Source organism: Mesorhizobium sp. WSM4849, assembly GCF_055811385.1.
In genome coordinates, this window is the sequence record NZ_JBVVPW010000034.1 from 1 (window position 1) to 55,866 (window position 55,866).

54 protein-coding genes, 1 tRNA gene and 3 pseudogenes (1 of these 58 only partly in view) are annotated in these 55,866 nt (G+C 62.3%); 40 read left to right on the top strand and 18 right to left on the bottom strand.

Going from position 1 to position 55,866, the window contains the following annotated elements:
• The first annotated feature begins 466 nt into the window (after positions 1–466).
• The 8 genes from AC0L3L_RS29135 to AC0L3L_RS29170 all read left to right on the top strand — a co-directional run bounded on the left by AC0L3L_RS29135 (position 467) and on the right by AC0L3L_RS29170 (position 10,245).
• A complete protein-coding gene (locus tag AC0L3L_RS29135; protein ID WP_473486819.1) occupies positions 467–1,555 on the top strand; it encodes a hypothetical protein in 1,089 nt (362 codons plus the stop codon).
• A gap of 35 nt (positions 1,556–1,590) precedes the next feature.
• Positions 1,591–2,736 carry a hypothetical protein gene (locus AC0L3L_RS29140; RefSeq protein ID WP_473640469.1) on the top strand — a complete coding sequence of 382 codons (1,146 nt, stop codon included), beginning with the start codon at positions 1,591–1,593 and terminating at the stop codon, positions 2,734–2,736.
• 24 nt (positions 2,737–2,760) lie between these two features.
• Positions 2,761–4,671 (top strand): AAA family ATPase, encoded by a 1,911-nt coding sequence (locus AC0L3L_RS29145; protein ID WP_473640470.1) that lies wholly within the window; start codon positions 2,761–2,763, stop codon positions 4,669–4,671.
• A 61-nt stretch (positions 4,672–4,732) separates the two neighbouring features.
• Positions 4,733–5,143 carry an endonuclease domain-containing protein gene (locus AC0L3L_RS29150; protein WP_473640472.1) on the top strand — a complete coding sequence of 137 codons (411 nt, stop codon included), beginning with the start codon at positions 4,733–4,735 and terminating at the stop codon, positions 5,141–5,143.
• A gap of 67 nt (positions 5,144–5,210) precedes the next feature.
• Entirely contained in the window at positions 5,211–6,515 is a 1,305-nt protein-coding gene (locus tag AC0L3L_RS29155) for a DUF6638 family protein (protein WP_473640474.1), read from the top strand.
• Between the two features lie 34 nt (positions 6,516–6,549).
• Positions 6,550–7,692 carry a DUF2333 family protein gene (locus AC0L3L_RS29160; protein WP_473640476.1) on the top strand — a complete coding sequence of 381 codons (1,143 nt, stop codon included), beginning with the start codon at positions 6,550–6,552 and terminating at the stop codon, positions 7,690–7,692.
• Positions 7,693–7,853: 161 nt separating this feature from the next.
• Positions 7,854–8,249 carry an ester cyclase gene (locus tag AC0L3L_RS29165; RefSeq protein WP_473640478.1) on the top strand — a complete coding sequence of 132 codons (396 nt, stop codon included), beginning with the start codon at positions 7,854–7,856 and terminating at the stop codon, positions 8,247–8,249.
• A 316-nt stretch (positions 8,250–8,565) separates the two neighbouring features.
• On the top strand, positions 8,566–10,245 hold the full coding sequence (locus AC0L3L_RS29170) for a formate--tetrahydrofolate ligase (RefSeq protein ID WP_473640480.1): 1,680 nt from the start codon (positions 8,566–8,568) through the stop codon (positions 10,243–10,245).
• Positions 10,246–10,317: 72 nt separating this feature from the next.
• Here the strand turns inward: AC0L3L_RS29170 and AC0L3L_RS29175 are convergent.
• Positions 10,318–11,084: pseudogene (locus AC0L3L_RS29175) on the bottom strand (cysteine hydrolase family protein).
• 11 nt (positions 11,085–11,095) lie between these two features.
• Between AC0L3L_RS29175 and AC0L3L_RS29180 the strand changes: the two are divergent.
• The 3 genes from AC0L3L_RS29180 to AC0L3L_RS29190 all read left to right on the top strand — a co-directional run bounded on the left by AC0L3L_RS29180 (position 11,096) and on the right by AC0L3L_RS29190 (position 13,161).
• On the top strand, positions 11,096–12,085 hold the full coding sequence (locus tag AC0L3L_RS29180; RefSeq protein ID WP_473640482.1) for a helix-turn-helix domain-containing protein: 990 nt from the start codon (positions 11,096–11,098) through the stop codon (positions 12,083–12,085).
• Between the two features lie 90 nt (positions 12,086–12,175).
• A complete protein-coding gene (gene parS / locus AC0L3L_RS29185; protein WP_473527275.1) occupies positions 12,176–12,655 on the top strand; it encodes a type II RES/Xre toxin-antitoxin system antitoxin in 480 nt (159 codons plus the stop codon).
• Entirely contained in the window at positions 12,652–13,161 is a 510-nt protein-coding gene (locus AC0L3L_RS29190; protein WP_473640484.1) for an RES family NAD+ phosphorylase, read from the top strand. The genes parS and AC0L3L_RS29190 overlap by 4 nt, the downstream gene beginning before the upstream one ends.
• Positions 13,162–13,208: 47 nt before the next feature.
• Here AC0L3L_RS29190 and AC0L3L_RS29195 read toward each other — a convergent pair whose 3' ends face one another.
• Positions 13,209–13,766, bottom strand: a complete 558-nt coding sequence (locus AC0L3L_RS29195) for a sugar O-acetyltransferase (RefSeq protein ID WP_473527256.1) — start codon at positions 13,764–13,766, stop codon at positions 13,209–13,211.
• Between the two features lie 163 nt (positions 13,767–13,929).
• Here AC0L3L_RS29195 and AC0L3L_RS29200 point away from each other — a divergent pair, with 163 nt between their 5' ends.
• The 5 genes from AC0L3L_RS29200 (at position 13,930) to AC0L3L_RS29220 (ending at position 20,428) form a co-directional block, all read left to right on the top strand.
• Positions 13,930–14,391 carry a DUF4126 domain-containing protein gene (locus AC0L3L_RS29200; protein WP_473640486.1) on the top strand — a complete coding sequence of 154 codons (462 nt, stop codon included), beginning with the start codon at positions 13,930–13,932 and terminating at the stop codon, positions 14,389–14,391.
• Complete coding sequence (locus tag AC0L3L_RS29205; protein WP_473640488.1) at positions 14,388–15,764, top strand: FAD-containing oxidoreductase; 1,377 nt, start codon at positions 14,388–14,390, stop codon at positions 15,762–15,764. The genes AC0L3L_RS29200 and AC0L3L_RS29205 overlap by 4 nt, the downstream gene beginning before the upstream one ends.
• Before the next feature lie 198 nt (positions 15,765–15,962).
• Positions 15,963–17,018 (top strand): M14 family metallopeptidase, encoded by a 1,056-nt coding sequence (locus AC0L3L_RS29210; RefSeq protein WP_473640490.1) that lies wholly within the window; start codon positions 15,963–15,965, stop codon positions 17,016–17,018.
• A gap of 262 nt (positions 17,019–17,280) precedes the next feature.
• The gene (locus AC0L3L_RS29215; protein ID WP_473640491.1) at positions 17,281–19,470 is read left to right on the top strand and encodes an anthranilate synthase; all 2,190 of its coding nucleotides are present in this window, start codon (positions 17,281–17,283) and stop codon (positions 19,468–19,470) included.
• 28 nt (positions 19,471–19,498) lie between these two features.
• Entirely contained in the window at positions 19,499–20,428 is a 930-nt protein-coding gene (locus tag AC0L3L_RS29220; RefSeq protein WP_473640493.1) for a cation diffusion facilitator family transporter, read from the top strand.
• 17 nt (positions 20,429–20,445) lie between these two features.
• Here the strand turns inward: AC0L3L_RS29220 and AC0L3L_RS29225 are convergent, their stop codons facing one another.
• Positions 20,446–20,655, bottom strand: a complete 210-nt coding sequence (locus tag AC0L3L_RS29225) for an antitoxin (protein WP_192363614.1) — start codon at positions 20,653–20,655, stop codon at positions 20,446–20,448.
• Positions 20,656–20,681: 26 nt separating this feature from the next.
• Positions 20,682–21,761, bottom strand: coding sequence for a hypothetical protein (locus AC0L3L_RS29230; protein ID WP_473640495.1), 1,080 nt, complete (start codon positions 21,759–21,761; stop codon positions 20,682–20,684).
• Between the two features lie 98 nt (positions 21,762–21,859).
• Here AC0L3L_RS29230 and AC0L3L_RS29235 point away from each other — a divergent pair, with 98 nt between their 5' ends.
• From AC0L3L_RS29235 to AC0L3L_RS29250, 4 genes are all read left to right on the top strand, one after another.
• The gene (locus AC0L3L_RS29235; protein ID WP_473640546.1) at positions 21,860–22,294 is read left to right on the top strand and encodes a DsrE family protein; all 435 of its coding nucleotides are present in this window, start codon (positions 21,860–21,862) and stop codon (positions 22,292–22,294) included.
• A gap of 69 nt (positions 22,295–22,363) precedes the next feature.
• A complete protein-coding gene (locus AC0L3L_RS29240) occupies positions 22,364–23,164 on the top strand; it encodes an SDR family NAD(P)-dependent oxidoreductase (RefSeq protein ID WP_473640497.1) in 801 nt (266 codons plus the stop codon).
• 46 nt (positions 23,165–23,210) lie between these two features.
• Positions 23,211–23,519: a putative quinol monooxygenase gene (locus AC0L3L_RS29245; protein ID WP_473640499.1), complete on the top strand. Its 309-nt coding sequence runs from the start codon at positions 23,211–23,213 to the stop codon at positions 23,517–23,519.
• Between the two features lie 69 nt (positions 23,520–23,588).
• Positions 23,589–24,677 carry an AbrB family transcriptional regulator gene (locus tag AC0L3L_RS29250; protein WP_473640501.1) on the top strand — a complete coding sequence of 363 codons (1,089 nt, stop codon included), beginning with the start codon at positions 23,589–23,591 and terminating at the stop codon, positions 24,675–24,677.
• 46 nt (positions 24,678–24,723) lie between these two features.
• Here AC0L3L_RS29250 and AC0L3L_RS29255 read toward each other — a convergent pair whose 3' ends face one another.
• From AC0L3L_RS29255 to AC0L3L_RS29265, 3 genes are read right to left on the bottom strand one after another with little or no spacing between them, the layout of a single operon-like run.
• Positions 24,724–25,038, bottom strand: coding sequence for a nuclear transport factor 2 family protein (locus tag AC0L3L_RS29255; RefSeq protein ID WP_123149353.1), 315 nt, complete (start codon positions 25,036–25,038; stop codon positions 24,724–24,726).
• Positions 25,038–25,814, bottom strand: coding sequence for an esterase family protein (locus tag AC0L3L_RS29260; RefSeq protein WP_123149352.1), 777 nt, complete (start codon positions 25,812–25,814; stop codon positions 25,038–25,040). The genes AC0L3L_RS29255 and AC0L3L_RS29260 overlap by 1 nt, the downstream gene beginning before the upstream one ends.
• Positions 25,815–25,819: 5 nt before the next feature.
• Positions 25,820–26,986 (bottom strand): ATP-grasp domain-containing protein, encoded by a 1,167-nt coding sequence (locus AC0L3L_RS29265; protein ID WP_473640503.1) that lies wholly within the window; start codon positions 26,984–26,986, stop codon positions 25,820–25,822.
• Between the two features lie 450 nt (positions 26,987–27,436).
• Between AC0L3L_RS29265 and leuA the strand changes: the two genes are divergently transcribed.
• Complete coding sequence (gene leuA / locus AC0L3L_RS29270) at positions 27,437–29,155, top strand: 2-isopropylmalate synthase (protein WP_473640548.1); 1,719 nt, start codon at positions 27,437–27,439, stop codon at positions 29,153–29,155.
• A gap of 99 nt (positions 29,156–29,254) precedes the next feature.
• Here the strand turns inward: leuA and AC0L3L_RS29275 are convergent, their stop codons facing one another.
• A complete protein-coding gene (locus AC0L3L_RS29275; RefSeq protein WP_473640505.1) occupies positions 29,255–30,847 on the bottom strand; it encodes an IS66 family transposase in 1,593 nt (530 codons plus the stop codon).
• Positions 30,848–31,169: 322 nt separating this feature from the next.
• On the opposite strand from AC0L3L_RS29275, the gene AC0L3L_RS29280 reads away from it, so the two are divergent.
• From AC0L3L_RS29280 to AC0L3L_RS29290, 3 genes are all read left to right on the top strand, one after another.
• The gene (locus AC0L3L_RS29280) at positions 31,170–32,948 is read left to right on the top strand and encodes a tetratricopeptide repeat protein (RefSeq protein WP_473640507.1); all 1,779 of its coding nucleotides are present in this window, start codon (positions 31,170–31,172) and stop codon (positions 32,946–32,948) included.
• 123 nt (positions 32,949–33,071) lie between these two features.
• Entirely contained in the window at positions 33,072–33,875 is an 804-nt protein-coding gene (locus AC0L3L_RS29285; RefSeq protein WP_473640509.1) for an alpha/beta fold hydrolase, read from the top strand.
• A 136-nt stretch (positions 33,876–34,011) separates the two neighbouring features.
• Entirely contained in the window at positions 34,012–34,635 is a 624-nt protein-coding gene (locus AC0L3L_RS29290; protein ID WP_473640511.1) for a hypothetical protein, read from the top strand.
• Positions 34,636–34,847: 212 nt separating this feature from the next.
• Here AC0L3L_RS29290 and AC0L3L_RS29295 read toward each other — a convergent pair whose 3' ends face one another.
• Positions 34,848–35,762, bottom strand: a complete 915-nt coding sequence (locus tag AC0L3L_RS29295) for a metallophosphoesterase family protein (protein ID WP_123149405.1) — start codon at positions 35,760–35,762, stop codon at positions 34,848–34,850.
• 53 nt (positions 35,763–35,815) lie between these two features.
• On the opposite strand from AC0L3L_RS29295, the gene AC0L3L_RS29300 reads away from it, so the two are divergent.
• Positions 35,816–36,316 carry an NUDIX domain-containing protein gene (locus AC0L3L_RS29300; RefSeq protein WP_473640512.1) on the top strand — a complete coding sequence of 167 codons (501 nt, stop codon included), beginning with the start codon at positions 35,816–35,818 and terminating at the stop codon, positions 36,314–36,316.
• 1 nt (position 36,317) lies between these two features.
• Here the strand turns inward: AC0L3L_RS29300 and AC0L3L_RS29305 are convergent, their stop codons facing one another.
• On the bottom strand, positions 36,318–37,307 hold the full coding sequence (locus AC0L3L_RS29305) for a glutathione S-transferase family protein (protein ID WP_473640514.1): 990 nt from the start codon (positions 37,305–37,307) through the stop codon (positions 36,318–36,320).
• 284 nt (positions 37,308–37,591) lie between these two features.
• On the opposite strand from AC0L3L_RS29305, the gene AC0L3L_RS29310 reads away from it, so the two are divergent.
• From AC0L3L_RS29310 to AC0L3L_RS29335, 6 genes are all read left to right on the top strand, one after another.
• Positions 37,592–38,128 carry a GNAT family N-acetyltransferase gene (locus tag AC0L3L_RS29310; RefSeq protein ID WP_473640516.1) on the top strand — a complete coding sequence of 179 codons (537 nt, stop codon included), beginning with the start codon at positions 37,592–37,594 and terminating at the stop codon, positions 38,126–38,128.
• Between the two features lie 70 nt (positions 38,129–38,198).
• Positions 38,199–38,960: a 3-hydroxyacyl-CoA dehydrogenase gene (locus AC0L3L_RS29315; protein WP_473640518.1), complete on the top strand. Its 762-nt coding sequence runs from the start codon at positions 38,199–38,201 to the stop codon at positions 38,958–38,960.
• Between the two features lie 6 nt (positions 38,961–38,966).
• Positions 38,967–40,136 carry a CaiB/BaiF CoA transferase family protein gene (locus tag AC0L3L_RS29320; protein WP_473640520.1) on the top strand — a complete coding sequence of 390 codons (1,170 nt, stop codon included), beginning with the start codon at positions 38,967–38,969 and terminating at the stop codon, positions 40,134–40,136.
• Between the two features lie 39 nt (positions 40,137–40,175).
• Positions 40,176–40,955: a HugZ family pyridoxamine 5'-phosphate oxidase gene (locus tag AC0L3L_RS29325; protein ID WP_473640522.1), complete on the top strand. Its 780-nt coding sequence runs from the start codon at positions 40,176–40,178 to the stop codon at positions 40,953–40,955.
• A gap of 155 nt (positions 40,956–41,110) precedes the next feature.
• Positions 41,111–41,449, top strand: coding sequence for an ArsR/SmtB family transcription factor (locus tag AC0L3L_RS29330; RefSeq protein WP_123149342.1), 339 nt, complete (start codon positions 41,111–41,113; stop codon positions 41,447–41,449).
• A 234-nt stretch (positions 41,450–41,683) separates the two neighbouring features.
• On the top strand, positions 41,684–42,487 hold the full coding sequence (locus AC0L3L_RS29335) for a TrmH family RNA methyltransferase (protein ID WP_473640524.1): 804 nt from the start codon (positions 41,684–41,686) through the stop codon (positions 42,485–42,487).
• Between the two features lie 16 nt (positions 42,488–42,503).
• Here AC0L3L_RS29335 and AC0L3L_RS29340 read toward each other — a convergent pair whose 3' ends face one another.
• Positions 42,504–43,679: a coiled-coil domain-containing protein gene (locus tag AC0L3L_RS29340; RefSeq protein WP_473640526.1), complete on the bottom strand. Its 1,176-nt coding sequence runs from the start codon at positions 43,677–43,679 to the stop codon at positions 42,504–42,506.
• A 148-nt stretch (positions 43,680–43,827) separates the two neighbouring features.
• Positions 43,828–44,367, bottom strand: coding sequence for a DUF1134 domain-containing protein (locus tag AC0L3L_RS29345; RefSeq protein WP_473640550.1), 540 nt, complete (start codon positions 44,365–44,367; stop codon positions 43,828–43,830).
• Positions 44,368–44,764: 397 nt separating this feature from the next.
• On the opposite strand from AC0L3L_RS29345, the gene chpT reads away from it, so the two are divergent.
• Both chpT and AC0L3L_RS29355 read left to right on the top strand, forming a co-directional pair.
• Positions 44,765–45,394: a histidine phosphotransferase ChpT gene (gene chpT / locus AC0L3L_RS29350; RefSeq protein ID WP_473550718.1), complete on the top strand. Its 630-nt coding sequence runs from the start codon at positions 44,765–44,767 to the stop codon at positions 45,392–45,394.
• A 246-nt stretch (positions 45,395–45,640) separates the two neighbouring features.
• Positions 45,641–46,009, top strand: coding sequence for a response regulator (locus AC0L3L_RS29355; protein ID WP_473486851.1), 369 nt, complete (start codon positions 45,641–45,643; stop codon positions 46,007–46,009).
• A 118-nt stretch (positions 46,010–46,127) separates the two neighbouring features.
• On the opposite strand, the gene ctrA is transcribed toward AC0L3L_RS29355, so the two are convergent.
• Complete coding sequence (ctrA, locus tag AC0L3L_RS29360; protein ID WP_123149336.1) at positions 46,128–46,823, bottom strand: response regulator transcription factor CtrA; 696 nt, start codon at positions 46,821–46,823, stop codon at positions 46,128–46,130.
• 451 nt (positions 46,824–47,274) lie between these two features.
• Between ctrA and AC0L3L_RS29365 the strand changes: the two genes are divergently transcribed.
• Complete coding sequence (locus AC0L3L_RS29365) at positions 47,275–47,652, top strand: flagellar export protein FliJ (RefSeq protein WP_029349790.1); 378 nt, start codon at positions 47,275–47,277, stop codon at positions 47,650–47,652.
• A gap of 437 nt (positions 47,653–48,089) precedes the next feature.
• Here the strand turns inward: AC0L3L_RS29365 and sciP are convergent, their stop codons facing one another.
• Entirely contained in the window at positions 48,090–48,365 is a 276-nt protein-coding gene (gene sciP, locus AC0L3L_RS29370) for a CtrA inhibitor SciP (RefSeq protein ID WP_006203587.1), read from the bottom strand.
• Between the two features lie 273 nt (positions 48,366–48,638).
• Here sciP and mnmA point away from each other — a divergent pair, with 273 nt between their 5' ends.
• Positions 48,639–49,829, top strand: coding sequence for a tRNA 2-thiouridine(34) synthase MnmA (gene mnmA / locus AC0L3L_RS29375; RefSeq protein WP_473486852.1), 1,191 nt, complete (start codon positions 48,639–48,641; stop codon positions 49,827–49,829).
• A 48-nt stretch (positions 49,830–49,877) separates the two neighbouring features.
• Here the strand turns inward: mnmA and AC0L3L_RS29380 are convergent, their stop codons facing one another.
• Positions 49,878–50,843 (bottom strand): Gfo/Idh/MocA family protein, encoded by a 966-nt coding sequence (locus tag AC0L3L_RS29380; protein ID WP_095491711.1) that lies wholly within the window; start codon positions 50,841–50,843, stop codon positions 49,878–49,880.
• Between the two features lie 342 nt (positions 50,844–51,185).
• Between AC0L3L_RS29380 and AC0L3L_RS29385 the strand changes: the two genes are divergently transcribed.
• Positions 51,186–51,262, top strand: a tRNA-Met gene (locus tag AC0L3L_RS29385).
• 200 nt (positions 51,263–51,462) lie between these two features.
• Here AC0L3L_RS29385 and AC0L3L_RS29390 read toward each other — a convergent pair.
• The 3 genes and pseudogenes from AC0L3L_RS29390 to AC0L3L_RS29400 all read right to left on the bottom strand — a co-directional run.
• A pseudogene (locus tag AC0L3L_RS29390) lies at positions 51,463–51,717 on the bottom strand (IS5/IS1182 family transposase); the annotation flags it as partial.
• Between the two features lie 286 nt (positions 51,718–52,003).
• Positions 52,004–52,720, bottom strand: a complete 717-nt coding sequence (locus tag AC0L3L_RS29395) for a pentapeptide repeat-containing protein (protein WP_006337614.1) — start codon at positions 52,718–52,720, stop codon at positions 52,004–52,006.
• A 369-nt stretch (positions 52,721–53,089) separates the two neighbouring features.
• Positions 53,090–53,215 (bottom strand): annotated as a pseudogene (locus AC0L3L_RS29400) (3-oxoadipyl-CoA thiolase); the annotation flags it as partial.
• 92 nt (positions 53,216–53,307) lie between these two features.
• On the opposite strand from AC0L3L_RS29400, the gene AC0L3L_RS29405 reads away from it, so the two are divergent.
• The 4 genes in view from AC0L3L_RS29405 to AC0L3L_RS29420 are tightly spaced (at most 5 nt apart) and all read left to right on the top strand, a layout consistent with a single transcriptional unit that may run on beyond the window.
• Entirely contained in the window at positions 53,308–54,807 is a 1,500-nt protein-coding gene (locus tag AC0L3L_RS29405; protein WP_473640528.1) for a hypothetical protein, read from the top strand.
• A gap of 5 nt (positions 54,808–54,812) precedes the next feature.
• Positions 54,813–55,448, top strand: coding sequence for a hypothetical protein (locus AC0L3L_RS29410; protein ID WP_473640530.1), 636 nt, complete (start codon positions 54,813–54,815; stop codon positions 55,446–55,448).
• Positions 55,442–55,780: a hypothetical protein gene (locus tag AC0L3L_RS29415; protein WP_473640532.1), complete on the top strand. Its 339-nt coding sequence runs from the start codon at positions 55,442–55,444 to the stop codon at positions 55,778–55,780. Before AC0L3L_RS29410 ends, AC0L3L_RS29415 begins: the two co-directional genes overlap by 7 nt.
• On the top strand, positions 55,734–55,866 hold the beginning of the coding sequence (locus AC0L3L_RS29420) for a hypothetical protein (RefSeq protein ID WP_473640534.1). The gene runs 1,271 nt beyond the window's last position; only the first 133 of its 1,404 coding nucleotides appear in the window; the start codon lies at positions 55,734–55,736; the stop codon falls past the right edge of the window. The genes AC0L3L_RS29415 and AC0L3L_RS29420 overlap by 47 nt, the downstream gene beginning before the upstream one ends.

The following is a 55,866-nucleotide window of genomic DNA, read 5'->3' on the forward strand; positions in this document are numbered from 1 at the left end:
CCGCGCCCCCCCTTGCGCTTCTTCATCTCCCGCGCCCCCCCCCCCCCTCTTTCTTTCCCCCCCCCCCCCCCCCGCGGGCCGCCCCCCCCCCCCCCCCCGCTTCAGTTCTCGTTGTTATGCGTGTCGTTGTCCCAAAACCGCTGCGCACTTTTGGGCGACATGCATCAAGCCTGACCAGCGCTATTCCGCGTTGCGTGCGCATCGAACGGTGCGAGGAGGAGGGGAAAGAACCGGCAAGAAGAACCGCGATCGGGGAGCTATTCGTTGCTTTGTGACGGCAGTTATGCTAGTAGTTTGGCCATGGTGCTGATTGCGCCGACGACCCGCCGCCGAGGCGGGTTTTTTGTGTCGGGTTTCGGCGCTATCCTTCGCAAACTCCTAATCTTCCGCCTTCCCTTCCCCCCATGCCACACATATATTCGCGGCGGTTCGCGACACGAAACAGATGCCGAAGCGGGAGGCCCCTATGGCGACATTGCAGAATTTCGATGCCGAAATTGCCAAGACCAAGCAGGTCGTGCAGGACATGCGCACGAAAATCGAGCAGTCCGGCACGGTGCTCGACACGCTCGCCAAGACCGACAAGAAGATCGGCGACGCCAATTTCGACCTCGAGAACGCCCGCATCGAGGATGTGCTGAAGCAGCAGAAGGTGATGGAAGGCAACATCGCCGACCTGATCATCGGGCTGGAGGACGCCACCAACGTCTTCGGCGCCGAATTCGAGAGCATGAAGAACTACACCGGCTGGGAAAGCCTCGTCGGCATATTTTCCGACCAGAGCAAGCAACGCATGCGCACCGACCGCGTCCGCAACATGTCGCTGGCCGGCAATCTGCAGGAGCTTCTGGCGAAATCCGACACCATCGTCGGCATCCTCAAGGCGCAGAAGCAGATCCTCGACCAGCGTTACAAGACCTCCGAGGCCAGCCTGTCGCAGGTGATCGAGCGCCGCAAGGCGACCATGTCCAATCTGGAGACCGTGCAGAAGCGTATCGAGGAGCTCAATCCGATGCTGCTCGACATCGAGAACAAGATCGCCGCCTCGATCAGCCAGAAGGAGCGCACCGAGCTCGAAGGCGACCGTTCGAAACTGGCCACGGAGTACAACGAGAAGCAGGCCAAGGAGCAGGAGCTGCTGGCCGAAAGCCAGACGCTGGAGCGCTACACCTCGATGTTCCAGACCTTCGTCGATTCGCTCAACAACCAGATCGCGGCGCAGTCGACGCTGATCAACAAGCTGACCATCGATACCGAGCAGCGCATCGTCCTTTACAAGGCGCTGGAAGACTCGCTGAAGACCGCCGCCCAGCAGGACGTCGCCCACAAGATCAACACGCTGGGCAGCCAGGTCGACAACACCGCCGAGGAGACCATGGCCGGCATCGGCGCGGCCTCGCAGAAGCACATCGGCGATCTCCTCGAAATGCACGAGAAGAACATGGTGGCGACCGCCGACATCCAGCGCCGCAAGAAGTTGGCCGACGATGCCTTTGCCCGCCGCTTCGACGACGTGCTGAAGAAGCACAATGCGGCAAACTACGTGCAGTCGTAATTGCTGCACCCGCATCGCTCCGAAGGGCTGGCTGCATGACCCCCGAAAATGAAGCGGCAGCGCGGTATTTCTCGGCGATCACCGCGGCGCTCAGCGGCCTCGAAGTATTCATGCGCGACGATCGCTCGCCGCTCTACCGGCACGGCATCGTCGCCAAGATCGTCGCCGAATACATCGCGCGGCTCGACAACTCGTTTTCCTGCTGGCGCAACCGGCTGGGCTTCGTGGAGACGTTCCGTATTTCGCGCGCCGAAAGCGGCTTTCCGGTCTTCCAGAACGTGCTCGAACTGGAAAACGATCGCCGCCAGGCCGATACGCGTCTCGCCAACATACCCCTGGCCGACGAGTTGCGCGAGGAAATGGCCGACTTCATCCTGCGCCACAAGGATTTCCCCGAGGCGCTGCAGAAGTCGATGGCCGAGCGGCTCTATCTGGAGGGCGTCAGGAGCGAGACGACCTTCGGGCCGTTCACCTTGGCGCAGACGGCAAAAGTCTCGGTCAATCCGAAGACCGGGCGACCCTACTATCTCGTCCATTGGGCCGCCTTCGACGGCAGCGCCAACCTGCCGCTGGTCTACATGGTGACGGTCGAGGATTCCTCCGAAGAGATGATCGGGCAGCTTGTCGACCGCAACGGCAAGCTCAACGACAAGGTCGACATTCCGCTTCCGGTTGACGGGCTGCTCAATCCTGAGCTCGCCCACCGTTTCGACGACTTCACCGAGAAGAATTCCGCCTACAGCCTGTCGCCGGCGACGATCGCGGTCAACCTCGACAAGGATTTCGAGCCGCTCCATCCCAAGCAGCTGCGCCGCGTCGTGCTCGGTCCGTTCTATTCGGCAGGCATCACCGAGAACAATTCGACGGTGAGCGAAGTGCTGGCCAAGGTGCGCAAGCCGGAAAACGCCTGGCTGCTGACCTGGACCATCCAGGAGGTCTATTCCAAGGCCGAGAAGCCAGGTCGCAAAGGACTTTTCTCAAGCGAGAAGGCGACGCAGGAATTCTTCATCGACACCGACGATCTGGAGGCCGCGCGCCAAGGCGTATCGAGTTACGAGAAGCACGCGCTGATCCCGCATGAGGCCTATCAGGCGCTCTACGCCGCCGGCGAGGCGCAGAAGATCTTTTCCGGCTACAAGGTCCACATCCTGTCGAAGGGACAGGTCATCAGTGACGTCTGACCGTCAAACCGCGGAGCATCCTTCATGGACACCGGCCTGACCACGATTTCGGAAGCGGCAATCGAAAAGCACCGCGCCACGGCGCAGAGCTTCATCACCCGCATCGTCGTGCTGGAGGATCCGTCGCGGGAATCCGGAACGGCACTTGCCGGCACCAACCGCCGCTTCGTCTCGACCGTCTCGGTCGGCTCGGCGCGCCGCACACGCGAGGTCGAGCTTTCCAAGACCGTCGCCGCCGTCCATCCCGACGACCAGTTGCTGAGCATTGCACAGCACATGCTGCTGTTTCGCACCCGGCGCGGGCTGGCAATCGCGCTGGCCATCGCTGATGTCTTCGCCGAAGGCTCAGATCTCGAGAGCTTGAAGGCGAAAAACGCCCGCGCCCCGCTCGAAGGCGACGAGGCCGCCACCTTCAAGAAGCTGCTGTCGGCCTCGGCCTATGTTTCGGCCTTCAGCCTCGCCTCCTATCTGTTCCAGCTGATCGACAGCGACGGCGAGGCACCGAACGACACGCCCGAGCCGGACTTCCTGTTCGACACGCCGCAGGATGCGGTGAAGTCAATTGTTGCCGGCCTCGACAGGGCGATATCAGGGGCGAAGGACGACGCCGACCTGATGACCCGCGCGCGTGCCTTCGCCCGCGTCGCCATCGACGGGCTTTTGGCGCGAAAAGGCCGCTTCGACGGCATCGGTCCGTTCGAGAACGCGCATATCCGCATCGACGTCGACGACTTCACTCTTGACGGCTTCGACGTCGCACCGGGCAAGCGGTCGAAGCCGCTGGTGATGACCTTCAAAAAGCCGGAGGAGGTCGTCGGCAACCACATTGCCAAGTACCAGTCGGTGAAGCTTGCCAAGATGCTGATGGCTTACGATTTCGAGCGCGAGCTGAACCCGTTCGTCGAACTCGGCGGCTTCCTGTTCACCTTCATCGGCGACGGCGCGCCCGGTACCGGCAAGACGACGCTGATCCAGATGATCGCCGGTCTCGTCAACGGTTACTGCCAGGTCGCCGGCTATCCCTTCGGCTACGAGAATTTCGGCGTTGACCAGATCTCCTCCTATCAGGGCAAGTCGGGCCAGAACTGCCGCCAGTTCATCAACAATGTGCTGAACCCGCGCCTCATCGGCTTCGGCACCATCGACGATATCGATCAGGTGGCTGCCCGCCGCTCCGACGATCGCGCCTCGGCCGGCCAGCAGGAAATCACCGGGGTCCTGATGGACGCGTTCGGGGGCGCCGGCACGGTGGTGCGCGGCAACTGCTCCTTCGGCATGTTCTCCAACTATCCCGAGAACGTCGACGACGCGCTGCGCCAGCGCGCCGGCGCCCGCTGGCTGGTCGATGGGCCGCAGAGCCGCGACGATTACATCGACATCTTCGTGCTGCTCGCCGGCAAGAACCACAAGATCCCGCTCGGCGACCACAAGCTCTACGCCGCCCAGGAAATCCAGCGCGCGGTGATGGAAGCCTATGAAGAGCATGAGAAGCCCAGGGAGGACGGGCTGATGAAGGTCTATGAGCGCTACATGAAGGAGAACGGCGCACCGAAGTCGATGGCCGATATCGGCACCTATCTGCACATGATCAAGGAGGCCGAGCCGCGCTTCACCGGGCGCGCCATCAAGAACGTAACCGATGCGATCAAGATGCGCGCCATGGACTTCGAGCTGCCGGACGAGTGGTTCGAGAAGCCGGAAGTCTTCATGCACAAGGGCTACGACGACAAGAAGGCGATGATCGAGGAACTGCGCGGCCCGTTCTCGATGGAGATGGTCATGCAGGAGGTCAACCGCTACGCCGACTCGGAGTTCCGCTATTCCGACAAGTCCGACGACGCGGCGGTAACCAAGATGATCCGCGACACCCGCCTGCGCGACCGCGCGGTCCGCGAGATCGAGGAGTTGAAGAAGAAGGGCCTGTGGAATGCGTGAGGTTCTTCCTTCTCCCCGTTCGCGGGGAGAAGGTGCCCGAAGGGCGGATGAGGGGCAGCGAATGCGTGGTGGAAACGAACCGAAAGTATCAAAGGCCCGGCAACTTCGGAAAGTTGAAAACGACGCCGAGGAAAAACTCTGGAGCGAACTGCGTGGACGGAGATTGAATGGCCATAAATTTGTTCGTCAACTGCCAATCGGTCCATATTTTGCAGACTTTGCCTACCGTGAAGCCAATCTGGTTGTGGAAGTTGATGGAAGCCAGCACGCAAATCGATCTCAGGATCGGTACAGGGACGAAACGATGAACCGGAACGGCTGGTCGGTGCTGCGGGTGTGGCACGCTGATGTCCTAGCGAGTCGCAAAAGCGTGTTGGATACGATCGTAGCGGTCCTGGACGGTCGACTGGATAAAAAAATGATCGCTGTCGACGCGAAATTTCTGCCGTCAGCAACTTCAGAGGAAAGATGATGAGCGTCTGCGCCGCCCCTCATCCGCCCTTCGGGCACCTTCTCCCCGTGAACGGGGAGAAGGAAGAATGAGCCCCGCCCGGAAACCCGATCTGCTGCGCGAGAACGAGCTGATCTATGGCCGGCTGCTGACCATCGACGAGCCGCATCTCATCCAGCGCTACAACAAGGCTTTGGTCGCCTTCGGCCTGAAGCCGACGAAGCTGAAAAGCTTCGAGATCGACCGCACCGGCTTCTCGCCGCAGGTGGCCGAGGAATGCGGCGACTATAACTACCTCGATCCCAACGAGATCAACCGCCGTTTCATCATCCTGACCCCGTCGCAGATCGAACTGCCGGTGGTCCACACCGCCTTTTCCAACACCTCGCAACTGATGTTCGAGTTCATGTCGACGAACCAGCGCGCCATCGACGCGCTGACCATCAAGGATGTCATCTACGGCGAGATCGAGGATTCGGTCCCCAAGGTCGACGACATCGAGGATCTGCTGTCGATCAACCAGGTCGAGTTCAAGGTGCTGTCGGCGGAGGACGTGCTCGGCAAGGCCGCCGAACTCGGCAAGCTCGTCGACCAGCTGAAGCAGGAGCCGGACGCCTGGCGCGACAACGCCATGCTCACCCGCATGGTGGAGCTTGCCAAGGTCTGCGGCGACATCCGCGAGAACGCGCTGGTGCCGGATCAGGTGATCTTTCGCCACAGCGCCTATTGGACCAGCCATTTCGGCGGGCTCTATGTGTTCATCGACCCTGATATGACGACGGTGATCAGCGACCCGGCAGCACCCGGCTTCCGCCGCTCGCGGCCGTGGCAGGTAAGCTACCTCTCGATCAATGATGCCGACAGGGTGTTCAAGTTCCTCGCCGCGACCGGCCGCATCGAACTGCCGCGTGCCTCATGGATCGAAACATCAGGCTATCTCGAACATCGCGCTGAGATTGTGGTGCGCGCGCTGATCCGCGACGCCGAGCCCGACCGCAACCTGACCGACGTCGACAAAGTCTGGCTGCAGACCTGGATCCACGGCCATGCCGACCTGATCACCAGGGACGGTAATTTTCCCTTTCTCAACGCCGCCAAGCGCGAGATCGCTCACCTCGGCTATCTCAAGATCGAGGACGTGTTCCCGCAGCAGCGTTTCCTGGCGATCCGGGCCAAGCCCGGCCATCCCGACGCCTGGCTGACCAACCAGCTGATCTCGGATTTCGTGCCGCAGGACTTCGTCTCGCGCTACGTGTTCAACAAACCGGGCTTCTACAGGGACTATGACGGCTTCAGCGACGCCTGGCGATCGCATGTTGTGGACGTTCTGAAAACCACATATCTGAAAGACAAGGTGGCGTTTCGCACACGCCTCTACGGCCTTACCGATTGAATGACCGGCTGACTGACGAGGGGGTGACATCGCCATGCTTGATCCGATCGTGAATTTCTTCACACGGATTTTCCAGTGGATCGGCCGCGGTATCGGCTTCGCCATCGGCGTGATCCTGTGGCCGTTCATGTGGGCTGGGCGCTGGTACACGCAGCGCGGCTGGATCCTGAAGGCGGTGCTCGGCCTCGCTCTGCTCATGCTGGTCGGCCTCTACGGCTACTTCATCTGGAACACGCAGGTCTGGAGCAATTTCAATCCCGCCTATGCGCAGGCATATAATTTCACGCAGCCAGCCGGAACCGCCCCGCCGCAGCCCGCTCCTTCTGCCACCGGGGAAACCGCTGGCGTCGAGGGAGAAGTCAAGACCTGCACCAACTCGGCCATTGTCCAGGTCGCGGCCGATCTCATCGATTTCAACGTCAACGAGAACGCCTGGATCTCGTCGATGATACTCTACAAGCTCGGGTTCTTCGGTATGGACTGGGACCGCACGCCGTTTCTCGACAACAAGGCCTCCTTCCAGCGCGGGGTCAATCAGGCCATCCGGCGCACCGCTGTCGAGCTTGTCGACACGCTGGGCCGCGTACGCGGCACCAGCCAGATCGACCAGAACCTGCAGGATGCGCGCGGCGCGATCACCTTCGATGAGGAAACCTGGTATTTCGGCCTCAGGCCCTTTGGTCCGAAAACCCCGACGCCGAGTTTCTATCGCACGGCGGCGAGCAGCCTTCGCGCCTTCAACGACCGGCTGATGAAATGCGAGGTTGTCTTCAACGCGCGCGCCGACAATCTGTTGCAGTTCGTCGACCGGATCGCGAGTGACATAGGCTCGACGTCGGACATGATCCGCGACCGTTCGCAGAACTTCAACAGCGGCTGGTTCGACACGCGCGCTGACGACCGCTTCTGGTTCGCCTACGGCCAGCTCTACGGCTATTACGGCATCCTGACGGCGGCGCATCACGACTTCCAGCAGATCCTCGACAATCGCGGCCTCACGCCACTGTGGAACAGCGTAGAAGGCCAGCTCAAGGCAGCGCTCGCCATCCGGCCTTTCATAATCTCCAACGGCCGCGAGGACGGCTGGATCATGCCCACCCACCTCACCACGATGGGATTCTATGTGCTTAGGGTGCGATCGAACCTCGTCGAGATCAGGTCCGTTCTGGATCGGTGAAGCAAGCGACTGGTGGAAGACGCCCTGGCTTGAAATCACTGCCGGTACTGGTCGGGATCCAGCAACCTTCTGTCGCAGTGGTTCGGTTGCGCATTGCGGGGAGCGGAACCTGATCGTCTCGTCGTCGTTCAATCGTGGGCGGCAGCCAGCGAGGACACGCGATGGATATCCGCGAAATTGCTCGAAATTTCTATGCCACGATCGATGCGCAAGACTGGGATAAACTGGCCAGTCTGGTCTCTCCGGATCTCGCCGTTCATCTCGCCAGCGCCAACCCGATCGGCTTCGACGACTGGCGCAAATCGCTGACCGAGTTCTTTGTCGGATTCCCGGACGGACATCACGTCATCGACGACTATGTCAGCGATGCCGACAAGGTGGTCACGCGCGGCCGCTTTCAGGGCACGCACACCGGCATCTTCCATGGCGTCGAACCGAGCGGAAATTGCGTCTCGGTTGGTGTAATTAACATTGATCGCGTCGAGAACGGCATCGTGGTCGAACATTTCGGCCAGCTTGACGGCTTGGGGCTGATGCACCAGATCGGCGCATTCTAGCGCGACCGCTCGAAGCGCCGACCGGCGCGCGAACCCTGTCGCATTCCGTGCATTCCGCGGCTGTTTTGAGACGGCAGAACGACGCGTGCTCTGGCTTCTATACGGCGCGACAACCGGGCGCGAAGACCCGGGACAGGTCGACCGGGAAACACCACAACCTTTCTTCATAGGAAACATAGTTGCATGCAGGTTGACGCCACAGCAGCGACAGGGTTAGAACGTGCCCTCGCCTGCAGTGCCGGGCTGTTTCGAACAGGCTTGCGACCACACTGATCAAACCCGTCCCCTCCACCGTCCAATCCAGAGGAAAGCCGCCATGGCCGAAGTGAAGTCCGACATCGAGATCGCGCGCGCCGCCGACAAGAAGCAGATCCAGGAGATCGGCCAGAAGATCGGCATTCCGAGCGAGCATCTTTTGCCTTACGGCCACGACAAGGCGAAGATCTCGGCCGAGTTCATCAAGTCGGTGAAGGCAAACAAGGACGGCAAGCTGATCCTCGTCACCGCCATCAACCCGACGCCGGCCGGCGAAGGCAAGACGACGACGACGGTGGGCCTCGGCGACGGTCTCAATCGCATTGGCAAGAAGGCCATCGTCTGCATCCGTGAGGCCTCGCTCGGGCCGAATTTCGGCGTCAAGGGCGGTGCTGCCGGCGGCGGCTATGCGCAGGTCGTGCCGATGGAGGACATGAACCTCCACTTCACCGGCGATTTCCATGCCATCACCACGGCGCATAATCTGCTTTCGGCGCTGATCGACAACCACATCTACTGGGGCAACGACCTCGGCATCGACATCCGCCGCGTCGTCTGGCGCCGCGTCATGGACATGAACGACCGGGCGCTGCGCGAGATCATCTGCTCGCTCGGCGGCGTCGCCAACGGCTTTCCGCGCGAGGGGGGCTTCGACATCACCGTCGCCTCGGAAGTCATGGCGATCCTCTGCCTCGCCACCGACCTGAAGGACCTGGAAAAGCGCCTCGGCGACATCATCGTCGCCTACCGCCGCGACAAGTCGGCCGTCTACGCCCGCGACCTCAAGGCAGACGGCGCCATGGCCGTGCTGCTGAAGGACGCCATGCAGCCCAACCTGGTGCAGACGCTGGAGAACAACCCGGCCTTCGTCCATGGCGGCCCCTTCGCCAACATCGCGCATGGCTGCAACTCGGTCGTCGCCACCACGACGGCGCTGAAGCTTGCCGACTATGTCGTCACCGAAGCCGGTTTTGGCGCCGATCTCGGTGCCGAAAAATTCTTCGACATCAAGTGCCGCAAGGCCGGCCTGAAGCCGGCGGCAGCGGTCATCGTCGCCACCGTGCGCGCGATGAAGATGAATGGCGGCGTCAAGAAGGAAGACCTCGGCAAGGAGAATGTCGAGGCGGTCAAGAAGGGCTGCGCCAACCTCGGCCGTCACGTCGAGAATATCAGGCAGTTCGGTGTGCCGGCGGTGGTCGCCATCAACCATTTCTATTCCGACACCGACGCCGAGATCCAGGCGATGAAGGACTATGTCGCCTCGATGGGCGAAGAGGCAGTCCTGTGCAAGCACTGGGCCAAGGGGTCGGCCGGCATCGAGGAGCTCGCCAGCAGGGTGGTGGCGCTTGCCGAATCCGGCGTGTCGCAGTTTGCGCCGCTCTATCCCGACGCCATGCCGCTGTTCGAGAAGATCAACACCATCGTCCAGCGCATCTATCGCGGTTCCGAAGCGATCGCCGACAAGTCGGTTCGCGACCAGCTCCACGCCTGGGAGCACGCCGGCTACGGCAACCTGCCGGTCTGCATGGCCAAGACGCAATATTCCTTCTCGACCGACCCGAACCTGCGCGGCGCGCCGACCGGCCACACCGTGCCGGTGCGCGAGGTCAGGCTGTCTGCCGGCGCCGGCTTCATCGTCGTCATCTGCGGCGAGGTCATGACCATGCCTGGTCTGCCCAAGGCGCCGTCTTCGGAAAAGATCTTCCTGAACGAGATAGGCCAGATCGAAGGGCTGTTCTGAGAATTCTGAAGGCCGGAATGACGAGGGCGCCGCATCGCTGCGGCGCCCACTTTGCTTCTCCGCGACAATTTTTTAAGCGGCGCTCCGCGCCAGCGCGCGCTGGTTGGAAGCGTGGATCGTGTCGCGTTCTGGCAGCGCGCCGGTCTTCAGGCAGTCGATCCATTCGGCGGTCTTGAGAACAGCCGCAAAGCGCGACTGCAAGACAACAGTCACCACGCGATGGATATCCTCGGCCGAAGCGTAGCCGGCGCTGTTGGCATAGGGCACAGAGCCGGTGGCGTCGGACAGGAACTCCACGGCAAAACCCATATGGACAGCGTGGATGACTGTCGACAGATCGCAGTTATGCGTCATGTAACCGACGACGGTGATCGTATCGATGCCGTTGGCGCGCAACCAGTCCTCTAGGTCGGTACCGGTGAAGGCGCTCGGCAGGTTTTTTCGACATAATGATCGCGGCTTCGCCTTGATATCTCGGGATGCAATTCGGCGCCGTGGCTACCCCTAGCAAAGATTGGCGACGTCTCGGGCGCCAGCTGCTTGATAACCACGACCTTGACGCCTGCTTGGGCGGCCGCGTCCATGGCGCGTGCTGCGTTGACGACGCTGTCGCGAAACGGCGGATACTGGATGGCGAGGTTGCCGCCGTCATAGTCGTTCTGGATGTCGACGACGATGAGGGCACGGCGTGGCGCCTTGCCTTTTGCTGATTCCGACATGGGGTTTTCCTTTCCCGTTTGACATTGATGGGTCGAGGATAGGCTCGGCATTGGAACGCAAAAAGTGTCCCGATTGACATTGATCGAAAGAATTGGGACAATCCAGGCACCAACCCTCATTGGTGCTCGTCATGGCCGATCCGATCGTTGCCGCCATCGCCTTCGATGGCATCAGCCCGTTCCACCTTTCCGTGCCGTGCCTTGTATTCGCAGAGGATCGCACGGCGCTCGGCCTGCCGCGCTTCGACTTCCGCGTCTGCGCGATTGAGAACGGGCCGATCCGCACCGATGCGGGGCTGACCATCAGCGTCCCCCACGGGCTTTCCGCGCTCGATGGCACCGACATCGTCATCGTGCCTAGCTGGAAGAATCTCGAAGTCCTACCGCCAGCGGCACTGATCGAGGCGCTGCGTCGCGCGCACCAGCGCGGCGCGCTGATTGTCGGACTGTGCTTGGGAACGTTCGCTGTTGCGGCGACCGGACTGCTTTCGGGCCGGCGAGCCGCGACGCACTGGGCCTACACGGATCAGCTGCAGGCACTTTATCCCGACATTCTCGTCGAGCCGGAGGTGCTCTACGTCGACAATGGTGATGTCGTGACTTCGGCCGGTGTCGCCGCCGGGCTCGACTGCTGCCTGCACATCGTGCGGGCCCGCTGCGGGGCCGAGGCGGCGCTGCGCCTCGCCCGGCAGATTGTGCTTTCTCCTCATCGGCAGGGTGGGCAGGCGCAGTTCATAGAACGTCCCATCGCCAGAACCGGCAATGCCGACCGCTTCACACAGGCTCTCGACGCGGTGCGCAAGACGCTGGGCGAGTCGCACAGCCTGGACAGTGTCGCCGATGCCGCCGGCCTCACCCGCCGGACGTTCACGCGCCGCTTTCAAAAATCGATCGGAACCAGCTTCGGCGACTGGCTGATCGATCAGCGCGTTGCGCTGGCGCAGCGGCTGCTGGAAGCGACGGAAAAATCGATGGATTCGATCGCCTTCGAGGCCGGTTTCGGCCGTGCCACGTCGCTGCGCCAGCACTTCGCGGCGCGGCTCAGAACCACGCCAGCGCAGTACCGGCGCGAATTCTCGAAGAACGCTCAGCAGGAGCTCGTGGCGCAAGCGCCGAGGTGATGGTCAATCGATCCTGCCCCTTCTTGAAAGGGCTTGCGTCATCTGTCATATATAAAGCGACAGATGACGTTAGGAGGCAGGCTCGTGGCGATGGCATTGGAAAAGGCAGCTGCAAAGCCAAAAAACAATGAACTGCAGAAGGTGGCCAGATTGCTGGGCGGCACCCGCATTCTATCGCGGCACCTCCGGAGTGCGTTGGACGCCCATGAGCTGCTTGTGCACGGCCTGCCGGGTTCGGCGCTGGACCATCTCATTGGGCAGCTCGTCTTCATCCAGAAGACGGATTCGCTCGAGAAGGCCGTCGGCATGAGCTTGCGCACCTACCAGCGTCGGAAGGATGCCCCTTCCAAGCCTCTCAGCCAGGATCAGAGCGGTCGAACCTGGAAATTTGCGGAGATCCTGTCGAAAGCGACCGACGTGTTTGGTTCACAGGCGGAAGCCGAGCAATGGCTGGAGCGCCCGGCGATCGGGCTCGACCAGCGTCGTCCCATCGATCTTCTGGCAACCCCGGCGGGTGTCGAGCTTGTGGAAGACTATCTCGAGCGGCTTGAATACGGTGTTTATGCATGACGCCGCTGCCGGCGGTGCTTGGCGGCTCCGACGTCATTGGCTGGCGTCTCGATCAGGCTGCGTTTGCGCCTACATGGGACAGTGGCGAGGGCGCATACAGGGTCGGCGGACGATGGAACAGCAGGGGCGTGCGCGCGGTCTACTGCTCAATCGATCCTTCGACTGCAATTCTCGAAGTTGCAGTCCATAAAGGTTTTAGGGCGCTCGACACGATCGCGCATGTGATGACTGCGGCAATAATCAGCGATGTCACGGATGTGCATATCGTCGACCCTGCCGCCGTTCCGAACCCTAACTGGCTGCGTCCGGGCATCCCGAGCTCTGGGCAACAGGCATTCGGCGACAATCTTCTCAAACGACACCGGTTCGTGGTGATTCCGAGCGCGGTGTCGCAGAATAGCTGGAATCTGATCTTCGAGGCGAGCGTCGCGAAGGGCGCCTATGCGATGAAGATACAGGAGGCCTTTGCGCTCGATACGCGATTGCATCCACCTCCTGCTAAGTGACCGTGCTAATCTCGCCGCTTCGCTGATCCAGCTGGAACAAAGGATGCTCAGCCACGCCTGACCGGCCGCGCCGGGTTGCCGACAACCCTGGTGTTTGCCGGCACATCGCTCGTCACCACAGCACCCGCTCCGACAATGGCGCCGGCGCCGATGCTGATCCCGCCGAGGATGATGGCACTGCCGCCGATCCAGGCATTGTCACCGATCTCGACCGGCTTCGCGATCTCCAGCCCGGCCTGTCGACCCGCCGCCTCCTTGTGGTGCTCGGCGCAATAGATCTGCACATTGGGGCCGAGCAGCGTTCCCTTGCCGATGCGGACTGGCGCCGTATCGAGGATGGTGCAGCCGGCATTGAGAAAGACGCCGTCGCCGAGAAAGAGATTGAAGCCGTAGGCGCAGTGGAACGGCGCTTCGATCCGGGCGCCCTCGCCCACAGCGCCGAGCAGCGGCTTCAGGGCCGGTCCGACGTCGCCACGTTGCCGGGGCGGCAAGGAATTGTGTTCGAACACCGCGTCGCGTGCGACGATGCGCAGCGCCTCCAGCTCTGCGTCGAGGCAAGTGTACCACTCGCCCGCGGCCATTTTTACGCGCTCGCTTCTGTTCAAGGCGATGCCCTCCTGTCTTACCCTGCTGTTTCAACGTGGTGTCAAAGCACAGTCCATAAAAATCGGGTAACGCCAGACATCGCAGGCTCTGGTCAAATGCCGATCCTATGCTAGCCTACCCCGGCCGGGCTATCCCAGGCCGTGTGATCGAGGGGGATCAATCATGCTGTACATCCTTGCACTTCTGATCGGCGTCGTTGCCGGCCTTCGCGCCATGACCGCGCCTGCCGCCGTCGCCTGGGGCGCTTCTCTCGGCTGGCTGCCGGTCGCCGGAACCTGGGCTGGTTTCATGGGCCACTGGATCACCGTCGGCATCTTCACCATCCTGGCCATCGTCGAGCTGGTCACCGATCAGTTGCCGTCGACGCCGAGCCGCAAGGTGCCGCAGCAGTTCGGCGCACGCATTGTCATGGGCGCCTTCACCGGCGCGGTGATCGGGGCGACCGGCGGCGCCACCATCGGCGGCCTGATCGCCGGCGCAATCGGCGCGGTGATCGGCACGCTGGGCGGCGCCGAGCTGCGCAAACGTCTGGCGCTGGCTTTCGGCAAAGACCAGCCCGCAGCCTTCATCGAGGACGCGGTGGCGATCATCGGCGGCCTGCTGATCGTGGCGGCGGTGGCATGACGGCAAAGACATTCGACGCAATCATCATCGGCGCCGGACAGGCCGGCCCGCCGCTCGCCGGCCGGCTGACGGCGGCCGGCATGAGCGTGGCGCTGATCGAGCGCAAGCTGGTCGGCGGGACCTGCGTCAACACCGGCTGCATGCCGACCAAGGCCATGGTGGCCAGCGCTTATGCCGCGCATCTTGCCCGCCGCGCCGCCGACTACGGCGTGACGCTATCGGGTCCGGTCGGCGTCGACTACAAGGCGATCAAGGCACGCAAGGACAAGGTGTCGGACGACGCCCGCGGCAACCTCGAAAGCTGGATTGCCGGCATGGACAGATGCACGCTTTATCGCGGCCATGCGCGCTTCGAATCGGCCAACACCGTGCGCGTCGGCGACGACCTGCTGAGCGCCGGGAAAATATTCATCAACACCGGCGGCCGTGCCTCGGTGCCGGACCTGCCAGGCGTCAACGACATTTCGTTCCTGACCAATTCGTCGATGATGGATCTCGACGTGCTGCCGCGCCACCTCATCGTCGTCGGCGGCAGTTACGTCTCGCTCGAATTCGCGCAGATGTTCCGCCGTTTCGGTTCAGAGGTCACGGTGATCGAGAAAACCCCGCGGCTGATCGGCCGCGAGGACGAGGATGTCTCGGCCGCCATCCTGTCCATCTTCGAAAACGAAGACATCACCGTCCATCTCGGCGCCGACGACATCGGCTTCGCCAGGCAGGGCAGCGACATTGCTGTGACGTTCTCCGCCGGCAAGGCGCCGGCGGTCGGCTCGCATGTGCTGCTGGCAGTGGGCCGGACGCCCAACACCGACGATCTCGGCCTCGACAAGGCCGGGGTCGAGGTCGACAAACGCGGCTTCATTGTCGTTGACGACCAGCTTCGCACCAGCGTGCCCGGCATCTGGGCGATGGGCGACTGCAACGGCAAGGGCGCCTTCACCCACACCTCTTACAATGACTACGAGATCGTCGCCGCCAATCTGCTCGACGACGATCCGCGCAAGGTGAGCGACCGCATCGAAGCCTATGCGCTCTATACCGACCCGCCGCTCGGCCGCTGCGGCATGACCGAGACAGCGGTAAGAAAGTCCGGCCGTCGCGCGCTGGTCGGCCAGCGGCCGATGACCCGCGTCGGCCGCGCCATCGAGAAAGGCGAAACGCAAGGCTTCATGAAGATCCTGGTCGACGCCGACACCAGGGAGATCCTCGGCTGTTCGGTGCTCGGCCCCGGCGGCGACGAGGCGATCCACTGCGTGCTTGATCTGATGTACGCCAAGGCGCCGGTCAGCACGCTCGCGCGGGCAACCCATATTCACCCCAACGTCTCGGAACTTCTGCCCACCATCGCCCAGGAGTTGAAGCCGCTGGCATAGGCTAGACCGCAAGCGGCAAGCGCACAACGGCGCGGCTTTGGCGCCGCTGGCTGTCGCCGTGGCGGTGATGTCGCAGATGCTGGAATCGCCAGCTGCTGATGACCGCCGAATAGTTGCGCCCATAGCGCAGCAGGCTGGACCAATCGACAGCGTATCGGCGAAAGGGCATGTGTTTGGCCTCTTTCCTGGAGGCGTATCATGCAGAAATCGATCGAGCGCATTGCCGGCGACAGCGAAGGCGTTTCCTACGAATTCCCAGTGCTCCGCTTTGACGGCAGCGACAAGGCCGCACCTTCGGCTTATCTGCAGGCGGCACTTCATGCCGGCGAACTGCCGGGGGTCGTCGCCATCGACGCGCTGATGCCGATGCTCGAAAAGGCCGAAGCGGAAGGCCGCATCAAGGGCGATATCACCATCGTACCCCAGGCCAATCCGATCGGCCGCGCCCAGTATCATTTCGGCGAGCATCAGGGCCGTTTTCACTTGGGCACCCGCACCAACTTCAACCGCGGCTTTCCGCTGCTGGCCGCGCCTGACCCGACGCTCTTGCCGGACGCCGCGTTTGGCACGGCCGACCAGCGGCTGAAGACGCGGCTGCTGCAGCTGTCGATCGGCCACGACATCGTGCTCGACCTGCACTGCGACGACGAGGGCCTCGCCTACCTCTATGTCCATGCCAGCCTATGGCCTGCCATGGCGGATTGTGCGGCGGCCATGGGCGTCGATGCGGTGATCCTGTGGGGTGAGGACACCGACGGCACCTTCGAAGGCGCCTCGATCACACCGTATCTGAACCTCCCTGCCGATGTGGCCCGGTTCGACGGGCGCGTCGCCACCACGGTCGAGTATCGCGGCATGCTCGATGTCGACGGCGCTCTGGCCGGCGCCGACGCCGAAGGGCTCTATCGGCTGCTGGTGGGGCGCGGCGTGGTCCTGGACCAGGCCTTGTCCACGCCCGGCAGCTTCACCGGTATCGTTGCACCGCTCGAAAACATCGACATGATGCCGGCGCCGCGGGCGGGCGCGGTCCTCTACGACGTGAAGCCCGGCGACCGTGTGGCAAAAGGCGCACTGCTCGCCACCATCGTTCATGCGCCGGGTGAAGCCGACGGCCGCACGCAGGTGTTCGCGCCGCAGGCGGGCATCATCCTGACACGGCGTTCCCGGCGCATCATCCGTGCCGGCGAAGATCTGCTGAAGCTGGTCGGCGACAGGAAGAGCGCCGATGCACGATCGGGAACGCTGGAGGATTGAGGGGCTCATGCCCTTCTCCGTGCCCTCCATTGAATCCAGTTGCGCGGCCGTTCAATCGCCGCTATTGGAATCGCCATGAACATGCGCTCGATCAAGACCGTTTGGTGGTGGGCTCGCTGACAGCGGCCTGTTCGAACGCGTGCGCGTGAAAATAGAAGGTGGCCGCAACGGAATGTCCGGGCGGCCATTTGTTTTTTCAAGCCATGCCCCGGGTCCGTTGCCCCAAGACGCTGAAATAGCCAAGACGCTGATGGAGACGGCAATGACGACGAAAATTCTGGAGAACGGGGCGGAGCGCTTCGTCACGGCGGGTGGCGTGACGATTACCCGCGAGCGCCATGATCGGCCTTATGAAGGCGCGATCGACGCCTATATCGACGGGCTGAATTCACGCCGTGGCGCCGTGTTTTCCTCGAATTACGAATATCCCGGCCGCTATACGCGTTGGGACACCGCCATGATCGACCCGCCGCTGGTGATCTCGGCGCGTGGCCGCGCAGTGCACATCGAGGCGCTGAACAGCCGCGGCGAGGTGCTTCTGCCGGTGATCGGCAAGGTGCTTGGCAGGCTTGACGACGTGACGATCGCCGAGACGTCGAAGAGACTGATCCGCCTCGATGTGGCCAAGCCAGGCCGTATCTTCACCGAAGAAGAACGCAGCCGCGTTCCCTCCGTCTTCACCGTGCTGCGCGCCATCACCGCGCTGTTCAAGACGGAGGAAGACGCCAATCTCGGCCTCTATGGCGCCTTCGGCTACGATCTCGCCTTCCAGTTCGATCCGGTCGACTACAAGCTGGAGCGCCAGCAAAGCCAGCGCGACCTCGTGCTGTTCCTGCCCGACGAGATCCTGGTCGTCGACCACTATTCGACCAAGGCCTGGACCGACCGCTACGATTATTCCGGCGACGGGTTTTCGACGGAGGGATTGCCGCGCGACGAAATCGTCGAGCCGTTCAAGACCGCCGACCGCATCCCGCCGCGCGGCGACCATGCGCCCGGCGAATATGCCAATCTGGTGCGCAAGGCGATGGAGAGCTTCAAGCGCGGCGATCTGTTCGAGGTTGTGCCCGGCCAGATGTTCTACGAGCGCTGCGAGACACCGCCCTCTGACATCTCCCGCAAGCTGAAGAGCATCAACCCCTCGCCCTATTCCTTCTTCATCAATCTCGGCGAGGGCGAATACCTGATCGGCGCCTCGCCCGAAATGTTCGTGCGCGTCAATGGCCGCCGTGTCGAGACCTGCCCGATCTCCGGCACGATCAAGCGCGGCGACGACGCCATTTCCGACTCGGAGCAGATCCTGAAGCTGCTCAATTCGAAGAAAGACGAATCCGAGCTGACCATGTGCTCGGACGTCGACCGCAACGACAAGTCGAGGGTCTGCGACCCAGGCTCGGTGCGCGTCATCGGCCGCCGCCAGATCGAGATGTATTCGCGGCTGATCCACACCGTCGACCATATCGAGGGACGGCTGCGCGAAGGCATGGACGCCTTCGACGCGTTCCTGTCGCATGCCTGGGCGGTCACCGTCACCGGCGCGCCGAAATTATGGGCGATGCGCTTCATCGAGCAGAACGAGAAGAGCCCGCGCGCCTGGTATGGCGGGGCGATCGGCATGGTCAATTTCAACGGTGACATGAACACCGGCATGACGCTTCGCACCATCCGGATCAAGGACGGCATCGCCGAGGTGCGCGCCGGCGCCACGCTGCTCTTCGACAGCATTCCCGAGGAAGAAGAAGCCGAAACCGAACTGAAGGCATCCGCCATGATCTCCGCCATCCGCGACGCCAAATCAGGCAATGCCGCCGACACCGAACGCGCCACCGCGCGCGTCGGCGACGGCGTCAACATCCTGCTGGTCGACCACGAGGACTCCTTCGTCCACACGCTGGCCAACTATTTCCGCCAGACCGGCGCCAATGTCTCGACCGTGCGCACGCCTGTGCCGGACGAGGTCTTCGACCGGCTGAAACCCAATCTGGTCGTGCTGTCGCCCGGTCCCGGCACGCCGAAGGACTTCGACTGCGCCGCCACCATCAAGCGAGCCCGCGCGCGCGACCTGCCGATCTTCGGCGTCTGCCTCGGCCTGCAGGCGCTGGCCGAGGCCTATGGCGGAGAACTGCGGCAGCTGCACGTGCCGATGCATGGCAAACCGTCGCGTATCCGCGTGTCGAAGCCGGGCATCATCTTTTCCGGCCTGCCCAAGGAGGTGACGGTCGGGCGCTATCACTCGATCTTCGCCGATCCGGTCCGCCTGCCCGACGGCTTCGTTGTCACAGCCGAGACGGAAGAAGGCGTCATCATGGCCTTCGAGCACAGCAAGGAGCCGATCGCTGCGGTGCAGTTCCACCCGGAATCGATCATGACGCTCGGCCACAATGCCGGCATGCGCATCATTGAGAACATCGTTGCGCATCTGCCGCGCAAGGCCAAGGAAAAGGCGGCTTAGCTCCGGTTTCGGCGGCCGGAAGCAATCAATGACCGCTATTGATTCGAAAAACGCCGCCAAGCGCAAGGTCGCCAGCCTCGCGTTCTGGTCGATCATCGTCGCTTTCGTCGTGCTCGGCCTGAAGCTGGCGGCCTGGTACATCACCGGTTCCGTGGCGCTGTATTCGGACGCGCTGGAATCGATCGTCAACGTCATTGCCTCTGCCGCCGCCTATTGGGCGATCCAGGTCAGCTACAAGCCGGCCGACCAGGATCATCCGTTCGGCCACCACAAGGCCGAGTATTTCTCGGCTGTTTTGGAAGGCGTGCTGATCGTGCTGGCAGCCCTTCTGATCCTCAACGAAGTGTGGTGGTACTGGCGGCATCCCATCCCGCTCGAACAGCCCTGGACCGGCCTTGCCATCAACGGCGTCGCGACGGTGATCAACGCCTTCTGGGCCTTGACGCTGATCCGTGCCGGCCGTGCCGAGAAGTCGCCGGCACTGGTCGCAGACGGCAGGCACATCATGACCGACGTGGCGACCTCCGTCGGCGTGTTCGTTGGTCTGGTCGGCGCGGTGCTCACCGGCTGGCAAGTCCTCGATCCCGCTCTCGCCGTCATCGTCGCGCTGAACATCCTGTTTCAGGGCTGGCACGTGATCGGCTCGTCGATGAACGGACTGATGGACCGCGCCGTCGATACACACGAGCACATACACATCCGCGACATCATCTCGGCCAATTGCAAGGGCGCAATGGAGGTCCACGATCTCAAGACGCGGATTGCCGGCCGCGCCACCTTCATCGAGTTCCACCTGGTCGTCGACGCCGACATGTCGGTGGGCGCCAGCCACGTCATCTGCGACCGCATCGAAGATGCGCTGAAGGCCGAAAATCCCTCGGTGCGCGTCACCATCCATGTCGAGCCGGACGACGAGGCAAAACTGCCCAAGGGCACGACGGCCGTGCCGTTCGCGTGAAGCGGCGATCATCAGATCTATGTCGGTCGTTCTAACGCTGCCTCGACAAAGTCGTCGTCAAGCGGCCCGGTCACCTGGTCGAGCCAAGCCCAATCCTGCGCGAGCGGCTCTAGGATGACCGCCCGGCCTTGGCGGCGGATCGAAACCTCCTCGGTTTCGAAACGAAATTCCTTGGGCAGACGCACCGCCTGCGAGCGGCCTGACCAGAACACCTTTGCCTTGTTCATATGCCGTCCTTTCTGACCCGAAAGGGTCAAGGCGCGCAGGCAGCCTGTGGCATCGGCTCCAGCCGGTAGACCTTGTCGTCGGATGCGGTCTCGCCTCCGGCCGCCTTCGAGCACAGGTCGATGATCGGCAGGCTGTTGTTGGGGTTGGCCAGCATCATCGTGCCGTTGGCGCCGCGGCGCAGATAAATCTCCCTGGCCGCGATGTCGCAGGAGAAATCGCTCGTCTTCACGCTCGCCACACAGTGCCACTGGTCCGCTTCGCCTGCACAACTGTAGCTCTGCGTGACCTTGGCAGCCTTGTGGCGCGTAGTGACGGAAACGGCAATGTCGGCACCGCTCGGCCAATTTGTGGGATCGCCGTCCTTGGCGAAGGAGGCCAGCTCGATCGGGCCCCGGAAAACCCGGATGGTGTGGGTAAGCTGATCGGGATGCGAGCCGAGATGCGCGGCATCGTAGTCGCGCCCGTAGCAGAACGGCTGGTCCGGTTTCAGCCGCTCACGCAGCGGTGCTCCCAGCGCCGGATCGACCGGATCGATCCGCGCGAATTCGGCCTTGCAGGTCTGCGCCGGCATGCGGTCGAGCCGAAAGCCGTCGTCTTCCGTGCCGAGTGCCTGCTTGGTAAACTCCTTTTCGCCCAGCTCTTCCTCGGCGCCGGCATCGAGATAAAGGTTGCGGTGCACGCCGGAGACGATCAGCCGGCCTTTTTCATCGACGTTCAGTAAGGCCATGGTGCGGTCGCATTCCATGCCGCAATGGATCTCGCCCGATTGCGAATCATCCTTGCCGCACCAACCGCCGACCCAATCGGGCTTTTTGGCGCTGCGCACAGTCGTCGCCATGAAGCCGTTGTAGCCGGACGGAGCGCTGCTCGGCTCCTCGTTCGGGTGGCTGACCGGATCGCTGCCATAGTAGAAGAAAATCCGTCCCACCTTCTGGTTCGGATGTACCTTGAGATGCGCGGCATCATAGACACGCCCGAAACAGGCATCCTTGCCGTCCTGGCTGAGTTCGGTGAGCTCAGGCGTATCGTCGGCAAGGGCCGTGCCGGCAACAGCGGCAAGCAAGGCGCCACCAAGTCCGGCGCCCACAATGGTCCTCGATGTCATGTGCCCCTCCTCGCCCGACAGGACGTGACTTCAATTTATGCTAGGATCGAGGCCGAAGCCACGCAATTTGCGAGGACTGCATACTGGAGAACGACATGATGCGACGCCGCGATATTTTCCGTGTGGGCCTTGCCGGGGCCGCTGGCCTCTTCGGGCTGCGCCAGCTGAAGGCGGCGGCTGTGGAAGAAAGGCAGAAGGTCGCCTATCACCTCAGTGACCTCGACAAGGTCGGCTTCGTTTTGGGCAATATCAAGAACCATTATGAGGGCACCGGCGGCAAGGTCGACATCGTGCTGGTCGTGCATGGACCGGCCCTCGCCGCCTTCAAGTCGAAGAGCGCGTCAGCTGCCATTTCCAGCCGTTTTTCCGGCCTGGTCCGCGACGGGCTGACCCCGCATGCTTGCGCCAACACCATGCACGGCATGGATGTTGCGCTCACCGATCTCCTCGATGGCTTCCATGCCGCCGAGACCGGCGGCGTCGTCAAGCTCGCCGAATTGCAGCGTCAGGGCTACGCCTATTTGCGGCCCTGAACCTCTACTGACTTGAATATGAGGGCGGCGAGGCCCTACGAAGAGTGGGAGAGTCCCGGAGGAATAGACGTGCCAGCCACCACAACCGCCCTTGTCACCCCCACTTTGGTCATCCCCGACCTCGCCGGCAAGGCCGTGCTGATCACCGGCGCTTCGACCGGCATCGGGGCGGCACTTGCACTGGCCTACGCCGCGCAGAAATGCCGCGTCGCACTGCATTACAATTCAAGCCGGGCGGCTGCCGAAAACCTGGCCGCGACCATCCGCAACGGCGGCGGCGAGGTATTCCCAGTCCAGGGCGATTTCTCGATCCCCGCCGATGTCGAGCGCGTGATCGAAGACAGCGCGCAACATTTCGGCCGGCTCGACGGTCTCGTCAACAATGCCGGCGGCATGCTTGGGCGCGTGCCCTATGCCGAACTGACCGAGGCGCATTACGACGCGGTGATGGACCTCAACGCCCGCTCCGTGCTGACCGCATCGCGCAAGGCGATGCCATGGCTGAAGCGCCAGGGCGGCTTCATCGTCAACACCTCGTCGATTGCGGCGCGCAATGGCGCCGGCGGCGGCGCCGGCCTTTATGGCTCGGCCAAGGCCTTCGTCTCCAATGTGACCCGCGGCATGGCCAAGGAACTGATCGGCTTCAACATCCGCGTCAACGCGGTGGCGCCGGGCACCATCGCGACGCCTTTCCACGAGCGCTATTCGACCGAGGAGCACATGAAGGGCATGGTGGCCACCATTCCTCAGGGCCGCGCCGGCACGCCCGAGGACTGCGTCGGCGCCTATCTGTTCCTCTCGTCCGCTCTGTTGAGCGGTTACATCACCGGCCAGGTGATCGAGGTGAATGGTGGCCAGTTGATGCCGTGAGCGGCGACCTGCATACTTGTCGCGGAAGCCAACGGAGAAAACGGCAATGTACGGTCTGATCGGCAAGATGCGGGCGACGCGCGGCCAGCGCGACGCAATGATGGATGTCCTGCTTGCCAGCACCGGCGCCATGCCTGGCTGCCTGAGCTACATCATCGCCACTGACCCGGCCGATGCCGACGCGATCTGGGTGACCGAGGTGTGGACCGACCAGGCAAGCCACAAGGCTTCGCTGCAACTGCCGCAAGTTCAGGCGGCGATCGCCAAGGCGCGGCCGATCATCGCCGGCTTCGAATTCCAGGTCGAGACCCAGCCGGTAGGCGGCTTCGGCCTGCCCGCCGTTAAAACCGGCTGACGCCTGAGCGGACGCATTTTTCGCCGCCGCGGGGTTCGCATCTCCCCTCTTCGGGTCTAAGACCGAAAAATGGATTCCCTGCCAGACCAGCCGACCGTCGAACGCATGGCGCAGATACCCAAAGCCTGGCAGTGGCTGGCCCTCCTGATCTTCTCGATCCTGTTTGCCGGCGCGCTGGAATTCGCCGCCTTGCCGGCGGCGCTGCTGATCGGGCCGATGCTGGCGGCGATCCTGGCCGGCACCAACGGCGCCACGGTGCGCGTGCCGCGCCCTTTGTTCGGCGCCGCCCAGGCGATCGTCGGCTGCCTTGTCGCCGCTTCGATCTCTGCGGACATCTTTCCGGTCTTCTACAGGGAATGGCCGCTGTTCCTCGGCACCGTGGTGGCGACCGTTGCTGCGTCAAGCCTGCTCGGCTGGCTGATCAGCCGCTGGCGTATCCTGCCCGGCACCACCGCAGTTTGGGGCTCATCGCCGGGCGCGGCCACCGCCATGGTGTTGATGGCAGGCGCATTGGGCGCCGACCAGCGCCTCGTCGCCTTCATGCAATATCTGCGCGTCATCTTCGTCTCGATGACTGCGGCCCTTATCGCACGCATGTGGGTCGACACATCGGGTATCGAGATTCCGCCCATCGTCTGGATTCCACCGATCGATCCGCAGGCCTTCGCCGCCACCATCGGCATCGCCCTCGTCGGTGGCCTGATGGGAAAGCTGTTCAGGCTGCCGTCGCCCTTCTTTCTCGGCACCTTCATCTTCGGCGCGGTGATTCACCTCGGTCTTGGCGTGCCGATGCAATTGCCAAACTGGCTGCTGGCCGCCAGCTACGCGATGGTCGGATGGTCGATCGGATTGAACTTCACGCGGCCGATCCTGCGTCACGCGACGCGGGCGCTGCCGCAGATCGTCGGCTCCATCATCGCGCTGATCGCCTTTTGCGGCGGTCTCGGCTTCATGATCAGCCATTTGCTCGGCGTCGATCCGCTGACCGCCTATCTGGCCACCAGCCCCGGCGGCATGGACAGCGTCGCCATCATCGCCGCCGCCGCGCAGAACGTCGACATCTCCTTCGTCATGGCGCTGCAGTCGGCCCGCTTCCTGGTCGTTCTGCTGGTCGGGCCGAGCGTGGCGCGGCTGGTGGCAAGAAGCCTGAAGGAATGACCCGCTCGCGCAGATGTGTTCCGCCGCACCGTTACGGTGCGGACAGTCACGCAATCACCAGGCTGGAGATGAGATCGCCGTCCAGCGTGAAGGTCATGTCGCCCTCACCGTTGAAGCCATTGCCCTTCACGGCAATGCGAACCTCATAGGTGCCGTCCACAGCTGCGACGCAGACAATGCTGAGATGGGACTGCATGCCGATATTGTCCGACTGGTTCCAGCGCGCGATCTCTGCGCGCCCCTTGAAGGTGCGGCCCCAGTCGCTCAGCAATGCATCCGCCGTGAACGTGTCGAGAAACGTCGCAGTGTCACCTTCATTGGTGGCCTCGACGAAGCGTCGGATGGGATCGGGCGGGGTCATCAATCCAGCCTGTGCATCAGGTCATCATCCAGCCAGCGGGCGAAGAAATACACCAGTTGCTTGTGCCACCATGGCCAGTCATGGCTGACATCGCCTCCCCAATAGTCGACCCAGGCGGGAATGGACTTTTCGCGCAGCACCTGTTCCAGCGCCCGTGTCTCGACCAGCATCCGTTCTTCCCATGCCCCCTGCCCGCAACAGAAGATCAGCCTCAGCGCCTTCAGCCGGCCGAGCAGTTTCTGGTCGACGATGCCAGGCAGATAGTCGAGCGGTGAGTTGAAGAAGATGTTGCCGTCGAGCGCCTCTCCGAAGAAGTCGCGGGTCGAATAGACCCCCGACAGCGCAATCACGCCGCTGCCCAGTTCCGGAAATCGGAAGACGAAGTTCGACGCATGATAGCCGCCCATCGAACAGCCTGAAAACAACGGCTTCAGCGTGCGCCCGCCATTGGCCTCGGTCGCTGTAGAGAGAACTTCCGGCATCGCCTCTTCGCGCACATAGCGGAAATAGGCCTCGTGGCGAGCGATGCGGTCGGCCGGGTCGGTATGCTTGGCGAAGAAGGATTCCGAATCGATGCCGTCGAGGGTGAAGAGTTGGATGCGGCCAGTGTCGATAAACTCCGAAAGCACTGCGACCCCGCCGGAATCCTCGAACTGGTAGAACCGTCCTTGCGAGGTCGGGAACACCACCACCGGCCGCCCGGCATGGCCGTAGCGCTTGTATTCCATGTCGCGGCCAAGGTTGCGGGCAAAACCCTTGTGATAAGAAATATCCATCGGCCTCACGCCTTTTCCGCGTGGATGTAATTGACCGCCTGGCGCAGCGCTTGGGCGTCTTTGGAACGCATCTGATAGGCGTAGTGTCCCATGGCGCGGCTGAAAACCTCTTCGATGGCCTGATGGTGGACGATCTTGTCGCCGTGGGCGGCTAGCACGTCGGCATGGCTATGCAAATAGTGGAGGTGCCGTTTGCGGCTGGCATAAGCGGTGAAGTACTTGCCCTCGTAAGGCCCGCCAGCGGCATCCCTGACCACCATCTCGGCCCACGCCGCATAGACGTCGATGTCGAACATATAGTTGATGGCGTCGGTCATCCAGGCGCCGGGTGGCCGCATGTTGACCTCAAGCGCGATGATGCGGTCGTCCTTGGTCTCGAACAGCTCGATATGGAAGAAGCGCTCGCGCACGTCGAAGGCCCTGAGGATCTTTCTGCCGGCCTCCTCGACTGCCGGGCTGATCTCAGGAAAGCAGGTGTAGCTCATGTGGCGATCACGGTTGACCACCTCCATGACGCTCTGGTCGTAGCGGTGGCTGGCCGCCAGCACCACGTCGCCGTCGCGGTTGACCAGCCCGTCGAAGGTCACCACCAGCCCCTCGATGAACTGCTCCATGACGAAGCTGACATCTTCCGGCTTGTCCTTGAAAAATTGGTCGAGTTCCCTCGTATTGGAAATCTTGAAGGTGTTCGAGGCGCCAGAGCCGGAGTCCGGCTTCACCACCACGGGATAGCCGACGCGGCGGATGAAGGTCATGGCGCCGGCCCGGTCGGAGCATTTGCGCTGCGGTATGGTCTCGACGCCGCTCTTGCGGAAGAAGGCGCGCATGCGGCTCTTGCGCTTCAAATTCTTCACGAAATCGAGTTTGGTGCCAAAGATGTTGAAGTCGGTACGGATGTTGGCTTCCAGTTCCAGCCAATGCTCGTTGAGCGACTCGAAGCGGTCGATGCGGCCCCATTTGTGGATGAAATGGCCCATCGCCCGGAACACCGGCTCGTAGTCCTCCATGTCGGCGATGCGATAATACTCCGACAGCGCCGTCTTCAGTTTTCCGTTCAGCGCTTCATAGGGCGCGTCGCCGATGCCGAGCACGGTGGCACCGGCCTTCCTCAGCCGATCGCAGAAGTCGGCGCCGTTGGCGGGAAAATGCGGCGAGAAGAACACGAAATTCATGGACGGCCTCCCCCGGCATTGTCACCAAGTCGACAGCCCAGTCTGGCGCATTTGCCGCGTGTGGGGAAGGGCGCGCACAGCGCCGCCATGCAGCCCACTTGCCTCTCCTTAGCCGCTCCTGTATGAAAACCGCCATGATCAACCGCGCCACCTCCGACGCTTCCCGTCAGACCGGCTTTGCTGGCGAGACCGTGCGCGCGCTTGCTTCCGCTCTGCTGCTTCTCGGCCTTAGCGGCGATCGCCGGGTTCGCTGAAGGAGCGCCCGGCGGTCGAACCGCCGCTCACGCGCATGCTCCTTGGCCAGTCTCAAAATTGGCAAGTCACATCAAGCGAATGAACATCTGGTAAAGGCGCCGCTCGGCACCAAATCCGCCTGAAGGCGGATCCCGCGAGCCGCCGGGAGAGACGACAATGAACGCACGAGAAGAGATCCGCGCAGACAGCGGTGAGATGGGCAAGGATGCTCGGGGCATGCCGGAGGCAGCCCGAGGCATGCCGGAGGCAGCCCGGAAATATCAACCTTACCCGACGGTCGGTCTCACCAACCGCATTTGGCCTTCGAAGGTCATCGACAAGGCGCCGATCTGGTGCTCGGTCGACCTGCGCGACGGCAACCAGGCGCTGATCGACCCGATGGGCCACGAGCGCAAGGCGCGCATGTTCGCCCTGCTCCTCGACATGGGCTTCAAGGAGATCGAGATCGGCTTCCCGTCTGCCTCGCAGACCGATTTCGATTTCGCCCGCTGGTGCATCGAAGAAGGCAATGTCTCAGCCGATGTCTCGCTGCAGGTGCTGGTGCAGTGCCGGCCGGAACTGATCACCCGCACCTTCGAGGCGCTGCAGGGCGCCGCCAACCCGATCGTGCATTTCTATAATTCGACCAGCGAATTGCAGCGCCGCGTCGTCTTCGAGAAGGACGTTGCCGGCATCAGGCGGATCGCCACCGATGCTGCCAAGATGATCACCGACATGGCGGCGAAGGCCGGCGGCGGTTATCGTTTCGAATATTCGCCGGAGAGCTTTACCGGCACCGAGCTCGAAGTGGCGCTGGAAATCTGCAACGCCGTCACCGAAATCGTGAAGCCGACGGCGGATAACAAGCTGATCATCAACCTGCCGTCCACGGTCGAGATGTCGACACCCAACATCTATGCCGATCGCATCGAATGGATGTGCCGCAACCTCGACAACCGCGAGAACCTGCTCATTTCGCTGCATCCGCACAACGACCGCGGCACCGGCGTCGCCACCACCGAGCTCGGCCTGATGGCGGGCGCGGACCGCGTCGAAGGCACGCTGTTCGGCAATGGCGAGCGCACCGGCAATGTCGACATCGTCACGCTGGCGCTCAACATGTACACGCAAGGCGTCGATCCCGAGCTCGACTGCTCCGACATAAACCGGATGAAGGACGTCTACGAATATTCGAACCAGTTGAAGATTCCCGAACGCCATCCCTATGTCGGCGAGCTCGTCTACACCGCCTTTTCCGGCTCGCACCAGGATGCCATCAACAAGGGCATGAAGGCGTTGCGCAAGGCCAACACGCCGTACTGGGAAGTGCCCTATCTGCCGATCGACCCGGCCGATGTCGGACGCAACTACGAGGCGATCATCCGCATCAACTCGCAGTCCGGCAAGGGCGGCATCGCCTATGTGCTGCACGCGGACTACGGCCTCAACCTGCCGCGCAACCTGCAGATCGAGTTCAGTCAAGCGATCCAGGCGATCACCGACGCCGAAGGCAAGGAGGTGCCGGCCAAGCGCATCTACGAGCGCTTTCTCGAAACCTATGTCGATCAGCCCGGCGCGCGGCTGAAGTTCCTCGACCACCACACCTATCCGGACCTCGAGACCAAGGGCCGGCGTGCGGTGGAGGCGGTCATCCTGGACAGGGGCAAGGAGGTGACGATTTCGGGCTCGGGAACCGGCCCGATCGACGGCTTCGTCGACGCGCTGTCGCGCCATGTCGGCGTGCCGATGTCGGTGCTCGACTATTCGGAGCACTCCATGCAGCGCGGCTCGAATGCCTCGGCCATCTCCTATGTCGAGATGGAGCATCCCGGCGGCAAGCTGTTCGGCGCCGGCATCAACACCAACATCGTGGCCGCTTCCCTGGAAGCCGTCGTTTCCGCCGCCAACCGCATCGTCGACCGAAAGGTCGACTAGAGCAATCCCAGGAAAAGTGCGTAGCGGTTTTCCGTCCGGAATTACGCAAAAACAAATACTTAGAGCGGTTCGGCGTAAGAGGGGCAAAAGTCGTGGCGGTCAAGCTGCGGAGCGGCTGCTGACGATGTTGGGCAGGTATGGGAGGTGAGGAGCGCCGGTGGTTTCGAGGCGAGCGCCGAGATAATCCCAGAATGAGAACCGGAGCTTTTGGCAGGTCTTGCTGAGGCCGAGGAAGGCATCGCGGCAGGCGCGCCCTGCCTGCGAGCGGGTGCCGCCCGAAATCTTGCGCCGGATCACTTGGCAGCGGATATCGTTCTCGGAGCCATTTGTATGAAGCGGGATCTCGGGCCGATCGAGGACGGTGAGCAACTCGGCCTTGTTGGCATGAAGTCTGGCCAGCAATCGATCGAGCGTGGCAAAGCCGGTGCGGCGTTTGAAGATGCGGTCGAAGCGCGCCAGCATCTGGGCCTTGCGGCGGCGTGAGGGCTGTCGCTTGTAGGCTTTGAGATCGCCGTAGAACCGCCAGATCAGCGATCGGACGTGCCTTTGGGCCTTGCGGTGCGGATCACAGAAGGTGTCGAGCTTGTGGACCAGGCGCTCGGCATGGACCCAGCACAGGGCATGGCGTGCGACCTCGAACTGGCCGGCATCGTCGCTCAGCACGACGGTGTCGGGCAGCAGGCCATGGGCCCTGATGGCGCCCCACAGCGCGCCCTCGGTGGCCAGCCGCGACGGGTCGAGGCTGTGCTTGAGGTCGTGGAAGCCGAGGCGCTCGAGGTGGCGCGCCCAGGCGTGCGCGTCGGCGAAGTGCTTGTCGGGATGCTCGGCCAGACGGGCGATGGCATGCTGGGGCAAGGCGCGGTTGCGCATGTAGGCCAGCGCCGCGGCGTTGACCACATAGTCGGTGTGGCCAGCGCGCAGCAACTCCAGGAAGTTGAGGCGGCTCTTGGAGCCTGTGGTGGCGAACCAGGCGAAGTGCTCGTTGCCGATCTGGGTGCAGGTCGCGTTCCTGCCCTGATGGCGGGCGCCGGTGTCGTCGACGCTGATCCAGGCGCTGGCAAGGCCGGCGCGCAGCACGTCGCGGGCCTCGGCCAGGAACGGCTCCTTGTCGGCAATCAGCAGGCGCACGAGCTGCCGCTTGGAGATCGCCATGCCGAGCCCGCGCAACAGTTCCAAAAGGCGCGGCATGGTGACCTGGCCCTGATGGTAGAGTGCCAACATGAAGCGCTGCAGCCCCGGCCCGAAATGGCCCGAAAGGCTGGCCGGCAGCGGCGCCGTCAGCGTTGTTCCGTCCGGCCGCAACCAGCGCTCGCAGCGAAAACGGATCACATGCGGGCGCAGCACCAGATCCTGCACCAAGAAGTCCGTGTAGCCCTTGAAGCGCGAGCCGGGCGGCACCGACCCGGGCGTTACGACCCGCTCTTCGTTGATCACCAGCTTGGCGTTCTTGGCTCCCCGGCCGCGACGCTGGCCATCGCCCGGCTTGCCGGCCGCACGCCCGCCCGCCTTCTCCATGCCACTCGGCGTGCTGGGCTTGATGTCCGGCCGACCCTTGCCGCCCTTCAGCCGTGCGATCTCGTCACTCTGCTGCGCAACCGTCCGCTCCAACTCCGCCACCCGACCCAGCAGCTGGATCACCAGCGCCTTCAGATCGGCATTCGACAGCGACTCAATGTCCGCAGGCGGTGACATGGCCGCAATGAATCAGAAAGGCTGCCCGTCGGGAATCTCGAGGCCCCAACCTGAGTCAATCTGACGCAGCCCTCGCCACGACTTTTGCCCCTCTTACGGTTCGGCGGGTCCATCAAAAAGCTGAACCGCTCTAGACAAGCTGTCGAAAGCTAACAGCGCTGGAGCAAGATGAACCCACTTCTTGCTCTGGTCTTTCGCGCCGTTAACCACCAGAAAATTATCCGGTGGGGTACGCGATCGCATAATGGCTGCATGCTTGTATGGCAGGGCAGGCCCTATATGATTGCGTCTTAACCTGTGCCGACTTCGAAAGGATCGACACTTGCAGCATGCCACGCCTGCCGCCCCCGCAGTGCGCGAGACGTTGGAGCGATTGCTAGCCAGCGAAACGTTCGGGAGATCCGAACGAGCGCGTAAGCTGCTTCGCTACCTGGTCGAACGCGAGCAGGCAGGCGAAGCCGACAAGCTCAAGGGCTTTTCCATCGCGATGGATGTTTTCGGCAAGGACGGCGATTTCGATCCGTCGACCGACGCCGTGGTGCGGGTGCAGGCGGGCAGGCTGCGCGAACTTCTGCAGCATTACTTCGCCAATGAGGGTGTTGCCGAGCCGATCCGCATCGCCATTCCGCGTGGCGGCTATGTTCCATCCTACGAACTCAACGCGATCCGCCTGCCGGCCGAGCCGAAGCCGGAGGAACACACCGAGGCGGCTGCCACCTTGTCGGGATCGCTCGAGGAACCCGGCATGGCCGCAGGTGCCGCATCGTTGATGTCCCCTGTCGTTCGCGAGCCGGCACCGTCGCTGCTGCGCCATCTCCAGTTCTTCTGGCTGGCGATCGCTCTGGTCATCGCCATGCTGGGCGTGCTGATCCTTCGTCAGGGAAGCGGCGCATTGCTGGCGGGAAGCGAAACCGCGTCGACGATCGAAAATGCGGTGGCAACCGGCAGCATTGCGCCATGGGCTCCGATTGAAAGCCTTCCGCTCGTCTACATTGCGGTGAAAACCAACAGCGCCGAGGCTGCCCGCGTCGCGGCATCGCTGCGCGCCGGCCTCAGCGGCTTCGATACGGTCACCTTCATCGGTCGGGACGCCGACGGCCCGCCCGATCCGGTCACCGATGCGATCAGCTTCGTATTCGATGTCTTGCCGGGACCAACGGCAGGCGATGTCACTCTGGAGCTTCAAAGCGTGGCGACCGGACGGGTCCTGCTATCACGCAACTTGACTGCCGCCGACAGCACACCCTCCGCCGTCGAGGACAGTGTCGCCGGCATTTTGAGTTCGGCCGTTCCCGCCTCTGGCACGATCTACAACTATATCGAACAGAGCGGTCTTCAGACCGGCCTGACGGAATGTCTGCTGCTCGACGACAAGTACTATCTCGACCAGGGCGCGAAAACCCATGAGGATGCCTATCGCTGTCTCGAAAAACTGATCAATCGGAATGCGAAATCGTCGCTCGTCTATTCGGAGCTGGCGACCCTGCATCTCGAGGCGGCCACAGATCACTACGCCTATCCAGCCGGCGCAACGCTCGAACAGGCGATGTCGCTTGCCCGTCGCGCCGTGCAGATGGGGCCGACCAGCCCCTATGCGCACCGTGCCTATGGCTATCTCAATTCCCGCCTCGGCAATTCGGAGGAATCGATCCGCTGGATGCACAAGGCCTACGAACTCAACCCTTACGACCTCAGCATGGCGGCAGCTTATGCCTATGGGCTGATTTTCGCCGGCAGGTACAGGGAGGGAACACCGATCCTTGCTCACGCCGCCGAAACCTCCAGCGCGCATCCGCCCTGGTGGGACTACGGGCTTTTCGTCGGGCAGTTCATGGCGGGCGATATGAATAAGGCCGCGCTTGCCAGCGATGCGCTGCAAGCGACGCCGACGAAATCGCACTATCTGGCTGCGCGGCTGATCGGCGCGAAGGCAACCGGCCGCAATCAACTGGCGCATGAACTCGTGGACGAGATGACTGTCAAATTCCCGAAATTCGCTGCCGATCCGCGCGCGACCTTTGTCGAGCGGAGATACCCCGCCGATCTAACCGATCGGCTGGTCGAAGCGTTGCGTGCCGCCGGGCTCGGCAATGCCAGCTAGATTTCTGAATTAGCATGGCTGATCGCGAAAATTTTACTGGCCATCGGCTTGGACAAGGCGCAATCCAGCCACAATCTGGAATTTCGCATCCTGTTTGATTTTGCAATAAAACCATAAAATTGCATGATTTCATCCCTTTACGCTGCCGAACGGGGCGCCGGTCCGAAGACGGTTGTCTTCCTGCATGGCTTCGGCGGTTGCCACGACGACTGGCACGAGGTGATTTCGACACTGGCACTTGGTTCACGGACGCTGGCCTATGATCTTCCGGGCCATGGGCTATCCCTCGATTTTCCGGGTGGCGGTCCGGCCAAGGCGGCCGCCCGGGCCGTTCTTGCAGACCTCGCCGCACGCAGAATAAGTAGGGTGCATCTCGTCGGCCACTCGATGGGCGGAGCGGCGGCAGTGCTGATGGCATTGGCCGAGCCCGAAAGGATAGCGTCGCTGACGCTTCTGGCGCCGGGCGGATTTGGGACTGAGATCAACGGCCAGCTGTTGCGCCGATACGCCGCCGCTGCCGGCAAGAGCGAACTTCGCGCCTGCCTCGCCGCCATGTCCGGACCGCAAAGCCTGCCCTCGGAGCGCATCGTGGATGTGCTTGGCGAAATGCGTGCGCGTCCCGGCCAGTTGCAGAAACTTGTCGAGATCGCGGGCGCCATGACTAGGGACGATCGGCAGGGCGTCATCCCGCGCGAACGGCTCGAAACGCTTGATATGCCGGTGATGGTGGTTTGGGGGACAGATGACGCGGTGCTGCCCTTCACACAGGCCGATGGACTACCGGCGCATTTCCACCTGCACCACGTGTTGGAGGCCGGCCATATGCTGGTCGAGGAAGCGCCCGGCCTGATCGCCGAGATCGTCCGCCGCAACATGAAACGCCGCGCCAGGCCGCTTCGTCCAAACTCCGCCTCCGAGGCGAACTGATCAGTCCCTGTCAAAGCGCGGCTTCGGGCCGGATTTGGTCCGGCAAGCCGTCTATCGATCTCGCAAGTGCATTTTGCTGCATTTTGCCGACGGCTGTGTTAATTCGGTGTTAACCAAACCCGCGAGGCAAACGCCGATGAAGGATGCAGGCGAGAACATCACCCAGATCGATCAGTCGCGAAAACTGTCCGACGCCATTCGCGATGTGAAAAACGCCTTCGCCGACCGCGACGACGTCGTGATCGACATGCGCGAGGCGCATCGCATGCGGCTGGAATTGCTTGCCGCCGAACTCGCGCCCATCTTCGCCGACGTGCCCGCCGACATGGACAATTTCGACTTCGCCGTCTCGTCCGGACTGCAGCCGCGCCTCTGGATCGACGCCGTCAGCCATGTCGCCATGGGACGCGACCGCCGCACCTATCGCTTCCTCAGGGATACGCGCATCGGCCGGGTGGTGCTCGCCGAATCAACCGAGATGAAACCGGTTGCCGATCAGGTGATGCGCTACGTCGCGGAGCGCGTCGTCGAACGCCAGAGAATGATGGAAGGCGGGGTCGAGCAGGCTGTCGCCGGCCTGAAGCGTGCCTTGGTCCTGGAAGCCGAGCCGCCACTGCGATCCGTCCCGCGCGGCAAGCGTTGGTCGGCGTTTCTCTCCGGTCTCGGCCTGATCGCCGCAGGCGCCCTGGTCGGGCTGGCTGTATCGATCGTGTTGTTCTGGGACCGCCTTGTTGCGATGGGACTGAGCTTTGGACCATGATCCTGAACCGAAGGTCCGCGTAGCAAAAAGTGGAAACCGGTTTTCGGAAAAGATCATGGTCAAACAAAAAGATAGAGCTCCATCCCAATTCTATCGGATGGAACAGGCTCTAATGCATGTCGCGCAAAAGTGCGCAGCGGTTTTGCGATAACGACATGTATAAAACAACAACCTGAAGCGCGTCGCGCGAGGCCGATCGAACACGACGCGCTTCAGGCCATAGCGTCTGCGCCAAGCTCCAGAATCTCCAGATCGGAAGGCGGGATGGCCGGCCCGGTCAGGCCACGTCGCGTCAGCCTGATCCGCCAATTGTCTTTTTCGCCATCGATCTCCAACAGATTATATTGCGCCGCCGGCCGCCTGCCGCCTGGCGCCTGCCCTGCGGCGGCGACACCGACCACTGGAATTTTGGCGCCGCGCCCGTTGATGGAGAACAGCGTCGGCTCGTGAGAATGGCCGTGCAGCACAAGCTCGGCCCCGTGCCGCTGAACGACCTTGTGGAAGCGGGCAATGCCGAACAGCCGCTTGGGCTGCGAAACGGCGCCGCGCACTGGCGGATGGTGGATCATGATCACCCGGAACAGTCCGCGCTTGGCCGTAGCATCGAGCACTTCGCGCAGCCTTTCCGCCTGGTCTTCCAAAAAGAAGCCGTTGGCCATGAACGGAGCCGTGGCCCGCGCCGTCGTCACACCGATCAGCGCGACGTTGCCACGCACGCGCAGATACGGAAAGGCGTCGCGGTCGATCGGCGTATTGACGCCGTCGCCGGTCATCCATGCCGTCCACGACCGGCAGGCCTTGTCGAAGGCGCCAGGCACATAGGCGTCGTGGTTTCCTGGAACGACCGACACATCATCGGGAGAACCCAGCGTCTCCAGCCAGTGCTTGCCCATCTCGATCTCGCCATCGAGCGCCAGATTGACCAGATCGCCGGTGACAGCAAGGTGATCCGGTGCGCTCGCCTTGATATCGGCGACGATCGTGTCGATGACGGCATCGCGCATGTGACGGCGGCGGTTGCGCTGCCAGTTGACGTAACCGACCACGCGCTTGGAGGCGAGATCGCGATAGGTTACACCGGGAAGCGGCCCCAGATGGATATCGGAAATATGCGCGAGCCTGAACATCCTCTCTTCATAAGCGACGCGCGCGCTGCTTTCCACCCACGGTTTCGTGGGTGATGACGCGGCCCGATCCGGAGCAAGCTTTCCGCCAGGCCGGCTGGCCGGGTCTCAGGGCAAGGCTGTTTCATCTGTATTTCGTGCTGCGGCGGCCGATGACGCTCGGGGTGCGCGGCTTGATCCACGACCGCACGTCCAATTCCGTCTTCCTCATTCGCCACACCTATGTACCGGGCTGGCAGCTTCCCGGCGGTGGCGTCGAGCTGGGCGAGACGATGCTCGAGGCGCTGGCGCGCGAGCTCTCCGAGGAGGGCAATATTGCATTGACCGAGCCGCCATTGCTGAAATCGATGCATTTCAACCGTCGGGCCAGCCGCCGCGACCATGTCGGCCTCTATTTGGTCGAGCAGTTCAATCAGACGGCGCCGAAGCTGCCGGACCGCGAGATCGCCGCAGCCGGTTTCTTTCCGCTCGACCGCCTGCCGGAAGGAACGACGCCGGCCACACTGCGGCGGATTGCCGAGATTTTTGGCGGCGCGGCGGCGTCGCCCTATTGGTAGGTCACGCTGCCTTCCTGAACCGCGCCCGGTCATGCGGCGCCGCGTAGTCCAGTTCCGGCCCGACCGGCACGATACCCGTCGGGTTGATCGTTTCATGGCTGCCGTAATAGTGCGCCTTGATGTGGTGCAGGCTCACCGTGCCTGCGACGCCCGGGACCTGATAGAGGTCGCGCAGATAGTTCGACAGATTCGGATAGTCGGCGATGCGGCGCAGGTTGCACTTGAAATGGCCGACATAGACCGGATCGAAACGGACCAGCGTGGTGAACAGCCGCCAATCGGCCTCGGTGATGCGGTCACCGACGAGATAACGCTGGCGAGACAGGCGATCCTCGAGTTGATCGAGCGCCGAGAACAGTTCGCCAAACGCTTTTTCATAGGCCGCTTGCGTCGTGGCGAAGCCGGCGCGATAGACGCCGTTGTTGACTGAGGGATAGACCAGCGCATTGACGGCGTCGATTTCGCGGCGCAGTGCCTGCGGATAGAAATCGAGGCTGGCATCGCCCCATTCATCGAAGGCTGAATTGAGCATCCGGATGATCTCGGAGGACTCGTTGGAGACGATTGTTTGTTCTCGCCTGTCCCACAGAACCGGCACCGTCACGCGGCCGGAATAGGCGGGATCGGCCTTGGTGTAGATCTGATGCAGGAAATCGAGGCCGTAGAGCGTGTCACCGGTGGCGCCGTCCTCGGCCAGGAAGGTCCAGCCGTTGGCGCCCATGAAATGATGGACGACCGAGACCGAAATCACGCCCTCGAGCTTCTTCAGCGCTCGAAAGATCAGCGTCCGGTGCGCCCAGGGACAGGCAAGCGAGACATAGAGATGGTAGCGGCCAGGTTCGGCCTTGAAGCCGCGCTTGCGGCCTTCGGCCGGCGTGCCGTCGACCGTGACCCAGTCGCGCCAGTGCGACTGCGCCCGCACGAACTCGCCGTCGCTGCCCTTGGTGTCGTACCCGCGGTCCTGCCATTTGCCGTCGACAAGCAATCCCATGCGATGTCCTTTCGTCTTCATGGGGATGTAGGCACATACCGACGATGCGGAAACCGCCAGGCGTTGAACAGTTCGTCAATCGCCAGGGCGGCAAACGAAGGGCGGCAGGCAAAAACGGCCGATTGCAGTGGCTGAAGATTGATGCTAGCGGAAAATCCGCATGTTCGACTTTGCCTTGATCCGGTTCGACCGACGACGAAAGGGCGCCCGCGCTTGATGAAGCGCTGACTGGCGAACGCTGCCGTTTGCAGCAAACCTTTCCCGTCTACCGGAACGCAAAGACCATGAGCCTTGCCGACGTGAAATACCTGCCGGAAAATCCGGCGCATGACCCCGAAATCGAAGCCATCAACGACGAAGCCTTCGGGCCGGGCCGTTTCGTGCTGGGCGCCTACAAGATCCGCGAGGGCGGCCCGCATGAACGCGCTTTGTCCTTCGTGGCCGTCGATGACGACATCGTTGTTGCCTCGGTGCGCATGACGCGCATCGCGGCCGGCGCCGGCCGTGCGCTTATGCTCGGACCGCTTGCCGTGCGGCCGGCCTTCAAGAATCTCGGCATCGGCCGCCGGCTGGTGACGATCGCACTGGAAGCCGCCGCCAAGGCCGGCATGCCGGCCGTGATGCTCGTCGGCGACGAGCCCTATTACGGCCCGCTCGGCTTCAAGAGAATCCCGCGTGGGCAAATCTCCATGCCGCGCCCGGTCGATCTCGACCGGCTTTTGTCGCATGAGATCGTGCCGGGCGCGATGGCACGGCTGGTGGGCGAGGTTTGCCACGCCGATCAGGCAAGAATTGCCGCGCACGTCGCCGCGATGGCGTGACCATCCGGATGCTGTTGCGCCGTCCTGTCGGGCTTCGTAGCATGTGGCCGGCAGGAAGGAGGACGCCGACATGAACCCGAACGGCCAGATTGCGATCGTCACCGGCGGCGGCTCCGGCCTCGGCGAAGCGACGGCACGTGCACTGGCCGCGAAGGGCGCCGGCGTTGCAATCCTCGACCTCGGCATCGAGCGTGCGGCGAAGATTGCGGCCGATATCGGCGGCATCGCCGTCCAATGCGACGTAAGCAGCGCCGACGGCGGTGCTGCTTACGTGGCGGAAGTGGCAAAAAAGCTCGGCGAACCTCGTATCCTGGTGAATTGCGCCGGCATCGCCATCGGCATGAAGACGATCGGCAAGGACGGTCCGCACCCGCTCGACCAATACCGCAAAGTGATCGAGGTCAATCTGATTGGCACCTTCAATATGATCCGCCTCGTCGCCGACCGGGCCGCAAAGCTTGAGCCGCTGGAGGGCGGCGAGCGCGGCGTCATCGTCAACACGGCATCGGTCGCCGCCTATGACGGTCAAATCGGCCAGGCGGCCTATTCAGCCTCCAAGGGCGGCGTCGTCGGTATGACCCTGCCGGTTGCGCGCGACCTTGCCCGGTCGGGCATTCGCGTCTGTACCATCGCGCCCGGCATCTTCAAGACGCCGATGATATCAGGCATGCCGCAAGAGGTGCAGGATTCGCTGGGCGCCGCGGTGCCCTTCCCGTCCCGTCTCGGCGAGCCTTCCGAATATGCCGCCCTTGTGCTGCACATCGTCGAAAACCAGATGCTCAACGGCGAGACCATCCGCCTTGACGGCGCCATCCGCATGGCGCCGAAGTAGTCAATCATGAGTGCCGAAGTCTCACCGCAGGCGAAGACCGGCCCGCTCGCCGGTCTGACGGTGATCGAGATGGCCGGGATTGGACCGGTGCCGCTGGCCGGCCTGATGCTGTCAGAGATGGGAGCCGAGGTGCTGCGCATCGAGCGGATTGGGTCGACCCAGCCGTTCCTGTCGCTACCGGATGAATACGACATCGATCGTCACGGCCGCTCCATCCTGCGGATTGACCTAAGGCGCTGGGAAGGCGCCGAACTGGTGCTGCGCCTTGCCGAAAAGGCCGACATTCTGGTCGAAGGGTTTCGTCCCGATGTCATGGAGCGGTTTGGCCTCGGGCCGGATGCGGTACTGGCGCGTAACCCGGCGCTGATCTACGGCCGCATGACGGGATTCGGCCAGGACGGACCGCTATCGGGTCGTGCCGGCCACGACATCACCTACCTCGCCTATTCGGGTGTGCTGCACGCCATCGGCCAGGAAGGAAGCCGGCCAGTCCCACCGCTCAACCTCGTCGCCGACTATGGCGGCGCCGTGATGCTGGTTGCCGGCGCACTGGCCGCCCTGTTTGAGCGTTCGCGCTCCGGCAGGGGCCAGGTGATCGATGCCGCGATGATCGAGGGCGCTTCGATGCTGGCGACACCTGTGCACGCCTTGATGGCGGCGGGCCTGTGGAGTGACACGCGCGGCGCGAACCTGCTCGATTCCGGCGCGCCCTTCTACGATACCTATGAGACGGCGGACAGACGGCACGTCGCCGTCGGCTGCCTTGAACCCCGGTTCTTCGCTGAATTCGCAAGCCTGCTGCCGCTCGACAAGCGTTTTGTGCACGGCCAATATGACAGGAATTTGTGGCCGCAGATGCGCGCTGCCATTGCCGATCGGGTCGGGCAGAAGACACGGGACGACTGGGACCGTCTCTTTGCTGCGACCGATGCTTGCGTTGCACCGGTTCTGTCGTTGCGGGAAGCCAGGGATCATCCGCACAATCGCGCTCGCAACGCCTTTGTGACGTCGGGTGCGCTTGAACGCCCCGCCCCGGCCCCGCGCTTTTCGCGCTCCCGGCCGACGCTTGCCGCCATGCCGGCCGATCACGATTGTCAGGCGGCGACCGTGCTGGCACGCTTCGGCCTTTCAGAAAGCGAAACTGAGGCCCTTGTCAAATCCGGTGTGATAGGTTGATAACCGGAGAATAAAAATCAGCTTAAGACGGTGTGGATTTTGGCCGACCGAAAAAAGGACGTGATCCGCGAGACCGACGCCGAAGCGATCAGGCTGGCGAAGACGCTGATCCGCAGCGCCCGTTTCGGCGCGCTGGCGGTGATCGAGCCCGGGATCGGTTCGCCGCTGGCCAGCAGGGTTGGTGTCGCCACCGATATCGACGGCGCGCCGCTGATCCTTGTATCAATGCTGTCCGCCCATACCGGCGCAATCCTTGCCGACCCGCGCTGTTCGCTGCTTGTCGGCGAGCCCGGCAGGGGCGACCCGCTGGCGCACCCGCGGTTGACGCTCGTCTGTCGGGCAGCACGGCTTGAGCGTGGATCCGGCGAGCACGCCCGCGCCGAACGGCGCTATCTCAACCGCAACCCCAAGGCGAGGCTCTATGCCGGACTTGGCGACTTCTCGATCTTCCGCCTCGAGCCGGAGCGGGCCAGTCTCAACGGCGGCTTCGGCAAGGCCTACTTGCTCGAGCGCACCGATCTGGTCACGACCGCTCCGATCGTCGAAGAGCTTGCCGCTGGTGAACAATCCGCCCTCGACCATATGAATGCCGACCATAGCGACGCAATTGCCGTCTACGCGCGCCATTTCGCCAAGGCCGCAGGCGACGGCTGGGTCATCACCGGCTTCGACGCCGACGGCATGGACCTGGCATTGGGCGACGATGTCTGCCGGGTCTTCTTCCCCGAGCCACTGAGGACAGCGCATGAGCTCCGGCATGTTCTGGTCGACATGGCAAAGACCGGCCGAGTTGCAGACGAAACACAGTCCGACAGTTAATCGTGTCGGGTCGAAAGCAAGTCTTGAGGTTTGAGTGAAATGTTCTACCCTTTCTCGGTAGCGTTGAATCGCCAGCGCACATTCGCGAGTGAGTCTATGGAATCAGACGCTATTGCCCCCATAGCGCCGGATGAGCAGGAAGGTGTGGGGGATCGATGGTCTCGAAAAAGCTAATCGCCAATGCCGAATCAGCGGCTGCGTTTCTGACGCTGATGGGCAACGAGAAACGATTGTTGATCATGAACTATCTGGCCGACGGTGAAATGTCGGTCGGTGCTATCGCCGAGAAGGTTCTGCTCAGCCAATCCGCCCTGTCACAGCATCTGGCCAAACTGCGGGCGCTCGATCTCGTCGAGACCCGGCGCGACCGGCAGATGATCTACTATTCCTGCAAATCCGATGCCGTGCGCGAACTTCTCAACACGTTGGACGGGATTTTCGGCGAAGGTGAGTTGTCGCAGATGGCGTACCGCCTGCGTCGCTCCGGGACTTGACCGCCAATGCATGTCGCCCAAAGCCTGCCCTTGGGCTTGACCCGAGGGTGCGAAGCGGTTTTGGGATAACGACATGCATAACAACAAGAACTGGCCCAAGCACCCCCTACCTCGCTGACGGTTCTTAGAGCGACTTGCGTCCATTTGGACGTAGGAAGTACTTTGGATCCACGCATCGAGCTGTCCGAAAACCCACTGCGATTTTCGGGGCGATGCGTGTCCGCCGAGGCAAGCATGCGCCCCATTCGTATCGAAGACCCGCAAGACCCGCGCGTCGCCGCCTATCTCGACATCCGCGAGCGCGATCTTGCCGGCCGGCAGGGCCGCTTCGTCGCCGAAGGCAAGGTGGTGCTCGAAATGCTGCTCGCGGCCAAACGCTTTTCGGCCGAATCGGTGCTGGTACTCGAAAACCGGCTGGCAGGCCTCGACGGAACCCTGCGCAAGGCACCCGCGGACCTTCCGGTCTACGTCGCGGCCAGCGAGGTCATGGACAGGATTGCCGGCTTTCACATGCATCGCGGCATATTGGCGATCGGCCGCAAGGGCGCGGCGCAGCCTGCAGAGGCCTTGCTTGACACCTTGCCCGCCCGCGCGTTGATCGTCGTGCTGGTCGGCATCGCTAACCATGACAATATGGGCTCGATCTTTCGCAACGCCGCCGCCTTCGGCGCCGATGCGGTGTTTCTGGACGCGACCTGCTGCGATCCGCTGTACCGCAAGGCGATCCGCGTCTCGGTCGGCGCCGCGCTGAAAGTTCCCTTCGCCTCCCTCACTGAGACCATCGGCTTCACCGCGGCGCTCGACCGGCTGGGCTTCGGCCAGTTCGCTTTGTCGCCACGCGGCCAAACCGGCATCCGCGATGCGAAAGGGACTGAACGGCTGGCGCTCTATCTCGGCACCGAAGGCGAAGGCCTGCCCGAAAGTCTGCTCGCCCGCCTGCGGACGGTGCGGATCGATATGGCAGAAGGCTTCGACAGCCTGAATGTCGCCGCCGCGTCAGCCATCGCCTTACATCATTTTTCGGCAAGCAGGACCTGAGCCGCAGAAGGCAGCATCACTGGCTGGGCTCAATGCGCCGATTCGGCCTCTGCAGCGCCCGCACGCGATCGGCAAGGCTGCGTTCGCCGCTTCCCGGTGGGTTGGGTGCCGCAAGAGCCTTTGCGATCGGCGACTCCGGCCCATCGAGCTTCGCCGTCAGGGCGACGACTTGCGCCGCCAGGTCGCTCATCTGCTCACGCAATGCAGCGCTGGCGCGGCGCGCATCGTCGCCGCCTTCGGATGTGGATGCCTCGAAGGCGGCAAGATCCGTTTTCAGTTTCTTGTTCTCGCGGGCCAGTTCCGTCAGCCTCGCCTCCAACCGCTCGCGGTCGTTGTCCAGCTTGGCGATGGCCTTTTGGGTGTCGTCCTTGACGGCCGCATCGGCCTGACTGCCTTGCACTCCGACGAAACGCACCGCGGAGGCGTTTTCCACGCGTTCGCTTTTCGACTTTTCGCGAAGCCGCGCGATTTCCTTGTCGCGGCGGTCAAGCTTGTCCTCGCGATCGGCAAGCGTGGCGAGCAGGCGCTCGACCTTCTTGTCCAGTTCGCCGGTCCTTTTCTTCTCGGCCTTCAACGCGTCTCGTGCGGCCTTGCTCTCGGCCGCGATCTCCTGTTGACGCCTGTCCGCCTCCTTGCGCTGGCCACGCAGCACCGAAATGTCGTCGGCCAGCTTTTGCAGTTCGGACTCGCGCGCCACAAGTTCGATCTGACGGCTGCTCGAAGAAAAGCTGGCGTCGTCATACATGTGCTCCAGTTTTTTCAGCTCGAGCACACGCTTTTCCAGGGCATGCTCGGTTTGAGCAAGCCGATCTGACAAAAGCTGCAACTGGTCTTCGCGCTGCCGAAGGTCTTCGCCCTTGGCCTCGAGTTCGGAAAGGGCCTGTTTCTTGTCCTTCCGCTCGAGCGCCAGTTCCTTCAGTGCCTCGCGGCCGCGGCTGATCTCGACAAGCTGTTCGGCCGATTTCTCGCGCAGCGACTTGACGCTCATCTCGAGCCGGCGCGTCGACATGGCGAACTCGGCGCGGATGCGATCCTTCTCCGCCTGGATCTCGGCCAGCGTCAGCGGCATCGAGCCCTCGACGCGTTTGCGCGTCAGCATCACGGCCCGCCGCCAGATGGCCGGGGCAATCATCAGCGCCACAAAGCCGGCGCAGAGAAAGCCGAGGACAAAGAACAGGACCGACTGAACCAAGGTGACTATCCGTTATGGACGGCAAACAACCGTAAGCGACTGTGCCACGTTCGCATGACGGAATTCCAGCGCTGCGGCAAGGGTCTGCCGCAGCAATGTTCAGATCGTCGACCTTGGAGCCAGTCGAGACGGCGAGGCAACCGCTTGCTCAGAATGGATTCCAGGTGGCGCGCTGGGTAAGCTTCAGATAACCGAGATTGACGCCAAGCCGGGCGCCGACGCCTGTGCGGATCGGCACCAGCAGCACATTGTTGTTCTTCATCACGTTGAAGCCGACGCCAGCCACGAGATAGGCAGAGCCGGCAACACCGCCGAAACGATTGTAGAGGCTATTCACGTCGTCGAGATTATAGACCAGCATCATCACCCGCGAGCCCTCGCCGCCAAAATCCCAGCCGAGCGACGGGCCCTGCCAGAACACTTTGTGATCGCCGGCATTCTTGGTGTAGAGCGTGCCTTCGCCATAGGTCAGGCCACCGATGAGCGCGCCCGAGCCCTCCTCGCCAAGCAAATAGCCATTGGGCAGGCCGTAGGAGGCGAAAATCTTCTCGACGACGGTGGCGAGCCCGCCCGACGTCGCGCCGAAGAATTTGTGACCGGAATCGACGATCTCCTGAGCGGTGTATTCCTGGGCCCTCGAAGGCGAGGCCGAAAAGACGATGACAAGGCCCATGAGAGCGATCGCCATTGAGAGGACACGGAAGAAACTCCGGTCGTAGTATCGGGAAAACATGCTTCCAATCTCCGTCAGGGAGCACTTTCGCCGACGCCTCACACCCGTGCGGCTCTTTGGCGGCCGCTAAGGATGACTGTTATGGGCAAACTATGCCGTAATCCTTTTTCAACCATTAAGCTTTCACATGAAGATGGCGGTTAGAAGGCTGGTTTCGAGCTGGTTTCGCGTCGCCCCGCAGTATCCGCACCCTGCGTGAACACACCATTTTCGATAACGACAATTCCGGATTTGTTGCTGCACGCTCAGGCGCTGTGTATTCAAGGCCTTGGGAGAGAGCGTGATTCGTGTGGGCAGGCGTGATCATTTATCGCGCGGCCATTCCAGTGAAATTTTGCAGGGACTTTCGCCGATGGCCGAGCTTTTCACCATTTCCGCACCCGATCTCGCAGCGCTTTTGTGCAGCCGGGTCTGCCACGACATCATTTCGCCGGTCGGCGCCATAAACAACGGGCTTGAGCTGCTCGACGAAGGCGGCGCCGACGAAGATGCCATGAAATTGATTCGGCAGAGCGCCAGAAACGCTTCGGCCCGCCTGCAATTCGCCCGCATCGCCTTCGGCGCAGCCGGTTCTGCCGGCATGATGATCGACACGGGGGACGCCGAGGCCGTTGCGATCGCCTTTTTGAAGAACGAGAAGCCGGAACTGGTCTGGAACGGAACCCGTGCGCTGCTGCCCAAGAACAAGGTAAAGCTGCTGCTCAATCTCATTCTCGTCGCCAACGCCGCCATTCCGCGTGGCGGTAAGCTTACGGTTACGCTTGAAAACCTCGACACAGAACCTCGCTTTGCGCTCGCCGCGAGCGGTCCGATGCTGCGCGTGCCGCCCAAATTCCTGGAACTCCATTCCGGCAACAGGCCTGAAGAACCGATCGACGCGCATTCGGTGCAGCCCTACTACACGTTGCTTCTGGCGCGCGAGGCGAACATGACGATATCGATCCACGCAACCGCAGAAGAAATCGTACTATCGGCAGCTTGAAGTTACTAAGAAATGATTGAAAAGAACAGATAAGAGTTTTTAGACAATATTTACTACCCCCTCACGGTCGAATGAAGCGAGCCTTCCAGGCTAGTTCGGCCAAGCATCGGTCAAGAAGTTTCCGTAAAAGCTGTTCTTGCAAAAATTTTACCTATCGGCTTTTCAGCTTCTTTACCGGATTGATCCTACCGTGCCTTTCAGTACCGCGACGCTGCCGGATTGCCGCATGGCAAAGAGGGACCGGAAATGAAACGCTGCATGTTCATCGACGATTCGAGCGTCATCAGGAAGGTCGCAAAGCGCATCCTGGGTGGTTCCGACATGCTGGTCATCGAAGCTGCCAGCGGGTTTGACGCGGTCGAGATGTGCACTGCCGACATGCCGGATATCATCGTCGTCGACGGCGCCTTGCCGGACATGCAGGCGGAGGACGTCATCCGCCGCATACGCGCCATGGAAAGTCCGATACAGCCCCAGATCCTGATTTCGCTGGTTGAGGTCGACGTCGCTTCGATCATGCGGGCAAAGCGCGCCGGCGCTCAAGGCTATCTGCTCAAGCCGTTCAATCGGCCGCAACTTCTCGAATGCTTCCGCACCTTGAGAATTGCAGCCTGATTCGCCGATCCCTGGCGCATCGCCCCCGGAAATTGGCGCTCCATGTCTGCGATACAAACGCAAAAGTCCGGCCGAAGCCGGATTTTGTCGGAAAATCGATCGGATCGGCGTCGTCAGCTCAGGCGCTGACGCGGATATCTTCCGGCTCGCGCAGCACATAGCCGCGACCCCAAACCGTCTCGATGTAATTCTGGCCGCCGGAAGCGTGGTCGAGCTTCTTGCGCAGCTTGCAGATGAAGACGTCGATAATCTTCAGTTCCGGTTCGTCCATGCCGCCGTAAAGGTGGTTGAGGAACATTTCCTTGGTGAGCGTAGTGCCCTTGCGCAGCGAGAGCAGCTCCAGCATCTGGTATTCCTTGCCGGTCAGATGCACGCGCTGGCCACCGACCTCAACGGTCTTGGCATCGAGATTGACCACCAGGTCGCCGGTGGTGATGACCGACTGGGCATGGCCCTTGGAGCGCCGCACGATAGCGTGGATGCGGGCGACCAGTTCGTCCTTGTGGAACGGCTTGGTCATATAGTCGTCTGCGCCGAAGCCGAGGCCGCGTACCTTGTCCTCGATGCCGGCCATGCCGGAGAGGATAAGGATCGGCGTCTTCACTTTGGAAAGGCGAAGTGTTCTCAAGACCTCGTATCCCGACATGTCGGGGAGATTGAGGTCGAGAAGGATGATATCGTAGTCGTAGAGCTTGCCTAGATCGACACCTTCTTCGCCAAGATCGGTCGTATAGACGTTGAAACTTTCCGATTTCAGCATCAGCTCGATGCTTTGTGCGGTTGCACTGTCATCTTCTATCAGCAGAACACGCATTTCATTCCCCTTTTCTGCTGCCGGACCATTTCACGACCCGTCCAGGACCGGAGCAGTGATTGCCTGAGCAGAGGCTGCCATCGAATGGTTAACAAAACCTAATTCCGTGCCGCTGACGGTATCAGCTTTTTTAACCCCTTTCTACACCTTATTGAATCTAATAGTGAATCACAGAACCAAACCGCTAATGCAAAACATTAATAAGCCAGACTAAGTGACTCTTTGGACTCGCTGGCCGTGCTTCCGCATCGAGAGCCGGAATTTTTACCCGGCCTTAAGTCCTGAGCCCTATGATTAACAATGCCCGTAAACGAATGGTTACCGCCGGCAAAAAACTTTAGGAATTTGTTTCCCATAGTTCCTGTAAAGTCGGTGGAAACGGGTGAAGCCTGCGGTTTGCCAGGTGGATTGGACGATATGTGCAGGTGTGCGTTTCCAGGAGTACCGAATCATGAAGTCACGTGAAAACCTCGTTCGGCTGAAGCAGTTCCAGGTGAATGAGAAGCGGCGGCAATTGCTGCAACTCGACATGATGATCGCTGAATTCGAGCGCATGGCTGTCGAACTGGAGCTCCAGATCACTGCCGAAGAAAAGAAAGCCGGCATCACCGACATCAACCATTTTGCCTATCCGACCTTCGCCAAGGCAGCGCGCCTGCGCCGCGACAATCTCAGAAACTCGCAAAGCGACCTCGCCCAGCAGCGAAGCGTTGCCGAATCACTGCTCGGCGAAGCCGAAGCGGAGCTTTCCAAAGCGGAAATGCTCGAATCGCGCGACACCAAGATCCGCGACGCCGAGACCGGCGGCCGCAGCGCCATGATCGGCTGAAAACAAGGCTTTAAGCCGGTCAACACCCAGCGATCAGGGCGTTGCTCATCTGGAACGTCGCCGCTCATTGGTCGAGCAGCTGCCAGTTTCAGGCCTGCGCTACCAAATCCCCTTCATGTTCCGCGACGCCCGCATCCGGGCATCCCTGATGTCGGGCGCAGGCGATTACGGCCAGGACCTTATCTGATTGAGCAGCCCACCGGTTCTGGCCGAGTTCGGCGCGTCGTACCCGACCGCGCAGGCTTGTGGAACGTGGCAAGGTCGACGCGAAAAAGCTTGTCGTCCCTGTGGCAAAGACCCGCTCGAAGAAGCAGGCGCCGCTCATGCCTTTCTCGGCCGATCGGCAGGTGGTGCTGACCGTCTGAAGCAGAGAGAACCGTTGCGGCAAAGCAAAAAGGGCGCGGATTGTCGCGCCTTTTGACTTCCTTGAACCAGCCTTAATGCCGATATTGCTGGATGCGCGTCGTGCGCAGGCCGGCAAGGCCATATTCGTCGATCGACGCCTGCCAGGACAGGAATTCCTCGGTGGTCAGCTTGTAGCGCTGGCATGCCTCTTCGAGGCTCAAAAGCCCACCCCGTACAGCCGCCACCACTTCCGCCTTGCGCCGGATAACCCAGCGACGTGTGTTCGTCGGCGGCAGATCGGCAATCGTAAGGGGGCTGCCGTCAGGCCCGATAACATATTTGACGCGTGGTCTAACAAGATCGGTCATCGTACTCTCTACTAAAAACTCAAAGACCCAATCCCCACCACATTATCGCCACAGCTTTAAAAATTGCCTAAGCGAACCCTAATAGCTAGGTAAGGATCATGAACGCCGCGTTAGTCTTTTCGTCGGCATTTGAGATATCTGCCCGCGAGCGCCGAATCCGTTCAAAAAAATCGGCCGGATCGCGAAGCTGGCGCGCCCGGAAAGCTTGACCTATATTCCGGCCATTGGCATTCAAGCGCCCTCATCCAGGGCGCCGTGCAGAACGAAAGAACCATGAACAGCCTCGACCTTCCCGGACGTCCCGAAAACACCCGCGTCGTTGTCGCCATGTCGGGCGGCGTCGACTCGTCGGTCGTTGCCGGTCTTTTGAAGCGCGAAGGCTATGATGTCGTCGGCGTCACGCTGCAGCTCTACGACCATGGCGCGGCAACGCACCGGGCCGGCTCATGCTGCGCCGGCCAGGACATCGACGATGCCCGCCGCGTCTCCGAGACGCTCGGCATTCCGCACTATGTGCTCAATTACGAGGAGCGCTTCCGCAAGGCGGTGATCGACCCCTTCGCCGAGAGCTATGTGGCCGGCGAAACGCCGATCCCTTGCGTTTCCTGCAACCAGACGGTGAAATTCGCCGACCTTCTGGCGACCGCCAAGGAGCTCGGCGCCGACGCGCTGGCCACCGGCCATTACATCCGCTCCGGCGCCAACGGCGCCCATCGCGCACTGTACCGGCCGGTCGACGCGGAGCGCGACCAGAGCTATTTCCTGTTCGCCACCACGCAGGCGCAGATCGATTATCTGCGCTTTCCGCTTGGCGGCCTGTCGAAGCCGCAGGTTCGCGCCATCGCCGAGGAAATGGGGCTGACGGTCGCTGCCAAGCAGGACAGCCAGGACATCTGCTTCGTGCCACAGGGCAAATATTCCGACATCATCGCCAAGCTGAAGCCGACTGCTGCCAATCCGGGCGACATCGTCCATATCGACGGCCGCGTACTCGGCCGCCATGAAGGCATTTTGCGCTACACGATCGGTCAGCGCCGCGGCATCGGCGTCGCCTCGGGCGAGCCGCTCTACGTCGTCCATCTCGACGCCGATCGAGCCCGCGTCGTCGTTGGCCCGCGCGAGGCGCTGGAGACGCACAAGATCTATTTGCGCGACATGAACTGGCTGGGCGACGCTGCGCTGTCCGACATCCCGGCGGCCGGGCTGGAGCTTTTCGCGAAGGTCCGCTCGACACGCCCGCCGCGCCCGGCCGTGCTGCATCACAACGCCGGCATCACTTCGGTGGAACTGGTCGACGGCGAGTCCGGCATCGCGCCCGGCCAGGCCTGCGTGCTCTATTCCGACGACGGCAACCAGGCCCGCGTGTTCGGGGGCGGCTTTATCGAGCGTTCCGAGCGTGGCGCCGAGGCCGAGGCGATGCTGACGCGGCTGGCAGCCCGCCCGGCGCAGATTCCCGCGGAATGATCCCGATCCTATCGGGATGATCAGGCTCTAACACAGCGGCACTTTCTCTCAGGAAGACGATCCAGTGTGGGTAACCGTGCCAGCGGTGAGGATACGCAGCACCCTGATGGCTTCCTCGCCACTGGTGCGCGGTTCTGCCCGCGTCTCGATGCACTGGATGAAATGCTCGAGCTCTCGCGTCAGCGGCATGCCCTCGCCCACCGCCACATAGGACGGCTCGTTGGTGGTGAAGGCCCATTGGCCGCTGTCTTGCCACACCGCGTGGCGGTAGACGGCGAGCTTGCGCTCCCACGGCTCGACATCGTCGAACACCGCCATCGCCTTGGTGCCGACCACGGTCAGCCGCCGCTCGCGGTAAGGGTTGAGCCGCGACGCGAAGAGATGGCTGCGCAGACCGTTGGGAAAGCGCATGTGCAGATGCGCGAAATCGCTAAGATTGTCGAGGAGCGCTGCCCCCTCGCCACGCACCTCGATCGGTTCCGTGCCGGTGATGGCGAGGATCATCGACAGATCGTGCGGCGCAAGGTCCCACAGCGCATCGTTCTCGGTGTGGAACTTGCCGAGCCCGAGCCGGTGCGAATGGATATAGCGGACCTCGCCGAGCTCGCCATTGTCGATCAGCGCTTTCAACGTCTCGAAGGCTGGATGAAAGCGCAGTACATGGCCGACCATGAAGACACGGCCATTGTCGGCCGCCGCCTTCACCGAGCGCTCGGCATCCGCCACCGTCAGCGCGATCGGCTTCTCCACCAGCACGTCCTTGCCGCCCTGGACGGCGCGCACCGCCATGTCGGCATGGAACTGCGGCGGCAGCGCCATGACGATGGCATCGACGTCGCTGCGGACAAAGAGCGCCTCCGGCTCGATCGCCAGGCAATCCTGCTCACTGGCGAAGCCTTCGGCGCGGGCAGGGTTGACGTCCGAGACCGCGTGCAGCGCGCCGAGCGCCTTGAGGGTGCGGATGTGGTTGCTGCCCCAGTATCCGCAACCGAGGACTGCAATGCGCGGTTTCATCATTCCAACTCTAGAATTTCGTGGCCGAGACATAGCGGCGCGCCCCGCCGAACTCAACCCGGCATTTCGTGCCCAATTATCTGCCCGGCAAAGCTCTTCGGCCATCAGAGCGACGTGCGTCCGCCTGGACGCACAGGCACGCGTCTCAAGACCGCGAAGCTTCGCATCGTTCCGGACGATCGATTCCGATTTTCGGAAAGCACGATCCGATGGAATGTGCCGGCATGCCGGCTGCATCGATGCTTGACAGGCTTGGCGTCCCAACCTTATATCCGCCCGACCTTGGCGAACGCTTCGACATGCCTTCTGATTTAAGGCGGATTTCGGACCTTTCGCCGCCCTGGCGGGGTAGCTCAGTTGGTTAGAGCACGGGAATCATAATCCTGGGGTCGGGGGTTCAAGTCCCTCTCCCGCTACCATTTAACCAATAAGATACGTAGGCAAACCGCTACCATCAGCCACACCGCACGTACGGAACGCGATTTGGCGTACCGAATATCTCAAACAATATCTCGTCGGCTGTGAAGAACGTCGATTTCGCTGACGGCAGTTGCGATCAGGGCCGGAAAGACGGGGCTGGCAAATGGGCGTCCGCCGGTTGGATCGTCCAGAGCGGTGATTAGGCTGTTCGTGGCTGGATCGGCGGCGCTGCGGGGGTGGCGAACAGCGCCAGGAGGACGGCACACAAAAGCCTCAGCCAGTTGAGCAGGAGGCTGAAGTTGTAGCCGACGGCGGCAAGCACAGCGTTGTTGGCATCGCCCTCGGAGAAGGCCAGGAAGTTGCGGCCCATACGGTGGTCGTTCTTGAGATGGCCGATGACGGGTTCGACGGCGGCCCGGCGTCGCAGCGCCCGTTTGACGACCTTGGTGAGGCCGTCAACATCAGAGGTCACGGACAGTGTGCCGCGATGTGCCTGAGCGATCTGCGAAGCAATGTAGAGTCCCAGCCCGAGACCTTGAGGGCTAGATCGGGGCCCCCCTCGCTAGAACGGCTGGAACAGGCGCTGCATTGTCTCGTGCGGAATGGGCTCTCCGGCATCAGACACGGATATCCGGAGTTCGCCGTCTCGGGTGGTGGCTTCGACCTTAATGGGCATGCCCGCGGCACAAAGTTACAGGTTCCTGTCGGGTGCAGCATTGCCGCAGTTCGCTTGCCGACAACTATTCCTGCTGGAATTGACAGGGCCAATCTTCAGGCCTCGTCAATCCAGAAGGCAACTCGGTCCGGGCGTCTCCGCAAGCCATGTTAAGCTGCCACTGGGACAGACCCGCCGAATTGGAAAGGTCGACGCCCTCGATACGGGTCAGAAAGAAAAAGGCGCGGTCAAAGTCTATCGGCGCGGTGAACGTCGCTCCTCGGAAGTCCGCCCGTGCGAGATTGGCAAACGAGAAGCGGCTGCCGCTGATATCGGCGTCATGGAACTGCGCACGCCCCAATTCTGCCTTTGTGAAATCAACATTGGTCAGATTGGCGTCCTGGAAATTCGAGCGCTGCATTTCCGCGCTCGCAAACACAGCGCCCTGCGCGTCCATACGGCTGAAGTCGGTCCTGTAGGCCTCGATTCTGTCGAACCGGGCGCCTTTGGCGGTCGAGTCGGCCAGGGAAGCACGCACAAGCGTTGCCTTCTCAAGATTTGCCGCAAGGAGATTGCTGTTCCTGAGGTCGGTCGAAGTGAAATCAACACCGAACAGGTTCGCCCCGCTCAGGTCCTGTCCTTCTAGGATGAGAAGCTTCTTGTCACACTCGTGCCAATTGACGCCAGGCGTCGCGGCTGCGTGGCAATTGTGAGCAGCAGTGGCGTTCTGCCAAGCAAACACAGTGCAAACCGCTAGAACCAAGCCGGATGCGCCGTAAGCTCTGGTTCGCCTCAAAGTCATTGTTGCTGGACCTCTGCTACTCGCCGACACTCAACCTTACCACATCTGCTGACACTCGAGCCACCGTGACCACCGCCGTCACAGTTAGCGCATTTCTCATATTCAAGCTTTGATGTTGATCAACCGATCAACCCGCGCGTAGGGCGCGATTCGCGAGCGCCTCCCCATATCATCGGCGGTCCAGCAGAGATTCATTTGTCACCGGCCAGGCGCATCATTCCGTAGGTATGCTTGACTAAGCCGAGGCCTCCGCTCTGGACGTTTGTCTCGCTAATTGGGAGCCTGCTCGGGTGCTGACCGCCACCGCCGGCGTCCGCTGACGCTGCCGTCCGAAGTCAGGATGTCTAACTAAGGTCGTCGCCCACTTATTTAGACCCGCTGCAGTGCGATAGCGATCCCCTGGCCCACGCCAATGCACATCGTGGCCAAGGCGTACTTCCTCCCAAGGGCGGCAAGTTCGAGAGCTGCGGTTCCAGTTATCGTCGCGCCGCTCATGGCAAAGGCGACGCACAGGTAATACTCGCACGAGTTATCGGCCGTCCTTCTTTGCGATTGACGGCCCGATGAGCGCTTCCTAGCTTGCTCCCATGTTCGATATCACTGGCGACGACATCGCCGCTCTTGGCGACGCAGACTTGCGCACCCTAGTTGGCCTTCTCTGCGAGACCGAGATGCGTCGAGGAGGCCTGCCCACGTCCGCCGTCACCTACGGTGGAAATCAAGACGCAAGCGACGGCGGTCTTGATGTTCGCGTGGCGCTCCCGGCCGGGACGGCAATCGACGGCTTCGTGCCGAAGCCAGCAACCGGCGTGCAGGTCAAGAAGCCGGACATGCCGCGGGCTGAGATTCTGAGGGAGATGAAGCCGAAGGGCGTCTTGCGGCCCGTCATCAATGAGCTCGTTGATGCCGGCGGCGCCTACATTATCGTGAGTTCTACGGGCTCGACATGGGACTCGGCGCTGACCGACCGCCGCAACGCGATGGCCGAAGCTATCAAGGACACGCCTGCCGAAGGCAAGCTCACGCTCGACTTTTATGACCGTAACCGGATCGCGACATGGGTTCGTAATCATCCCGGGCAGATTCCGTGGGTGCGCGCGCGGATCGGCAAAGCGATGCCGGGATGGCAGTCTCATGGTTCATGGTCGTTTGCGCCTGCGGGCGTGGACGCAAACTACATCGCCGATGACAAGGCGCGCATTTTGACGGGCGACAAGGATGAAGGCGACGGGGCTTCCACTATCGAGGGCATCAACCGTATCCGGAAAGTGCTTGCCACGCCGGGGCATGTGGTGCGGCTTGTCGGGCTTTCTGGTGTCGGCAAAACGCGACTCGCCGAGGCGCTGTTTGACGCAAGCGTTGGCGAAGGCGCGCTCGATCCGTCACTTGCGATTTACACCAATGAAGCCGACGAGCCCAAGCCGCCGCCCGCCGGGCTTGCCTCGGACCTGATCGCCGGACGGACCCTCGCTATCCTGGTCGTCGATAATTGCACGCCCGAACTGCACCGGCGGATTTCGGAAGTCGCGCGGTCGAGCAGTTCGACAATCAGCGTGATCACCATCGAGTACGACATCCGGGAGGACCAGCCGGAGGGCACCGACGTCTTCGTCTTGGAAACGTCTTCCGTACCGCTGATCGAGAAGCTGGTGGGCCGGCGGTACCCCCACTTCTCGCAGATCGATGCGCACACCATTGCGGAGTTCTCCGGCGGCAATGCCCGGGTTGCCCTGGCGCTGGCCTCGCGGATCGAGAAAACCGAGACCGTTGCAGGCTTGAACGAGGAAGAGCTGTTCAAGCGTCTCTTTCAGCAGCGCCACGACCCAGACCCCTCGCTCCTTCTGGTCGCGCAAGGGTGCTCGCTGGTCTTTCGTTCGACGGCGAGACGCTCGAAGGCGGCGAAGCGGAGCTTCCAGTCCTCGGCAGCCTCGTCGGCAAATCGGCCGACGAGATGTACGCCGGGGTGGCAGAGCTCAAGCAACGGGACCTCGTGCAGGCGCGTGCAGAATGGCGCGCGGCGCTGCCGCATGCCATTGCAAATCGCCTCGCCAAGAGGGCACTTCAGACCATTGCGCCGGCCAAGGTGAAGTCGGTGCTTGTCGACAATGCGTCCGAACGTCTTCTCCGCTCCTTCTCGCGGCGTCTCGGGTATCTTGATGACAGCAAGGAAGCCCAAGCCATCGTGAAGACGTGGGTGGCGCCGGACGGTCTGCTCAGCGACCTGCCGAATTTCACCGAGCTTGGCCGCGCGATGTTTACCAACATCGCACCGGTCGCGCCGGAGACCGTCTTGGCCGCGCTGGCGAATGCATTGTCCGGCGCCGATGAAACCACGCTCCGCCGCTGCACGCATTTCGTTCGGCTCTTGCGCTTGCTCGCTTACGAACCTGCCTTCTTCGAGCGCGCCCTCGCTTTGCTGGTGAAATTCGCGGCGCTTCCAAGCGGCGATACCAATGACAACGAAGCGACGCGGGTCGTGGAATCGCTCTTTCACATTGCTCTGTCCGGCACGCATGCGCCGGTCGAGATGCGTGTGAAGGCCGCGGAAGCGCTGCTGGCCTCCCAGGACGAGGCCGTGCGCCCACTCGGCATCAAAGCGCTCGAAGCGATGATGAAAACACGCCACTTCTCCTCACACTATGAATTCGACTTCGGCGCGCGCTCCCGGGACTATGGCTACTACCCCCCACCGGCGCGGACGTGCGCGCATGGTTCGACCGCGTGCTGAAACTCGCAGGAAAGTTTGCCCTGTCGGACAGCCAGGTGGCTGGGGAGGTGCAGAAGGCCATCGCGCGGGAGTTTCGGGGTCTTTGGAGCGATACGGGTCGGGCGGAGGAATTGGACCAACTCGCCCGCGCGATCGCCGCCACGTCGTTCTGGCGCGACGGCTGGATCGCGGCACGCCAGACCCGCGCCTATGGCCGCAAGGATATGGACCCTGAGATTTGCGACCGCTTGACGGCGCTGGAGGATTTTCTTCGGCCCAAGGATCTCGTCAGCAAAGTGCTCGGGCTTGTCATCGGCGCGCGCCGGAAGCCTCGACCTGGACGACTTCGATGATGACGATGATGACGAGGACGAAGGCGGGAGCGACCCGACCGCGTGCTACGCTGAACGTGCTGCGCGCTCGGCGGCGGCGATACGTG

Excerpts from the sequence above, each read along its gene's own strand:
- AC0L3L_RS29170 (WP_473640480.1), top strand. The coding sequence starts at position 8,566 with ATGGCCGAAGTGAAGTCCGACATCGAGATCGCGCGCGCCGCCGACAAG.
- AC0L3L_RS29190 (WP_473640484.1), top strand. The coding sequence starts at position 12,652 with ATGACGCCGCTGCCGGCGGTGCTTGGCGGCTCCGACGTCATTGGCTGG.
- AC0L3L_RS29290 (WP_473640511.1), top strand. The coding sequence starts at position 34,012 with ATGAAGGATGCAGGCGAGAACATCACCCAGATCGATCAGTCGCGAAAA.
- AC0L3L_RS29265 (WP_473640503.1), bottom strand. The coding sequence starts at position 26,986 with ATGAATTTCGTGTTCTTCTCGCCGCATTTTCCCGCCAACGGCGCCGAC.
- AC0L3L_RS29145 (WP_473640470.1), top strand. The coding sequence starts at position 2,761 with ATGGACACCGGCCTGACCACGATTTCGGAAGCGGCAATCGAAAAGCAC.
- AC0L3L_RS29275 (WP_473640505.1), bottom strand. The coding sequence starts at position 30,847 with ATGTCACCGCCTGCGGACATTGAGTCGCTGTCGAATGCCGATCTGAAG.
- AC0L3L_RS29380 (WP_095491711.1), bottom strand. The coding sequence starts at position 50,843 with ATGAAACCGCGCATTGCAGTCCTCGGTTGCGGATACTGGGGCAGCAAC.
- AC0L3L_RS29245 (WP_473640499.1), top strand. The coding sequence starts at position 23,211 with ATGTACGGTCTGATCGGCAAGATGCGGGCGACGCGCGGCCAGCGCGAC.
- sciP (WP_006203587.1), bottom strand. The coding sequence starts at position 48,365 with ATGACCGATCTTGTTAGACCACGCGTCAAATATGTTATCGGGCCTGAC.
- AC0L3L_RS29300 (WP_473640512.1), top strand. The coding sequence starts at position 35,816 with ATGACGCGGCCCGATCCGGAGCAAGCTTTCCGCCAGGCCGGCTGGCCG.
- parS (WP_473527275.1), top strand. The coding sequence starts at position 12,176 with ATGGCATTGGAAAAGGCAGCTGCAAAGCCAAAAAACAATGAACTGCAG.
- AC0L3L_RS29135 (WP_473486819.1), top strand. The coding sequence starts at position 467 with ATGGCGACATTGCAGAATTTCGATGCCGAAATTGCCAAGACCAAGCAG.
- AC0L3L_RS29180 (WP_473640482.1), top strand. The coding sequence starts at position 11,096 with ATGGCCGATCCGATCGTTGCCGCCATCGCCTTCGATGGCATCAGCCCG.
- AC0L3L_RS29215 (WP_473640491.1), top strand. The coding sequence starts at position 17,281 with ATGACGACGAAAATTCTGGAGAACGGGGCGGAGCGCTTCGTCACGGCG.
- AC0L3L_RS29165 (WP_473640478.1), top strand. The coding sequence starts at position 7,854 with ATGGATATCCGCGAAATTGCTCGAAATTTCTATGCCACGATCGATGCG.
- AC0L3L_RS29345 (WP_473640550.1), bottom strand. The coding sequence starts at position 44,367 with ATGGCGATCGCTCTCATGGGCCTTGTCATCGTCTTTTCGGCCTCGCCT.
- AC0L3L_RS29205 (WP_473640488.1), top strand. The coding sequence starts at position 14,388 with ATGACGGCAAAGACATTCGACGCAATCATCATCGGCGCCGGACAGGCC.
- AC0L3L_RS29140 (WP_473640469.1), top strand. The coding sequence starts at position 1,591 with ATGACCCCCGAAAATGAAGCGGCAGCGCGGTATTTCTCGGCGATCACC.
- leuA (WP_473640548.1), top strand. The coding sequence starts at position 27,437 with ATGGGCAAGGATGCTCGGGGCATGCCGGAGGCAGCCCGAGGCATGCCG.
- AC0L3L_RS29150 (WP_473640472.1), top strand. The coding sequence starts at position 4,733 with ATGCGTGGTGGAAACGAACCGAAAGTATCAAAGGCCCGGCAACTTCGG.
- AC0L3L_RS29220 (WP_473640493.1), top strand. The coding sequence starts at position 19,499 with ATGACCGCTATTGATTCGAAAAACGCCGCCAAGCGCAAGGTCGCCAGC.
- AC0L3L_RS29230 (WP_473640495.1), bottom strand. The coding sequence starts at position 21,761 with ATGACATCGAGGACCATTGTGGGCGCCGGACTTGGTGGCGCCTTGCTT.
- AC0L3L_RS29200 (WP_473640486.1), top strand. The coding sequence starts at position 13,930 with ATGCTGTACATCCTTGCACTTCTGATCGGCGTCGTTGCCGGCCTTCGC.
- AC0L3L_RS29310 (WP_473640516.1), top strand. The coding sequence starts at position 37,592 with ATGAGCCTTGCCGACGTGAAATACCTGCCGGAAAATCCGGCGCATGAC.
- AC0L3L_RS29405 (WP_473640528.1), top strand. The coding sequence starts at position 53,308 with ATGTTCGATATCACTGGCGACGACATCGCCGCTCTTGGCGACGCAGAC.
- AC0L3L_RS29315 (WP_473640518.1), top strand. The coding sequence starts at position 38,199 with ATGAACCCGAACGGCCAGATTGCGATCGTCACCGGCGGCGGCTCCGGC.
- AC0L3L_RS29210 (WP_473640490.1), top strand. The coding sequence starts at position 15,963 with ATGCAGAAATCGATCGAGCGCATTGCCGGCGACAGCGAAGGCGTTTCC.
- AC0L3L_RS29330 (WP_123149342.1), top strand. The coding sequence starts at position 41,111 with ATGGTCTCGAAAAAGCTAATCGCCAATGCCGAATCAGCGGCTGCGTTT.
- ctrA (WP_123149336.1), bottom strand. The coding sequence starts at position 46,823 with ATGCGTGTTCTGCTGATAGAAGATGACAGTGCAACCGCACAAAGCATC.
- AC0L3L_RS29155 (WP_473640474.1), top strand. The coding sequence starts at position 5,211 with ATGAGCCCCGCCCGGAAACCCGATCTGCTGCGCGAGAACGAGCTGATC.
- AC0L3L_RS29250 (WP_473640501.1), top strand. The coding sequence starts at position 23,589 with ATGGATTCCCTGCCAGACCAGCCGACCGTCGAACGCATGGCGCAGATA.
- chpT (WP_473550718.1), top strand. The coding sequence starts at position 44,765 with ATGGCCGAGCTTTTCACCATTTCCGCACCCGATCTCGCAGCGCTTTTG.
- AC0L3L_RS29335 (WP_473640524.1), top strand. The coding sequence starts at position 41,684 with ATGCGCCCCATTCGTATCGAAGACCCGCAAGACCCGCGCGTCGCCGCC.
- AC0L3L_RS29305 (WP_473640514.1), bottom strand. The coding sequence starts at position 37,307 with ATGGGATTGCTTGTCGACGGCAAATGGCAGGACCGCGGGTACGACACC.
- mnmA (WP_473486852.1), top strand. The coding sequence starts at position 48,639 with ATGAACAGCCTCGACCTTCCCGGACGTCCCGAAAACACCCGCGTCGTT.
- AC0L3L_RS29395 (WP_006337614.1), bottom strand. The coding sequence starts at position 52,720 with ATGACTTTGAGGCGAACCAGAGCTTACGGCGCATCCGGCTTGGTTCTA.
- AC0L3L_RS29355 (WP_473486851.1), top strand. The coding sequence starts at position 45,641 with ATGAAACGCTGCATGTTCATCGACGATTCGAGCGTCATCAGGAAGGTC.
- AC0L3L_RS29235 (WP_473640546.1), top strand. The coding sequence starts at position 21,860 with ATGCGACGCCGCGATATTTTCCGTGTGGGCCTTGCCGGGGCCGCTGGC.
- AC0L3L_RS29255 (WP_123149353.1), bottom strand. The coding sequence starts at position 25,038 with ATGACCCCGCCCGATCCCATCCGACGCTTCGTCGAGGCCACCAATGAA.
- AC0L3L_RS29365 (WP_029349790.1), top strand. The coding sequence starts at position 47,275 with ATGAAGTCACGTGAAAACCTCGTTCGGCTGAAGCAGTTCCAGGTGAAT.
- AC0L3L_RS29295 (WP_123149405.1), bottom strand. The coding sequence starts at position 35,762 with ATGTTCAGGCTCGCGCATATTTCCGATATCCATCTGGGGCCGCTTCCC.
- AC0L3L_RS29160 (WP_473640476.1), top strand. The coding sequence starts at position 6,550 with ATGCTTGATCCGATCGTGAATTTCTTCACACGGATTTTCCAGTGGATC.
- AC0L3L_RS29225 (WP_192363614.1), bottom strand. The coding sequence starts at position 20,655 with ATGAACAAGGCAAAGGTGTTCTGGTCAGGCCGCTCGCAGGCGGTGCGT.
- AC0L3L_RS29285 (WP_473640509.1), top strand. The coding sequence starts at position 33,072 with ATGATTTCATCCCTTTACGCTGCCGAACGGGGCGCCGGTCCGAAGACG.
- AC0L3L_RS29320 (WP_473640520.1), top strand. The coding sequence starts at position 38,967 with ATGAGTGCCGAAGTCTCACCGCAGGCGAAGACCGGCCCGCTCGCCGGT.
- AC0L3L_RS29260 (WP_123149352.1), bottom strand. The coding sequence starts at position 25,814 with ATGGATATTTCTTATCACAAGGGTTTTGCCCGCAACCTTGGCCGCGAC.